Genomic DNA, 48,314 nt, shown 5'->3' with positions numbered 1-48,314 from the left:
GGGGAAAGAAAAACCCGCCCCTACCCGCCCGGTGGCGAACCCCGCTAAATGACGAGCGACAGCAGCAGCACCACGCCCCCGGCGACCACCGAGATGATGGTCTCCATCACCGACCACGTCTTGATCGTCTGGCCGACATCGAGCCCGAAGTACTCCTTCACCAGCCAGAACCCGGCATCGTTGACATGGCTGAAGAACAGCGACCCCGCCCCGATGGCCAGCACCAGCAAAGACGCATGGGCAGTCGACATGTCCGCCGCGAGCGGCGCGACAAGCCCGGCGGCCGAGATCGTGGCAACGGTCGCGGACCCCGTCGCAAGCCGGATCGCCACCGCGATCAGCCACGCGAGAAGCAGCGCGGGTATCGACCAGTCTTCCGATATGTCCAGGATCATCTGACCCACACCGGAGTCGATCAGCGTCTGCTTGAAGCCGCCGCCCGCGCCGACGATGAGCAGGATGCCCGCGATCGGACCGAGGGACTTCTCGACCGTCGTAGAGATCCGGTCCTTGGTGAAACCGGCCGCCCGGCCAAGGGTGAAGATGCCGACGAGCACGGCCGCGAGCAACGCGATCAGCGGGGATCCGACCACGTCGAAGACGCGCTGCACCGTGTTCTCGGGATCGTCGATGACGATGTCCACCAGCGCCTTGGCCAGCATCAGCACGACCGGCAGCAGCACGGTGGCGATGGTGACGCCGAACCCGGGACGCTTCTCCAGGTCGTCGGAGGTGCGCTGGGGGATCATCTTCTCGGGGGCGGGCACGTCCACCCAGCGGGCCGCGTACTTCGAGAACATCGGACCCGCGATGACGACGGTCGGTATGGCGACGAGCAGACCGAGGGCGAGGGTGACACCGAGGTCCGCCTTGACGGTGTCGATCGCGACCAGCGGGCCGGGGTGCGGCGGGATCAGACCGTGCATCACGGACAGACCGGCGAGCGCCGGGATGCCGATCCGCATCAGCGAGTAGTTGCCGCGCTTGGCCACCATCAGGACGACCGGGATCAGCAGCACGATGCCGACCTCGAAGAACAGCGGCAGCCCGATCACCGAGGCGATCAGCACCATCGCCCAAGGCATCGACCGCCCGCCCGCCTTCGCGAGGATCGTGTCGACGATCTGGTCCGCGCCGCCGGAGTCCGCGAGCAGTTTGCCCAGGATGGCACCGAGCGCGATCAGGACACCCACGCCGGCGACCGTCGAGCCGAGGCCGGCGCTGAAGCTCTCGATGGCCTTGTCGAGCGGCGCCCCGGCGATGGCGCCCAGCGCCAGCGTGCCGATGGTCAGCGCGAGAAAGGCGTGCAGCTTGAACTTGGTGATGAGCAGGACGATGACGGCGATGCCCGCGAGGACGGCGATGCCCAGCTGTGCGTGACCCGCCGAGGTGATCGGCTCGACGGGCTCCGCTGCCAGCATCTCGACACTGAGACTGGTCACGGTGTTCTTCCTTGAGTGGCTTGGGGGGAGGGGGAGTTACTGCTCAGGGGGGCTCGGGGCGTTACTGGGCGAGGGAGTTACCGGTTGAGGCCGTGCAGTGCGGTCACGGCCCGCTCGGCGATCTCCTCCGGGCTGCCGGAGACGTCCACGGCGACACCCGCCTCGTCCGCCTCGAGCGGCTGGAGGGTGGCGAACTGGGAGTCCAGCAGCGCCGTCGGCATGAAGTGCCCCTGACGGTGCGCCATCCGGTCCTCGATGAGCGCGCGGTCACCCGTGAGATGGACGAAGACGACGCCGGGCGCGGACGCCCGCAAACGGTCGCGGTAACTCCGCTTCAGCGCCGAGCAGCTGACCACCCCGCCGAGTCCCGCCCGCTCGTGCGCCCACCGGCCGATGGCGTCCAGCCAGGGCCGACGGTCCTCGTCGGTGAGCGGCGTACCGGCCGACATCTTGGCGATGTTGGCCTCGGGGTGGAAGTCGTCACCCTCGGCGTACGGCACGCCGAGCCGGTCGGCGACGCGGGGCCCGACGGTGGTCTTGCCGGTGCCTGCGACGCCCATGACCACGACGACATGGGGGAACCGCGGTTGATTCATCGTGTTCTCGCTGTCTTCTTCTTCGTCACCGGATGGGCTGACATCGAGCAGTCGACATCGACGGGTGCCGCATCCGTGCACGACACTGAAACCCATTAGTCATACAAATTCAAGAGTCGGCGCCATAAAGGTCTGACTTTTTCTCCGCACGAACCGCCTCGTAGGCTGAACCCCATGACCACACCGGGCCGGGGGCTGCACGGCCATGTACTGGAGAGCCTCGGTCCTGCCATCACCGCGGGTGAGTACCCGCCGGGCAGCGTCCTGCGCACCGACGAACTGGCGCAGCGCTTCGAGGTGTCGCGGTCGGTGATGCGGGAGGCCGTACGGGTCCTGGAGTCGATGCACCTGGTCGAGTCACGTCGCCGGGTCGGCGTGACCGTGCTCCCCACCTCCGAGTGGAACGTCTACGATCCGCAGGTCATCCGGTGGCGTCTCGCGGGCGCCGACCGCCCGCGCCAGTTGCGTTCGCTCACCGTGCTGCGCTCCGCCGTCGAACCGGTCGCCGCGGGCCTGGCCGCCGAGCACGCCACGGCCGAAGAGTGCGCCGAACTCACCGAGTGCGCTCTGGGGATGGTCGCCAGCTCACGCGGCCACCAGCTCGAGAAGTACCTCTTCCACGACGTCGCTTTCCACCGGGTCATCCTCAACGCGTCCCGCAACGAGATGTTCGCCCGCCTCGGCGACGTCGTCGCGGAGGTCCTGGCGGGCCGCACCCGCCATCAGGTCATGTTCTGGGACCCCGACCCGGCCGCCGTCACCCTGCACGTCAAGGTCGCGGAGGCGGTACGGGAGCGCGACGCGGCCCGCGCGGAGGAACTGACCCGCGAGATCGCGGTGGGCGCCCTCCAGGAACTGGACATACTGGCGCCCTGAGCCGGCGTACGCCCGCCGCCCGATGCCCGCTGCCGGTTACTCGATGAACTCCCCGTCGACGTACACCCACGCCCCGTCGACCCGCTCGAACCGGCTGTGCTCGTGCAGCGTGCCGCCCGTGTAGCTCGCGCGGAAGGTGACGGTGCCTGTGGTGTGGAACGCCGAGCCCTCGCTCGTGTCGAGGATCTCCAGGCCCGTCCACCGCGTCCCCGGATCGAACTCGACCCGCGGCGGTCGCGTCCGCGGATGCCAGGTCCGCAGCACATACGCCTCGTCGCGTTTCACGAACGCGGCGTACCGCGACCGCATCAGTCCCTGAGCGGTGGGCGCCGCCGCCTCACCCCGGTGAAACCGGCCACAGCAGTCTGCGTACGTCCGTTGCAGGTCACAGGGGCAGGAAGCGGGCTGCACGGGACGATCGGCCCGCTGCCGTCTGGGGTGCGTGGTCTTTCGGGGCATGTTCACATTCTGCGGCACGGCTTCTCTGTGCCGGAGTTGTGGATCATCCGCCCTGACACGCGGGCACGGCGTAGGAGTCACGTGGAACCGCCTTCACGGAACCTCCCCCCGGGCTGGCCTGAACCTTTCTTGTTCTGTCAACTCCGAACACTTCAGGGTGGGTTGGCACTAACGCATCAGGAGTCACAAGCGCATGGCTTGACCCGGACGGCCAACCGTCCGGGCAGTGACGGGGGACTGATGAGGTGCGCGTAAACCGTCGCAAGCAGTGTGCGCTGGGACGGAGTTGACGCGCGTTGCACCGCACCGTCTCCCTCTTCCGCCTCTTGGTGCCTGTCACCCGGTGCCCGAGAACGGATTAGGAGGGGGAATGCCGATGAGCGCGGTGAGCACTGCCAAGCCGACGTATCCCGGCGTCTACGTCGAAGAGCTTCCCAGTAGCGCCCGGACCATCTCGACCGTCACCACCTCGGTGACCGCCTTCGTGGGGCACACCCGGCGTGGTCCGCTGAACGAGCCGGTGCGCGTCACCAGCTTCACCGACTTCGAGCGCCGCTTCGGGGGCTTGAGTTCGCAGAGCGCCGTCGGCTACGCGGTCCACCAGTTCTTCGCCAACGGCGGCACCGTCGCCGTGATCGTCCGCGTCGCCAGGGCGGGCAGCGGCAAGGCCGCCTGCGTCACCCTGAAGTCCACCGAGGGCCACAGCGAGAGCGCGGTCCTCGAAGTGCACGCCAAGGAACCGGGCGTGTGGGGCAACGGCCTGCGCGTCGCCGTCGACTACGACACGCCCTGCCCCGAAGAAACCTTCAACCTGCGCGTGTACGACGCCAAGGGCGACGCCCGAGAGAGCTTCACCGGCCTGTCCATGGACGCCTCGCACGGCCGCCACGCGCCGACCGTGGTCAACGCGGGCTCCCGGCTGATCCGCGTCGAGGCCGTCGGCGAGGGCCGCCCCGACCCGTCCGGCACCGTCTCCAAGCCGTTCGGGCACGAACTGCCCGACCTGGCCGTCGATCTGACCGTCAAGATCGGCGAGGTCGAGCGCGAGTTCACGTTGTACGACCCCGACACGGACGGCGAGGCCCCGAGCGGCGTCACCGAACTCGCCCTGCTCCTCGAGCGCAAGCTGCGGGCGCTGCCCGACGCGCCGGGCAAGCACGCCTTCGCGGGCGCCGAGGTCACCGCCTTCGGCAAGCGCCTCCAGATCGTCGCGGGCTCCACCGATCCCGAGGACGTCGTCCGCTTCCTCGGCGAGTGCGCGAACGACCTTGGCCTGGAGGCCTCCGTCAACCCGCCCGTCTTCCCGCTGGAGGGCGGCGAGGACGGCGAGGCGCCCGGACCGCGCGACCTCATCGGCAGCGAGGCCGGCAAGTCCGGCATCCAGGCGCTGCGCGGCGTCGCCGACGTCAACCTCCTCGTCCTGCCCGAGCTGGCGGCGTACGAGTCGACCGAGGACATGATCACGGTCGTCTCGGCCGCCCAGCGGCTGTGCCAGGAGCGGCGGATCTTCCTCCTCGTCGACGCCCCCGGCAACTGGGTCAGCGTGGACACCGCCCGTGCCGGACTCGCGGCTTTCGACGCCGTACGCGGCAACCACGCGGGCCTGTACTTCCCGCACCTCCAGCTCACCGACCCGCTCACCGGGCGGCTGCGCTCCTTCCCGCCGTCCGGCGCGGTCGCGGGCGTCTTCGCGCGTACGGACTCCGAGCGCGGCGTGTGGAAGGCACCGGCCGGCACGGAGGCACGGCTCGCTGGCGTGCACTCCCTCACGGTCAACCTCACCGACCGCGAGACCGGGCTGCTCAACCCGCTCGGCGTCAACTGCCTGCGCACCTTCCCGATGGTCGGCCCGACGGTGTGGGGCGCCCGCACCCTGGAGGGCTCCGACGCGCTCGACAGCGAGTGGAAGTACGTCCCCGTGCGGCGGCTCGCCCTGCACGTCGAGGAGAGCCTGCAACGCGGGCTGCAGTGGGTCGTGTTCGAGCCCAACGACGAGAACCTGTGGCAGCAGATCCGGCTCAGCGCCTCCTCGTATCTGCACAACCTCTTCCGCCAGGGCGCCTTCAAGGGCGGCACGCCGCGCGAGGCGTACTTCGTCAAGTGCGACCACGACACCACGACGGACGAGGACATCGAGAACGGCGTCGTGAACGTCCTGGTCGGCATCGCTCCGGTCAGGCCCGCCGAGTTCGTGATCGTCAGGATCCAGCAGACGTCCGGGCAGTTCGAGCTCTAGGGAAGCTTCGCTCCAGGGAATCTTGAGGAAATTCGATGGCTGAGTTCACTGTCAACGCCCATCGCTTCGACCCGTACAAGAACTTCAAGTTCCTCGTCCTGTGGGACGGTCGTACGGTCGCGGGCATCAGCAAGATCAGTCCGCTGAAGCGGACCACCGAGGTCGTCAAGCACCGGCACGGCGGCGACCCCAGCTCCCCGCGCAAGTCGCCGGGGCGCTCGGAATTCGAGGGCATCACCCTTGAGCGCGGGGTCACCCACGACCCCGAGTTCGACCGCTGGGCCAACAAGGTCTGGCAGGTCGGCGCGGGCCTCGGGTCCGAGGTGTCCCTCGCCGACTTCCGCAAGGACATCGTGATCCAGGTCCTCAACGAGGCCGGTCAGGTGGCCGTCTCGCACAAGCTCTACCGGAGCTGGCCCAGCGAGTACCAGGTCCTCGGCGAGATGGACGCCAACGCCAACGCGGTGGCGATCCAGTCGCTGAAGCTCGAGTGCGAGGGCTGGGAGCGGGACTACGAGGTCGCCGAGCCGGAGGAGCCGTCGTTCCTCAACCCTGCCTGAACAGTGGGGAGTTGAACGGAACGACGTGAAGGTGAGCACGACTGCCGCAGCGGCGGCAGCGGGCCGGGTACGGAACGGGGCGGGCATGGCGAACACTCGGGCGGCTGAACTCCTCGCCACCTGGGAGACCGGGCTTGCCCAGGCCCCCTCCGGACGCGCCCTGCTGCTGCACCGCGCCGCACGCCCGGACACCGGCGGCGAGACGCTGTCCTCGCTGCCGGTGGGCGAGCGTGAGGCGGATCTCTTCGCGCTGCGCCGTGCGCTGTTCGGCGAGCGGATGCAGGTACGCCTCGAATGCGGCGCGTGCGGCGAGGACATGGAATTCGACCTGGACGCCGGGGAGTTCGCCCGCTCGCTGGCCGCGCCCGCCGAACCGTCGGTGCGGGTCGTCGAGGACGGCTGGGAGATCGAGTTCCGGGTGCCGGGCATCGCCGACCTCACGGAGGCGGCCCGACAGCCGGAGCCCCGGCGGGCCCTGCTCGCGCGGTGCGTCGTGTCGGCTGTGCGCGACGGAGAGGCCCTCTCCGCCGACGTACTGTCCGACGCCCTGCCCGAGGCGGTGCAGCGCCGGCTCGCCGAGGCGGCGCAGGCGGCCGACCCGGCCGCCGATGTGACGCTCAACGTCAGCTGTCCCGAGTGCGGCGCCGGCACCCGCGCCGAGCTCGACATCGCCTCCTACCTGTGGACCGAACTGGACGCCTGGGCACGTGACGTGCTCCTCGACGTCCACCTGCTCGCCACGGCGTACGGCTGGAGCGAGCCGGAGATCCTGGCGCTCAGCCCGCTGCGGCGCCGCTACTACCTGGAGCTGTGCGCTGATGTCTGACTCCTTGGGAGGGCAGGGACGGCCGGGAGGGCCGCCGGGGGAGTCCCGGATGCCCGACTTCCTCGACCGGCTGCTCGCCCGGCACGCCCCGGCCGCCGTGCCACGCTCCGGTGTGGTGCGGGTACGGCCGCGACTCGCTGGCCCTTTCGAGCGGGTCGAGGCGGTACGGGCCGGAACGCCGGAGCCGGACGAGGCGGAGTCGCTGTGGCCCTCCGCCGCCCCTTCCCCCGCGCAGGACGGGGACGTGGCGCGCCCGGCCGCCCGAGAGGTCCAGTACCGCACGGAGCGCGAGCGGACCGTCGTACGGACCGAACGGGCATCGTCTGAGCCCGCACCTCCCCGTCCGGCCGAGCGGGCCGTGCCCGAAGCGCCGCTGCTCCGCCCCGCCGTGCCCGTGACGCCCAGGCCACGGCCGGGGCCGGACGCCCCGCGGCGGACGGCCGGGCGCGACGACGCCGAGCGGCCCTCCGCCCAGAGCGCGGCGTCCGTGCCCACCCCCCCGGGTATGGATGCCGCTTCCCGCGCCGCCGTACGGCAGGCGGCGGGCAGGCGGCCGGCACGCGGAGCCGAGCAGGTGGTGCAGGTGCAGATCGGACGGCTCGAAGTGACGGCGGCCGGTGCGCCCCCGGGCGGGGGAAGCCGACGGCCCGCCGGGACGGGACGCCCGGCGGCGGCCTTGAGCCTGGCGGAGTACCTGGAGCGGGGGAGCGAGTGAGGAACGTACGGAATCCGGAGCCGCAGGCACGGCCAGGGAGGCCGGAGCGACCGGGAGGACCGGCGCGGGCCGGCAGGGCAGGCGCGACGGGCAGGACCAGAGCGACCGGCAGGACCAGAGGGACTGAGGAACTGACGTCATGAGCAACGCACTCGCCATCGCCCACGTCACCCAGGCCCTCGCCCTGCTGATCGAGGCCAATCTGCAGCCCGAGATCGACATGGCCGTCAAGGTCGAGCCGCGCAAGCCGCCGGCCGATCCGCCGACGGACCCCACCATCACCGTGTTCCTGTACCAGGTCACGCCCAACCCCTCGCAGCGGAACAACGACCTGCCGACCCGAGCGTCCGACGGCACGCTGCTCAAGCGGCCCGCCGCAGCACTGGACCTGCACTTCGTGATCAGCGCGTACGGCGAGGAGACGGAGCTGGTCGGCCAGCGGCTGATCGGCTCCGTGGTGCGCACGCTGCACGAGATACCCGTCCTGCCGAAGGACGTCATAGAACTGGCCGGGGAGCGGCCCTACTTGGCGGGCAGCGACCTGGCCGAGGCGGCACAGAAGGTGCGGTTCACGCCGACGGTGATGGACGTCGACGAGACCTCGAAGCTGTGGGGGATGCTCCACCAGACCCCGTACTCGCTGTCGGTGGTGTACCAGGCGGCTCTCGTCTTCATCGAGGGCCGCGAGACGCCGGTCCCGGCGAAGCCGGTGGAACGGCACACGGTACGGGTGCTGCCGCTCGGGGCGCCCGGGGCGCCGGTGCCGGCGGCTCCGCCGGGAGGGCCGGAGGCGGTGGAGGAGGAGAGCGGGTCGTCCGGACCCGCACCCGCTCCCGCGACCGCGGAGGACGGGGCCACCGGCCCGTCTGGGGCTGGGGCGTCCGGGCAAGGGCCCGGGCCCGGCAAGGCGGTTGCCAGGGCAGCCGGCAAGGCGCCCGCCAAGGCTGTGGCGAAGGCGCCCCAGAAGGCGCCGGCCAAGCCTGTGGCCAAGGCGCCTGTGAAGGCCGCGGCCAAGGCGCCCGGCCGTGCCCGCAAGGAGGCACGGCCCGGCAAGTCGGAGCAGGAGGGCCAGGCGGCGGGGGCGGCCAAGGCGGCGGAGACGGGCAAGCCCGGGCGTCGGCGGGCCAAGGGCACAGGTGCCGCGCCTTCTTCGGGCCCCTCGTCGGACTCGTCGCCGGACTCCGCTTCGGACTCCTCCGGGGCGGGTGGCCCCGAGGGCGCGGAGGGCTGAGGCGGCATGGGCACAACGGGGGCAGGTGAGGGCGAGGACATGGGGACGTACCCGACGGACGCGGCGGACGCACCGGGCGGCAGCCCGACGCTGACCGCGGAGATCCGGCGTGTCCTGGCCCGTGTCGACGCCCACGCCGCGCGCGCGGCCGAGCCGGGCACGGGCGCGGATACCGGCACGGGCACGGCACCGGAGTCCGACGACGGCTCCCGCGATCGTGACGCCGCCGTCGACCACGTACCCGCACAGGACCCGGCGGGCCCCGCGACAGCCCCCCTCGGCGCGCTCGTCACCTGCTTCGGCCTCTCGGCCTTCGAGCGGGACCTCGTACTCCTCACCGCCGCCTACGAGTTGGACGCCACGACCGCCGCCCGTTGCGCCGCCGCGAGTGGTGACCCGGAGCGGGCGTACCCCACCTTCTCGCTCGCCCTGGCCGCGCTCGGCGAACCGCACTGGAGCGCCCTCACCCCCGTGGCGCCGCTGAGGCGCTGGCGGATCGTGGAGCTGGACGACGAGTCGCGCCTGACGCTGTCCCGGCTGCGGCTCGACGAACGCATCCTGCACTTCCTGCTCGGCTCGCCGTACCTGGACGCCCGGCTGCACGGCCGGCTGCGCCGCACTCCGGCGCCGGACGAACTGCCGCCGTCGTACGACCTGGCCGCGAACCGGGTCGCCACCGGCTGGACGAACGCCGCCCGCCCGGACGCGCCGATGCTCGTCGAGGTGGTCGGCGGCGATCTGCGCAGCCGGGCCGAGATCGCCGCCGCGGCGGCCGCGCGGTCCGGGCTCGGGCTGTACGCGATGAGTGCCGAGGACATCCCCACCGACGCGGCGGAGCGCGACCGGCTCGCCCGGCTGTGGCAGCGCGAGGCGATCCTGCTGCCCGCCGCGCTGCTCGTGGAGGCCGGCGAACTCGACCGCGACCAGCACGCCGCCACCGAGGCGTTCCTGGCCGGGGCCGCCGTTCCCGTCGTCGTGTCGAGCGGCGATCCGCGGCAGTCGGACCGGTCGCACGGCGAGCGGGTGGCCGTGCCGCGCCTGGACGACGAGGAGCAACTCGGCCTGTGGGCGGGCGCGTTCGCGGACGTCGCCGACATCGCTGAGGGACAGCTGCGTTCGCTGGTCGCACAGTTCCAGCTGCCACCGCATGTCGTACGAGCCGCCGCCGCCACCGTACGCCGCGATCTGCCCGGCGAGGACGAACTGGACGCCGCCGGGCTCGCCTGGCGGGCGGGGCTGAACGAGGCCCGGATGGGGATGGACGAGCTGGGCCGCCGCATCGAGCCCGAGGCGGGCTGGGACGACATCGTCCTGCACGAGCGGCAGACGAGCGTGTTGCGCGAGATCGTCGCGCATGTGCGGCAGCGGGCCATCGTCCACCAGGAGTGGGGGTTCGCGGCGACCCTGCGCCGGGGCCTCGGTGTCACCGCCCTGTTCGCCGGCGGCTCGGGCACGGGCAAGACCCTGGCCGCCGAGGTCATGGCCAAGGAACTGGGCCTCGACCTCTTCATCGTCGACCTCTCCCAGGTGGTCAGCAAGTACATCGGCGAGACGGAGAAGAACCTCCGCAAGGTCTTCGACGCCGCCGAACGCGGCGGCGCACTCCTCCTGTTCGACGAGGCCGACGCCCTCTTCGGCAAGCGCAGCGAGGTCAAGGACAGCCACGACCGGTACGCGAACCTTGAGGTCAGCTATCTGCTGATGCGCATGGAGGCATACCGGGGCCTGGCCATCCTCACCACCAACATGAAGAAGGCCCTGGACACGGCGTTCATGCGCCGCATCCGCTTCGTCGTCGACTTCCCTTTCCCGGCCGAGCACGAACGCGCGGAGATCTGGCGCCGGGTGCTGCCGCCGCAGACCCCGACGAAGGGCATCGACCCGCAGCTCCTCGCCCAACTCACCGTCGCGGGCGGCTCGATCCGCAACATCGCCCTGTCCGGCGCCTTCCTCGCCGCCGAAGAGGGCGACCGGCTGCAGATGCGGCACATGCTCGCGGCGGCCCGCACCGAATACCTCAAGCTGGAGCGCTCGCTGACGCCGGGGGAGGTCCGCGGATGGGTGTGATCCGGGATGCAAGCAGAGAGCCGAGCGCGATCCGGGTGAACGTCGGCGAACTCGTCCTGGACGGCTTCCGCGTGGATCCCGACCGGGTCTCCGCCGCGTTCGAGCGTGAACTCGTCCGGCTGGTACGCGAACGCGGCGTACCGCTGGCGGCGGACGGTGCGGTGACCCTGGACGCGCTGTCCGGGCTGCCGACGCTGCCGGCCGGGCTGTCCGCGCGACGGCTCGGCCAGGAGCTGGCGCGTGCCGTGCACGCGGGGCTGTCCGGCCGCGGGGAGGTGACACGGTGAGCGGCAACTCCCCGACTCAGGACGCCCGTTCGGAACAGGCTGCGGAACAGCGCCGCCGCAAGCGCAAGGAGCGCGCGGCCAAGGCCCGTACGCCCGAGCCGAAGGACATCGTCAGCGGCGCAGGACAACCGCTCGACGTCGGCGTACGACGGGAGCTGGAGGAGCAGCTCGGCCACGACCTCAGCCGCGTGCGCCTCCACACCGATCGCGACGCGGGCCACCTCACCCAGATGCTGGGCGCGGATGCCGTCGCCGTCGGCCAGGACATCTTCTTCCGCGAGGGCGCCTACGTCCCCGGCAGGGCGGAGGGGCAGCGGCTGCTGGCGCACGAGCTGCTGCACACCGTCCAGAACTCGTACGGCGCGGGCCCGTTGGTGGCCGGCCGCGACCTCGGCGCCGTCAGTCTGCCGCAGGAGGCCGCCGAGCAGGAGGCGGAGTCGACGGCGCGGCGGCTGATGCGTGAGGAGACCGCGGCCGAGGGCCCCGAAGCCGCACAGCCCGTGGACGTCGAGCAGGGCGAGGTCACCCCCGCCTGGATGCGCTACGCCACTGTCGACGCGGACCGCATGCGTGCGGAGAAGCTCGACCCGGCGGGGCTGGTGGAGCGGCTCGTCGGCAGCGTACTGCGCTCGCTGCGGGGCGACCCGGCGGACGTCTCCCACCGTGTCCGCGTCGAACTGGCCCGCATGGCGCCCGAGTTGCAGGATTCGGTGCTGGACCGGCTCGAGGTGCGTCTGTCGTCGCCGGAGTACGGGCGGTTGCTGGACCTGGTTGATGAGGTCGAGCAGGAGGCGCCGCTGCCGATGGACGGAAGCCTCGTCCCGGAGGCGATACCGGACACCACCGACGAGGTCGAGCAGGAGCGCGAGCGCAAGCGGGCCGACGTACAGACCGCTCAGGAGAGCAAGGAGAAGGCGAAGGACGAGCGTCGCAAGCGCACCCAGCGCCGCAAGGCGGAGGCCCCCGACCGGGACAACACGCCCGACCGTGACGCAGGGGGCGGCAGCGGAAGGGCCGCAGGCCCGAAGGGCTCCAACGGCTCTGGCAAGGGCGTCGGCACCGAGTCCGGCGAGCAGGAGTCCGTCGACGGCCGCAGCGCCCGCGAACAGGACGGGAAGCAGCAGGAGAGCGAGCAGAACGCCGAAGAATCGGACAAGCAGCAACGGCAGGACCAGGGCAAGGAGGAGCAGAAGAAGAAGAAGAAGGACGAGGAGAAGTCCCAGAAGGAAGCCGCCCGCGAGAAGGAGGAGCAGGAGAAGAAGGACGACCAGGAAGCGGAGGGCAAGGAAGAGAAGAAGGAGCAGGAGGAGTCCGGGAAGGAGGACGAGGAGGAGCAGAACAAGGAGGGCGAGAAGGACTCCGGCAGCCGCGAGGAGGAGCGCGAGGCCGGGAAGAAGGAGGCCGAGTCCACCGCCGAGCGGGAGCGGGAAGGCGAGGGCGACAAGGCCGACGAGGAGAACCGGAAGCAGAGCGCGAAAACCTCCGGCGGCATCGACCGCAGCGAGGCGGAACCGGGCGAGAAGGACCGCCAGGGCGGTCAAGGCAAGGACGACGAACGCGCCGCCGAGGAGGAGGACTCCGAGGACGACGAACCTCTTGGTCTGGAAGAGGACGGCGAGGACGCGGCTGCCGGCCTCGACGACGATGGGGATGCCGGAAACGCCGGAAACGCCGACGACGAGCAGGACGCCGGGAAGAGTGCCTGGGACACCGAGATCAAGCCCGAGGACCATGTCCCCGAGGGCGACTTGGACGTCTCCGGAGTAGAGACCGCGGACCGGATGGCTCCGGGCACGTCGTCCGAGGGCAGCTCGGCCTCAGCAGCGCGCGGCGGCCAGGACTCCGCCCGTAACGGTACGGATTCCGCCCAGGGGTCCGGCAGCCGGGACGGTACTGACTCCGGGAAGCCGACGGATCGTGAGGAACCCGGTGCGGCGCACGGTGTCCAGGGCAAGCACGGCGTTCCGAACGTGCCGAAGCCTCCGCCCACGAAGGCCGACGCCGTCGAGGACGCCCGCCAGGAGGAGGACGCCGAGGAGGGCGCCGGCGAGGGCGCGAACGGCCCGGCCGAGCGGAACGAGGCCGACGCCCAGGCCGACAAGGACCTGCAGTCCGGCAAGACCGCCGATCAAGAGGTCGGCCCCGACCCCGAGGCGGGCACCGACAGCGACGCCGACAAGGACGGCGACGAGAACGGCAGGCCGGACGGGAAGAACGCCGAACAGGACAAGGACGGCGACGCCGACGACGCGGACACGAAGCGGGAACGCGCCGAGGACCGCGAACGCGACTCCGAGACTCGCCGTGCCGAGGAGGACTCCGGCAACGAGTCCGGCGAGAGAGGCGAAGGGGAGAACCCCAAGGACGGCTCCTCCGAGAAACTCGCCAAGGCCGACGAGGACAAGCGGGGCCAGGCCACCGCGTCCGGTGGCTCCGGCAAGGACTCGGGTGAGAAGCAGGACGGCACGAAGAGCGGCCCGCAGGGGAGTACGAGCACGGAGGGCGCCAAGGACTCCGACTCCTCCGGGGAGCAGTCCGACGAAAAGGGCTCCGGCAAGGACCAGAGGTCGGCCTCCGAGGAGAAGAGCACCGAGGAGTCCCGGGATTCCGGCAGCAAGGATGCCGGCAACAAGGACTCCGGCAGCAACGAGGCCGAATCCTCGGACGGTTCGTCCTCCGGGGAGAAGCAGGGTGAGAGTTCGGGAGAAAAGGCGAAGGACGACGGGGCCACGAAGGAGGCCTCGGCGGGCAAGGGTCAGGCCACCGAACAGGACAAGGCCGCAGGGGAGGAGTCCGCCTCCGCGGAAGCGGCCCCGAAGGTGTCCGAAGGCGCGGGCGCAGGTTCCGGCGCAGGCGGTGGTTCGCAGGGAGGCGGCGGCATCCCGGCCGTCTCACAGGCTGCCGGCAAGTCGTCCGCGCCTCAGCCCAAGGAGACCGCACCCAAGGCGGACGTGCCGCCCAAGCAGGAGAAGCCGAAACCGGAGGCGAAGAAGGCGGCGAAGGCGGCCCAGCCCGCGGCGAAGCAGCCCGAAGGGCCCGCAGCCGCCAAGTCGGCGCCGCCGAAGCCCTCCGCGCCCAAGGCCGACGCGTCCAGGTCGGCGTCGGCGAAGGCGGCCAAGGGCGGCGGACCGGCGCCGAAGGCCCCCAAGGGGGGCGGCGGAGGTGGCCCCGCCCCGCTGAAGGGCAAGAAGGACGGACCGGCTCCCGACGTCTCCAACTCCACACCGGAGGCCGGTCTCGCGGCCGCGGGGAAACTGAAGCCGCACCAGGCGCTGCAGACCATCCAAGGCGTCGACGGTGCGGTCAACAGGTCCGTCGGCAAGGAACGGGCGGCTCTGCAGAAGGCTCCGCCGAAGATGGAGCGCCCTTCGGGCTCGCCCAAGACGCTGCGCGGCGGGCCGAAGCCGGCCGCGCCCGGTCAGTACACCAACCAGAAGGTCGCCAAGACCGACGCGGCGAAGGGCAAGACCCCGGAGATCAACGGGGAGCAGAAACCGAAGGGTGAGCTGCCCGAATCCGAGGCGGAGGAGCCGAGTTGGTGGGACATCGGCTGGGAACTCCTGAAGGGGCTCGCCGGCAAGGTCGCCGACTCCATCGCCGACGTGGAGACCACCGACGAGGGCATGCACGGCGCGCGCGTCGGTGACGCGCCGAGGCTGCCCACGGACGCCGACGCCGACCCGGAACGCACCGACAAGCAGCAGAAGAAGCTCGACGACAAGAGCCAGGAGCTGCAGAAGGCCGGCCGGGAGGACGCCGCCCGCCCGATGGGCGAGGACCAGATCTACCCGGACGTTCCGAAGGAGACCCTCGAAGCCAAGGTCGACGGCGCCAAGAGAGGCGGCGGCCAGGACGCCAAGGGCGGTGGCCCGCGCGGCGGGAAGGCTCCGGGTGCCGGCGGCCCCGTGACCGTCGAAGCCGTCTCCGCGGTGGCCGAACACGACCGCGGGCCGCAGATCAAGCGGGGCTTCTCGCAGGGCCAGAAGCAGATGTCCAAGGAGCGGGCCGACAAGGACAAGAAAGCAAGGCAGGACAAGCAGCGGCACGAGAAGAACGTCCAGCAGGAGGTCTCCTCCAGCGGCCAGACGCAGGAGAACGCGCGGAACAAGGGCCGTTCCGACGTGGCCGCCTCCCGTGACAAGTGGCGCAAGGAGCAGGACGACAAGACCGCCGACATCGAGGACAAGAAAGGCAAGAAGTACGACAAGGCCCGCAAGGACATCAAGGACAAGAAGGAGGACACGGACAAGAGGGTCGACAAGCGCACCGAGGACGACAACAAGGAGATCGACAAGAAGCGCGAGGGTGCCGAGAGGGACGCCGAGAACAAGCGGGACAACGACAAGGAGAAGTCGGGCAACTGGATCAGCCAGGGCATCGACTGGGTCAAGGAGCAGTTCAGCAAGCTCAAGAACGCCATCAAGGGCATCTTCGAGAAGGCCCGCAACCTCGTCACCGGCATCATCGACGAGTTCAAGAAGCAGGTCTTCGACCTCATCGACAAGGCCCGCGACTGGGTCGTCAAACAGATCAACGACTTCGCCGACGCCCTCATCGCCCTCGGGGACGAACTCCTCAAGGACTACCCGGCGATGCGCGACAAGTGGCGCAACACCATCGACGGCGCCCGCGACGCCGCGGTCAAGAAGGTCAACGAGGCCGCGGACGCACTGAAGAAGGGCATCGGCAAACTCCTCGACGGCCTCGGCAAGGTGCTGCTCGCCGGCCTGGACCTGCTGGAGAAGGGGCTGCTCGCCGCGGTCTCCGTCACGGAGACCGTCGTCACCAAGGCGATGGAATACGGCGGCGCACTGCTGAAGGGCCTCGGAGAGTGGGCGCAGATCGCCAGCGACATCGTCACGGACCCGGGCGGCTGGATCAGCAATGCCAAGTCCTCGGCGGAGAGCGGCGCCCGCAACCACCTCTTCAACGAGGTGAAGACCGCGGTGAAGGAGTGGTTCAACCAGAAGGTCCAGGAGATCATCGGCATCCCCCTGGAGACCTTCAACACCCTCGTCAAGGGCGGGGTGAGCAAGGAGGAGATGGCCAAGATGGCCTGGGACGCCGCCGTCCCCCAACTCCCCCTCATCATCGGCGAACTGATCGTCACCAAGGTCGTCGCCAAGCTCATTCCCGGCGCCGGCTGGGTCATGGCCGTCATTGACGCGCTGAAGACCGCCTACGGAGCGCTGAGCGAGATCCTGCGCGCCTTCGGCACGTTCATGGAGTATCTGAAGGCCGTGAAGGCCGGCGGCGCGAAGGCCGCCATCATGTTCGCCAAGGCCGTCGCCGCCGGTGTCGTCGCGCTGCTGGAGCTGATCTACGAGGCACTGATCAGCGGCGTCGGCAAGTACATGGGCAAGGTCAGCAAGTCGCTGAGCGGCATGGCGAAGAACATGCGGAAGAAAAAGCCCGCGCCGCGTGCGAACAAGCCCCGCTCGCCGCGAAAGAAGCCGGCATCGCGCAGGAGGCCCGTGCCGCCCAAGAAGTCCTCCCGCCCGGAGAAGGAGGCCCGCCCCGAAAAGCGGCCCGCCCCGGAGAAGAAGCCCAGGCCGGAGCAGCAGCGCGACCGGGCCAAGCAGGAGGAAGAGAAGGACCGCAGGGAGGAGCGCCGCGAGGAGGGCAAGGACATCAACCTCGCCCGCCGCCGCGTACGCGACGCCAACCGCAAACTCCGCTCGCGGGACGCCGACGGCCGCCGCGACGACACCCCGCGCCGCGGCGTCGCCCGCGACACCCTCCGCCGCCCCGGCCGCCGCCGCGACGACGAGCGAACCCGCGACCGCCGCGACCGCGACACCACCCGCCCGGGCACCCGCGCTGACTCCCGCCGCCCGGCCGACAACCGCCGCCCGGACCAGGACCGCGACCGCCGTTCCGACGGCGACAGGACGGATGTCGACCGCAGGAGGGACGGCGACCGCGACCGTTCCGACCGTGACCGCGACCGTCCCGATGGCGACCGGCGCAGGGACGACGGCCGCCGCCGCGAGACGGAGGGTAGTAAGAGGAGGCCCCGCCGCGAGAGCGAATCCCGCCCGGGCCGCGCCCTCCGGCGCGCCCGCCAAGCGGTCAAGTCGGCCCTCAACCGCACCCGCAGGGCGGGTCGCAAGCTTCTGGACAAGGGCAAGAACGCGAGCCGCAAGCTGACGAACAACGCCCGCCGCATGCGCGACGCCTACAAGCGCCGCAGGGACCTGCTGAAGAAGCAGCACCAATGGCGCGCGGAGCAGAAGCGGCAAGAGAAGCAGCAAAAACGGGAGAAAGCCCGGAAGAAGGAAAATTCCCAGGAGTCGAAGGCCGATCGGTTGCGCAGGATCGTGGCCCGTATCGAGCCGAGGCTCAAGGGGTTGCTCGGCAAGGGAGTCGCCCGGCCGGTACTCCGCGCGGTCCTTTCGGGCCTGCGTGCCTGGCATCGCTTGACCGGGCTGGAGGCGCTCGGTGCTGAACGTCTTCGTCTCCGCGCCTGGCTCAACCCGGACATCATTTTCCTCCACGGTGTCGCATTCGCCACCGACGATCTCGTCCGGTACGTGCGCAGGGTTGCTGCCGAGGTGCTTGGCGCACAGCGCTGGCAGCGCGCTCAGGGGACCCAGCGCGGCCCGCTCACCGCCCCTGCTCCGCAGACGAACGCCAACGGCAAGCCCTTCGACATCTACGAACTGGACGATCGTGGTGCAGCGGACGTCCAGGAGGGACTTCGGGGGCGACCGGGCACGACCATGTGGCAACAAGACATCCTGCGCTACCGTGACGCCGCGAATCAGCCCTTGGACGTGCGGTGGCAACAGTGGTTCCACCGCACCATCAGGAACCGAGGCGTGCTGTTTGGCATTCCGGCGAACGACAGGCAGCCGTGGCGTGAGAAGAAGAGGGCTGGTTTGTCATACGCGGAATTGGCGAACCTCTTTGCTTCCTGGCGGAAGGGACGTGGAAAGAGGAAGCAGCGAGTGATCGCCAGGCAAGCACTCGATATGTTGGGCGGTCGCATGCCTGGAGGGTCAAACCGGCGCTTCACCGCAGAACTGACCGCGCTGATGATCCAGCAGGAGGGACTACGCAACGTCGGAACGTTGACCACGGGCGCCATGCTCCTCGATATGGCCGCGCGAGGTCACATGTCGCTGGAAGACGCCACTCGTATGCACCCTATGGCACCCGGCGGCTCCATGGCCCGTGCTCGGGAACTGCGGGCCAGTCTCTTTTACAACGCACAGAGGACACCAGGGGCCGAGGAGCTGCGCTTGCGTGAGGCCGCCGTTGTGGAGGCTTGGGTACGCAGCATCGGAGACGACTTGATCGTCGATTCCTACGCGGCGGCGGAAGAGAAGAAACGAGTCATTCGCCGGGAGATCCGGGAGCGAATACACAGAATTTACGGGATTGATCCGAGCTACACCGCACAACGTCAGGAAATGGATGTCCAGTGAGTGGAAAGATTTTTGCATCAGGCAGATTTGTGATGCGCTTCTGTCCGGCACGAGAGGAAGTCGAGAGCCTGGCTGTCGCCCACGGCTGGGCGAAGTCGTCAACCGTGCAGAAGCAGCCCCCGTTCTCTGGAACAGAAATCACCTGGTCGTCGTCCGGCGGTGGATCGTTGCGCTACACGGAGGACGAGATGACGGGAAATTGCTACGTAGTCGTCGAGGCCACAACCCGCGGGGAGGTCCAACGGCTTGGCGAGCTCGTCCTGGAAGAGCTCCTTCCCTGGGAGATGCCGGAGCTGGTCTTCGCTGTCGACAACGCAGCCGATGAGATCGAGTTCGGCCTTTCGGTGATCCGGCTCGGCATCGCCGCACCGCCGCATAGGGACGATCAAATCTTTCGGCGAGTGCGATCCGCGCTCACGCATGACGATGTGCGGGTGCGAGACATGGCCATCGTTGCGACGACGTACTCCCCTTGGCCGGAGTACGTGCCGATTCTCCGAGACATCGCACAGAGCGACCCCGAACCGAAACTACGCCAACGCAGCCGACTGGTTCTGGAGTCGTACACCGACGCGGGCATTGGGGAGAACGAATGACTCGCTACGCCGACATACCCAACCCCATCCGCTCCGGCATAGTCATAGTCGACCCCGAGCGTGGCACCCCCCAGCGCATCATCGTGCTGCAGTTCAACCCCGACACCCTCGAACGCTCCATCGCGCCCCAGTCCGCAGGAGCCGGAGGCGACGGTGGCGGAGGGGGCAGTGGAAGCGGGGACAGGAACGAGGCCCTGCGGCTCAAGGGGCCCGCCCAGGAGACGTGGAAGTTCACCGCCGAGATCGACGCCACCGATCAGTTCGAGATACCGGCACCCGACGGCATCCACCCCCAGCTCGCCGTTCTCGAAATGCTCGTGCAGCCCACCTCCGCGCAACTCCGGGAAGCCAGTCGGCTGTCCAAGAAGGGGACCATCGAGATCAGCCCCATCGAGATGCCGCTGACCCTCTTCACGTGGGGCAGCAAGCGCGTCATGCCCGTGCGGCTCACCGAGCTCTCCATCAACGAGTCGGCCTTCGACGTCAACCTCAACCCCATCCGGGCCTCGCTCAGCATCGGGCTCAAGGTGCTCACCGTCAGCGATCTGCCGCTCGGGCACCGGGGCGCCGAGCTCTACTACGCGCACCTCGCGCAGAAGGAACGCCTCGCCGGTGCGGCCCGCGCCGGCGGGCTCGGTTCGCTGGGGCTCAACGCCGGCGACATCGGAACGGGAAGGGGCTGAGAGGAACGCCATGACCGACATCGAGCCGTACGAGAACGCGCTGGACGCGATACCGGGCGCGCACCCCTACCCCCGTACCAGCCGCTACCACGACGCCGAGATCGGGGTGCACCGGCAGCCCGACGGGACCGAAGTCCGTTACACCAAGCGGCGGTTGCTTCCTCCTCTCCACGAACTCCGGGAAGAGGACGACACACAGACGCACACCGTCAGCGCCGGTGAGCGCCCCGACCTCCTCGGCCGGCGCTACTTCGGCGACCCCGGCCAGTGGTGGCAGATAGCCGACGCCAACCCGGTGCTCGACCCCCGGGAGCTGACCGACGAAGCGGGCAAGGAGATCGGCATTCCGCTCGCCGGCGGATTCCCGCAGGGAGCCCGGCGTGTCTGAGGTGCCCGTGGGGCAAGGCCCCGTCCACATCACCCTGCACATGGGGCCGAAGCTCGCCCGGCCAGTCCCCGCCGAGGTGACCGAAGCGCTGCTGTCCGCCCAGATCACCGCGACCGCGGGCGAACGCAGCGGGTTTCAGCTGGCCTTCGACCTCACGAAGAACGGGCTGATCAGCCGCAGCCTCCTCCCCGAAGGGTTCTTCGACCCGAAGACCCGGCTCATCGTCACCGTCAGCATCAAGGGCACCCCCGAAGTCCTCTTCGACGGCCTCATCGTGCGCCAGGAGGTCGGGGCCAGCAATCAGCCGGGGCACTCCACCCTCACCGTCACCGGTGAGGATCTGAGCCTGCTCATGGACCTCGAGGAGCGCACCGACCGGTACCCGAATCTGCCGCCCTCCGAGCGCGTTCTCGCGATCCTGCGCCGCTACTCCGACTACGGCATCCGCCCAGACGTGTACGCCGAGAAGGTCACCCAGCCCCCGCACCAGGACCTCCGCGTCCACTACCAGACCGGCACCGACCTGCAGTACATCAACGAGCTCGCGCGTACCAACGGCTACACCTTCTACCTGGAGCCCGGCCCCAACCCCGGCCAGTCTTCGGCCCGTTGGGGACCCGAGATCCGCCTCGGCATCCGCCAGCACGCCCTCAACGTCAACATGGACGCCAACTCCACCGTCGACCAGCTCACCTTCGCCTACGACGGGACGGCCCGCGAAGAGCCGCAGGCCCGCTGGCAGGATCCGGGAACGCGGCAGTCCACGCTCCTCCCGCAGCCGCCGATCAGTCCGCTGCGCCCGCCCCTCGGCAAGCGGCCCACGCCCGCCCTCAAGCGCAAGACGCTGTCCGGCACCGCCAAGCAGCAGCGGGAGCAGGCCGAGGCCGAACTCCTCGCCCGCGCCGCCGTGTCCGCCGACGTCATCTCCGGTTCGGGCTCGCTCGACGTCAACCGGCACGGCTACCTCCTGCAGCCGCGCCAGCTGGTCGGCGTGCGCGGCTCGGGACGGGCGTACGACGGCGACTACTACGTCAAATCCGTCACGCACAACCTGCGGCCGGGCTCCTTCCAGCAGAACTTCACCCTCTCCAGAGAGGGCCTCGAAGCCCGCAGCGCCTACGTCCGGCCGTAACGCATCACCAGCATCACTACGCAACATCCCACAGACCAGGAGCAGTTCAGCATGGCGGCACCCAGCAATCGCTACCTCGGCAAGTTCCGAGGCCGAGTCGTGGACAACAACGATCCGCTGCACATCGGCCGGATCACCGTCGAGGTCCCGGACGTCCTGGGCGACGAGCCGTCGACCTGGGCGCTGCCCTGTCTGCCGTTCACCGGACCGGAGGCGGGTCAGTTCGTGGTGCCGCCGCCGGGGGCGGGTGTGTGGGTGGAGTTCGAGCAGGGGGATCCGAGTTTCCCCGTCTGGACCGGGTGTTGGTACGGGGAGCAGACCGAGCTGCCGCCCGATGCCCGCCGTCTCGTGCAGCCCGCGTCGCAGGCCAAGCCCGTCGTGGTGCAGACACCCGCGGCACACAAGATCGTGATGAGCGATCCGCCCGGCGCCGATCAGGGGATTCTGCTGCAGGCCCAGGGCGGGGCGTACATCCGCATCACCAAGGAAGCGATCGTGATCTCCAACGGCCTCGGCGCGGAGGTCATCCTGCGCGGCAACCAAGTGGACATCAACGAGGGTCAGTTGACCGTCGCGTCGAAGCGATAGGAACGGGGGAAGGACGAACGTGTCCAGGATGTCCGGGACGTCCACTGGGATGTCCGGAAACTTGCTCGGTGCCGCCGCCGTGATCAGCTGCCCGCACGGCGGTCGCGCCACCGCCACCACTCCGACCGGCAGCGTGCGCGTGGACGGCTCGCCCGTCGCCACGGCCGCGCACAGTTATGTCGTCAACGGCTGCCCGCACACCGTCGACGGTGTGCCCATGCCCTGCGTCTCCGTCCGCTGGACCGCGGACGGCGCCGGCGTCATGGTCGACGGCGCGCCCGTGCTGCTCGACACCTCCGCGGCCCAGTGCTTCACGGCGGCCTTCGTGCCCCAGGGACCGCCCGTCGTCCAGACCGCGCAGCGAAAGGTGACCGTCCGATGAGCCCACGCACACCTGGGCGCAGCCGTCCGCGTACCGACATCTCGTTCCCCTTCAGGGCCGACCGCCGTGGACGCACCGCACACGCCGACCGCGACGAGCACGTCCGCGACCTGATCGAGCAACTGCTGTTCACCAGCCCGGGCGAGCGCGTGGTGCGTCCGGACTTCGGCTGCGGACTGCTCGACCTGGTGTTCGCGCCCAACAGCCCCGAGCTCACCAACACCCTCGAACTGTCCGTGCAGGCCTCCTTGCAGCGCTGGCTCGGCGATCTCATCGACGTGGAGGCCCTTGACGTGGTCAGCGAGGACAACGTCGTCCGCGTGTATCTCTCGTACGCCGTGCGCGCCACGGGGACGCGCCGCGACGACGTCTTCGAAGGGAGGGCCGCGGCATGACGACGGCGAGCACCACCACTTCCCGGCGCGCCAAGGTAAGAGCCGCCCAGCTCAACGGAGTCGACGCCGTCGAGGTGAGCGACGGACTCATGCTCACCGTCACGTTCCTCGGCAAGGCGCCGCACGGCCTGTGCCCCGAGAATGTACGCATCGACGGCGGCCGTCGCGTCACCGGCATCACGGCAGTCGACGTCAGCGTCGAACGCGAGGACGACCCGGAGCTCGACGACCGGCTGTACGTCACCCTCGACAAGGCCGGCGACACCTCCCGCTACCGGTTCTCCCTCGTGGAGACCGACCCGTACGGACGCCCCGGCACGGAGCCCTACCGCGGCTTCGACCAGCGCTACCACAGCGCGTACTTCCAGTTCCGCCCCGACTGCCCGACCCCCTTCGACTGCAAGGACGAGCACGAGCGGCAGCCGGAGTTCCCGACCGCGCCCGTCATCGACTACACCGCCCGCGACTACGAGACCATCCGCAAGCTGCTTCTCGACCGCCTCGCGCTCACCAGCCCCGACTGGGTCGAGCGCAACCCCGCCGACCTGGGCATGACCCTGGTCGAGCTGCTCGCGTACACCGGCGACCAGATCAGCTACCAGCAGGACGCGGTCGCCACGGAGGCGTACCTCGACACCGCGCGCCGTCGGGTCTCCGTACGCCGTCACGTCCGGCTCATCGACTACGCGATGCACGACGGCTGCAACGCCCGCGCGTACGTCACCGTGGAGACCGCCGGCGAACACACGCTGCTCGCGGGCACGTACCGCTTCGCCTCCGTCGACGTACGCACCCTCGACCCGCATGACCGTCCCGAGCCCGGCACGGTCATCGGCGACGGGGACCTCGCGGAGCTCGACGAGCGCGGGTCCGTGGAGGTCTTCGAACCGGTCGCCGCCGCCGACCCGCTTCAGTTGCGGGCCGCGCACAACGCGATCCGCCTGTGGACCTGGGGCGGCGAGGTGTGCACCCTGCCCCAGGGGGCGACCGCCGCGACCCTGCGCGACGAGTGGCGCGACGCGGAGACCTGCGAGGAACGCCGACTCGAACTGGCCCCCGGTGACCTGCTCGTCCTGGAGGAAGTGAAGGGAGCGCGCACCGGCACCCCCGGTGACGCCGACCCGGCCCACCGGCAGGTCGTACGTCTGACCTCCGTCACCCCGGGCATCGACCGCATCGAGGACCAGCCGGTCCTGGAGATCACCTGGGCCGCCGAGGACGCCCTGCGCTCCCCGTTCTGTCTCACCACCCGCGGCGGACGCGACTGCGAGCCCGTCGAGGACGTGACGCTCGCGCGCGGCAACGTCGTCCTCGTCGACCACGGCCGCTCGCTGAACTGGTGCGGCGACGGTCTCCCGGAGACGGTGACCGTGCCTCCCGCGCCCGCCGTCGTCGCGCCCTGCGACCCTCCCGCGTTCGGCTGCTGGGACCCCGACGAGGGCAACGCGCCCGCCAAACTCATCAACTCCCTTACGGACAAGGCGGAGCACGGCCGGTCGCTCACCGCCGACGACATCCGTGAACTGTTCGAGGTCGTCGGCGAGGAAGCGACCGGACGCGCCGGACTCGGGCTGGAACTCGCCGGGCAGCGCCACGAGCGAAGCGAGATGGGGGTCCCCCCGGCCGGAGGCTGGGGGAGGGTGACGCCCGGTACGGCGTACGCCCAGGCCGCGGCCCTCAGGACCCTCCTCGCCCAGTCCGTCTACCCGGGCATCGTGCCCCGCTTCCGGCCGGTCCTCGGCCGTTCGCCCGTGGTGCAGGCTGTGCCGTTCCCGGACCTGTGGACCGTCGCCGCCGGACAGGCGGAGCGGATCGGCGCCATCCCGGGACGCGTGAAGCAGCGTCTGGTCGAGCTGTGGCGCAGCGCCCGCGACCAGGACGGGCTCGGCGAGCAGGAGATCGCCGAACTCACCGTGATCTACGGACTGAAGGTCCTGGAGCGGCTCGAACTCCACGTCCACCCGGTCCGCGCCCTGCGTGAACTCCTGCACCGCAGCGACACGTTGCTCGACGCCAAGCTGCGCCGCGTCGAGGTGCTGACGGCACGTGCCCGCGCGGGCACGGTCCTCGACGGGCACATCGCGTGGGAGATCGCGCAGAGCTGGGGGCCGGGATACGCGGCCGGACTGCACCCGGACGAGCTGGTGCTCCGCGGGCCCGCCTCGGCGGCGCTCCGGCACGATCCGCGACAGGCACTGCCCGCCGTACGGATCCACGACGGCGACGTCACCTGGGAGCCCCGCCGCGATCTGCTCGACAGCACCTCCCGCGAGAGGCATTTCGTCGGCGAGCTGGAGGACGACGGACGCCTCGCGCTGCGCTTCGGCGACGGCCGGCATGGCGCGCGGCCGACACCCGGTACCCGCCTCGAACTCCGCTACCGGCTCGGCGGCGGCACCGCGGGAAACGTGGGCGCGGAGGCCATCAACCACCTGGTCCTCTGCGGCGACGGCGACGGCGACTTCGAGGAACCGCCGGTGGCCGGCGTCCGTAACCCGCTGCCCGCCGTGGGCGGCGCGGAACCCGAACCGATCGAGCAGGTACGCCAGTTGGCGCCGCTCGACCTGCGCCGCACCCGTCTGCGCGCCGTCACCGCCGAGGACTACGCGGCGCTCGCCTCCGCCCTGCCCGGGGTGCAGCGGGCCGCCGCCGAGATCCGCTGGACCGGCAGTGTCCAGGAGGCCCACGTCGCGATCGACGCGTACGGCACCGGCGCACCCACGGACGTGCTGCTCGACTCGGTGGCGCAGTCCCTGGAGGCGTACCGGCGCATCGGCCACGACCTGGTCGTCGGTCGCGCCCGCCCGGTGCCGCTCGACATCGCGCTGACGGTGTGCGCGAAGCCGGGGCACCAGCACGGGCAGATCCTGGCCGAGCTGTACCGCGTGCTCGGCAGCGGCCGCCTCCCGGGCGGACGGCTCGGCTTCTTCCACCCGGACGCGCTGACCTTCGGTGAGCCGGTCCGGCTGAGCCGCCTGGTCGCCGTCGCGGCGGCCGTGCCGGGCGTCGAGAGCGTCCATGTCACCCGCCTGAGAAGGCTGTTCCACGAAGACCGAGGAGAGAGGGAGGACGGCGTGCTGCGGCTCGGCCCGCTGGAGATCGCCACCTGCGACAACGACCCCGACCGGCCGGAGAACGGCCTGCTGGCGATATCCCTCGGAGGTGCCCGATGAGCGACCTCGACGACTGCGGCTGCGGGGGCGCGTGCGGCGGCGGCCACGACGAGCGCCTCACCCCCGCGCCGCTCCACAACCCGCCCGGCCGCACCGCCCTGGACTACCGCGTCGGCGAGTACGGCTCCTTCCTGGCCGCCCTCCTCGACCGGCTCGCCTCGCCCGCGTACCCGGCGCTGAAGGGGCTCACGGTCCGCACCCCCGACGACCCGGCGATCGGCCTGCTCGACGCCACCGCCGTCCTCGGCGACCTGCTCACCTTCCACTCCGAGCGGATCGCCGACGAGGCCTACGTCCGCACAGCCGACGAACACCGTTCGCTCGTGCTGCTCGGCAGGCTCGTCGGCCACCGGCCACGGCCCGGCGTCGCCGCCTCCACCCACCTCGCGTACAGCCTCGAACGCGATCCGCGTGCCGAGACCCTGCCCGTGGTGATCCCGCGCGGGGCGCGCAGCCACAGCGTGCCCGCGTCCGCCGGCGAGGAGTCGCAGACCTTGGAGACGAGCCGGGACCTGACGGCCCGCTGGGACTGGAACGAGCTCAAGGTCCGGCGCAGGCGCCCCACCCTCGTCACCCCGCGGGACCTGGAGCGCCGCTCCGAGCTGTTCGTCGAGGGCACGGCCCACACGCTGCGGACGGGCGACCAGTTGCTCTTCGTCTTCGGTGAGCGGGCGGGCGCCGAGCGGAAGCTGCTGCCCGTGGCGAACGTACGGGTCGACCGGGACGACGAGATCACCGCGATCTCCCTGCCCAGGTCGGCGCCGCCCACGTTCAAGGAACTCGTCGACGAGGTCCGGCGATGGACCGCCGAACCCGAGGCCCCGGGCGAGCCCGGCGACGAGCCGCCCACGCCCGAAGTCCCCAACCCGCGGCCGGTCAGCCGGCTGATCGAGGACTTCGAGGACCAGGTCCTCGCCCCGCTGCGCGCCGACCTGGACGAGATCAAGACGCCGGAGCGCCTCGCGGCCCGCCTCGCCGAGCCGGTCGTACGCCTCGGGGAGGCACAGGTCCTCGCCACGTCATACGAGGACGTGGCGGCGTGGTTCGAGCACTTGGAGGCCGTACTGGCCGAACTGGCCGAGCGAGCACGGGAGTCGGCGCCCTCGCAGCCTCTGCCGCCGACGGACGAGCCTACGGACGACCAGGGCCCGGCAACCGAGAAGAGCGCGCTCGGGGAGCGTGAGGCCGCCCTCCAGGCCCTGACCTCCGTCCTGCCCGCACTCCGCGGCAAGGCGCCCGCGCTCTCCGCGGGCACCCAGTCCCAGCACCCCGGGGCCGACGCCGCCCGGCTGCTCTCGGCCCTCAACCCCGGCCTGAGCGGCCTCTACCCGGCCTGGCGGAGGGCAGCCGCCCCCGGCACCCCTCAGCTCCTGCGGGAAGTCCACGCCATGCGTGTGACCGCGGCGCCCTTCGGGGCCATGGCTCCTCTCAAGCCGATGCAGGACGACAAGGGCCGCGTCATCCGCGCCGCGGACTGGCCGCTCACCGGCGCCGCCCTGGTGAGCATGCGCGTCGTCTACGACACGACGGGCAAGGTGCCCGCGCGGGCGGAGTTCCAGTACGTCGAGGGCGGCAGCTCGGACCAGCGGGCGGAGAACCTGCCGGTCCCGCAGCCCGTCAACTTCCGCCTCGGTCCGGGCCGGGTGGACCTGTCCACCCGCGCGGGCCAGGACCGCGAACTGAGCTGGCTCAACCGTCGCCCCACCGACTCCCAGGAGCCCGGCGTCACCGCCGTACTCCACTCGGGCCTGCCCGAACGCACCCTCTTCGTGTCGCGCCCCGATGAGGACGGCCTCGTCCACGTGGGTGTCCACAACGGCGAGTCCCAGCAGGTCGACCTCCGGCCGGGCATCCCGAAGCAGATCACGCACGGCGAGTACGAGGTCAGCCTCAAGTACACGGTGGGCAGCGCCGCGCCCAACGTGGAGATCGTCATCGCCTCGAAGCCGGAGCCCACCAACCGCCGTGTCCTGCAACTGGACACCGTGAACGACGGCATCACGGTCGGCAGCTGGGTCGCGATCCAGCGCCCCACCAAGGGGGCCGAGGGCGGCATCCCCGGCGACGCCAAGCTAGCGTCCGTCACCACGAAGGTGGTGGCCGCGCGCACGGCCGCGTACACCAACTACGGCATCACCGGCCGCGGCACGGAACTCCTCCTGGCCGACCCGTGGCTGGACGAGTTCGACGTCCTGCTCTCGCACATCCGGGACACCACCGTGCACGCCGGGGGCGAGCCGCTGCGTCTGGCCGACGAGCCGCTCGGCGAGGACGTACACGGCAACGAGATCGAACTCGCCCAGCTGTACGACGGGTTGCAGCCCGGCCGCACGCTGATCGTCGGCGGCGAGCGCAGCGACATCCCCGGCACGGCGGGCGTCGAGGCCACGGAAGTCGTCACCATCGCCGCCGCCGATCCCGCCGTCGATACCCGACTGCCCGGCGACCACGTCCACACGAAACTGACGCTCACCGCGGACCTCGCGTACCGCTACCGCCGCGAGACGGTGAAGATCCTCGGCAACGTGGTCGAGGCGACGCACGGCGAGGGCCGGGACGAGCCGATCGGCAGCGGCGATTCGGACCGCACGAACCAGACGTTCGCGCTCTGGCAGTCACCGCTCACCTGGCTCGCCGACGACAACCCCCTCGGCGCCACGCCCGTCCTGGAGGTCAGGGTCGACGGAGTGCTCTGGCACGAGGTCGACAGCCTCGCCGGACGCGGCCCGCGCGAGCGCGTCTACATCACCGGCAGCACCGCCGACGGCCGCACCACCGTGACCTTCGGCGACGGCATCCACGGCACACGCCTGCCCAGCGGCCACGAGAACGTACGCGCCCGATACCGCTTCGGCACCGGCAAGGCGGCCAACGTCGCCGCCGGCCGCATCACCCAGGCCCTCACCCGGCCCCTCGGCGTCACCGCGGTCACCAACCCGCGCGCGGCCACCGGCGGCGCGGACGCCGACGGACCCGCGCTGACCCGGCGTACGGTCCCGCTGGCCGTCTCCGCCCTGGACCGCCTGGTCTCGGAGCCCGACTACGAGGACTTCACCCGCTCCCGTGCCGGCGTCGGCCGGGCCGCCGCCCGCGAACTCTTCGACGGCCGGCGGCGCGTGCTGCACGTGACGGTCGCGGGCACGGACGACGTCCCGATCGCCGAGGATTCGGACCTGCTGCGCTCCCTGCGCGGCGCCCTCACCGAGTACGGCGACCCGAACCTGCCCGTGCGCGTGGACGTCCGCGAACTCGTCGCCCTGCTGGTGGCGGCGAAGGTGAAAGTGGCGCCCGACCACAGCTGGGAGGTCGTCGAACCACGCCTGCGCCTGGCTCTGCTGCGCCGACTCGGCTTCGAGGGGCGGGAGTTGGGGCAGCCCGCCCGCCTGTCCGAGATCCTGGCCACGGCGCACACCGTCCCCGGCGTCGACTACGTGGACGTCGATGTCTTCACCGGCATCCCCGCCTCCGCTACCGCCGCGGAACTTACGAAGCTGCTCGCGAATCCCGGCGTACCGAAGGCATCGGTCCCGGCGCGCCAGGCGACGTACGACGAGAAGATCCACACCGTCCGGAAGAAGGACGGCGAGACGCTGTCGGAGGTCTGCGCCGGGTACGGCATCCCGCTCGCCGAACTGCTGCGCCTGAACCCCGACATCACCGACACCCGGCGCCTGGCGAAGGGCCGGTCGGTGTACGTGTTCCGCGGTATCCGCCCGGCGCAGCTCGCGCTGCTGTCGCCGAAGGCCGCGGACACCCTGATTCTGACGGAGGTCAAGTGATGTCCCGGGACATCGAGTTCGAGACGGAGGCTGTGTGATGTCCAGGGAACCGGACGGACTCGCCGAGCTGCTCCCGCAGTGGCACCGGCTGCGCGACGCGCAAGAAGGGGAAGCACTGCGCGCCCTGCTCGCGGTCATGGCCGAGCAGATCGACCGCGTACGCAGCGGAGTCGAGCAGGGCTACGACGACCTGTTCGTCGAGACGGCGGCCCCCTGGGTGCTGCCGTACCTCGGCGACCTGGTGGGCTATCGCACGCTGCCGGGCTACGAGCGAAGCGAGATGGGGGTACCCCCGGCCGGAGGCTGGGGGAGCGTGCTGACCACCGCCCTGCGCGACGGCAGTTCGGCCGAACTCGCGGAGGCCGTCGCACCGCGTCGCGACGTCGCCGCGACCGTCGCCAACCGCCGCCGCAAGGGCACCCTCCACCTGCTGGAGGAACTCTCGGAGGACGTGGCGGGCTGGCCCGCGCGAGCCGTCGAGCTGTCCCGCCACGTCTCCCACCACCAGCCCGTGAAGCTGTACGGCGACGGAGGCGCCCATCGCGGGAGCCGCGGCCGTCTCGCCGACCTCCGGGACGGCTCCGCGCTCGACCTGGCGGGCGGCCCCTTCGGCGCGGTGGCCCGCTCGGTGGACGTACGCAGGGCCGACTCCCGTCACCGGCAGGGAGGTTGGAGCCCGGCCGGTGTCGGACTCTTCGTATGGCGGCTGAAGGCGTACTCGCTGACGTCCACGCCGGCGTACTGCATCGACCGCGCCCGCAACCTCTACACCTTCTCGATCCTCGGCAACGACACACCGCTGGTGACGAAGCCCGTCCCGGAGCCGTCACCCACACACATCGCCACGATCGACAACGTCCCGGCCTTCATCCGCCGCCACCAGCTCCACGACCGCCTCGCCGACTACTACGGCCCCGGCAAGAGCCTCGTGATCCGGCGTGACGGCGAGGACCGGCCCGTACCGCTCTCCGACATCGTGGTCGCCGATCTGTCGGAGTGGCGGTACCGGCCCAAGCGCGGTCAGGTCGCGGTCGATCCGGAACTCGGTCGCATCGCGTTCGGCTCGCGGTCCGCGCCCCGGCAGGGCGTGTGGGTCGACTACCACTACGCGTTCGGCACCGACATGGGCGGCGGCGAGTACGAACGGGACCGCGAGCCCCGCCCGGACGCCGAGGTCTACCGGGTCGGCCCCGGTGAGACGTACCAGCGCATCATGGACGCGTACCGGGAGTGGCGGAACGACCGACGGGCCGGCCGCTGCGGACCCGAGGGCATCATCGAGATCACGCACAGCGGCGCCTACCAGGAGCAACTGGACTTCGACCTCGACCCGGGCGACCGGCTCGAACTGCGCGCGGCCGAGGGCACGCGACCGGTGATCCGGCTGCTCGACTGGTACAGCAACCGCCCCGACGCCCTCAACATCCGTGCCGTGTCAGAGGACTGCCCCCCTGCCGAGCGCCCGCGGATCGTGCTCGACGGGCTGCTCGTCGCCGGCCGGGGCATCAACGTCACCGGCCCGATGGGCGCCGTCGTCGTCCGCCACTGCACCCTCGTACCCGGCTGGTCGCTGGAGCCCGAATGCGACCCGCACTCGCCGGAGGAGCCGAGCTTCGTCCTGGAACGCACCACCGCGTGCCTCCAGATCGAGCACAGCATCCTCGGCACCATCGAGGTCATCGGCGACGAGGTCTCCGAAGAACCCCTCGACATCCACCTCCGCGACAGCATCGTGGACGCCACCGCCGACGACCGCGAGGCACTCTCCGCGCCCGACTGCCGGCACGCCCACGCCGTCCTGCACCTGCACCGGACGACCGTCATCGGCGAGGTCCACACGCACGCGGTGCGCATCGCGGAGAACTCGGTCTTCACGGGGAAGCTGCATGTGGTCCGGCGCGGTATCGGCTGCCTGCGTTTCAGTTACGTCCCCGCCGGGTCCCGTACGCCGCGCCGGTACCGCTGCCAGCCGGATCTGGCCGGCCCCGCGCAAGCCTCCCGCGTACGGCCGCTCTTCACGTCCCAGCGCTACGGGACGCCCTGGTACGGGCAGTTGGCGGACGTCCCCCACTCTCGGCTTCGCTCGAGCGGGGGGACCCCCATCGCCGATGAGATCCGGCGCGGCGCGGACGACGGGGCCGAGATGGGCGCCTTCCACGACCTGTACCGGCCGCAGCGCGAGGACAGCCTGCGGGCGCGGCTCGAGGAGTACACGCCCGCAGGCACGGATGCGGGGATCTTCTTCGTGACCTGAGCCTCGTGATCTGAGCCTCGTGATCAGAGGCTTCGTACTGGCCTTCGTGACGCGCGCCGACAACGACTTTGTGAACCCGCACTTCTCCGAACCAGGGGGACCCCCTTCATGCACGCAGATCTCTCCCGCCTCACGTTCCGCCCGGAGCGGCACTACTCCGCGGTCATAGCCCAGCAGGGCCGTGTCCAGCTCGACGCGGACGCCAACGAGCAGACCGCCATCCAGCTGCACCAGGCCCGCACCGTCGCCGCCGACCTGATCGGGCAGCACGGCGGGCCACGCAAGTACGCCGGCTTCCGGATCGAGTACGTCGGCGGCAAGCACGACATCGACACCCTGCACATCCACGGCGGCCGCTACTACGTCGACGGCATCCTGTGCGACGCGTACCGCCCGGCTCCCGGCACGCCCGTACCGGACGAAAACACAGAGGATTCCGGGGAGCAGGACTCCTCGGCCGCGCAGCCGCCCGAGTACTGGACCTACTGGGACCAGCCCGACGGCCACCGCGACCCGGAGAAGCCCGGCGACCGGCTGCCGTCGCCCGCGCAGAACCCCTTCCTCGTCTACCTGAAGGTCTGGGAGCGCTCGGTCAGCGCGGCCGAGGACCCGACGCTGCGCGAGGTCGCGCTCGGCGCGGCGATGCCGGACACCGCCGCCCGCGTGAAGGTCGTCTGGCAGGTCCTGCCGCTCTCCCTCACCGAGTTGGGCATCGAGGACGCCGAGCCGTCGAAGGAGGTCGTCCGCGCCGCCTTCGACAAGTGGGCGCTGCGCGAAGCCGCCCCCTCGGCCCGGCTCGCCGCCCGCAGCGAACGGCCCGACCACGCGGACGAGGACCCGTGCCTGGTCAAGCCCGACGCCCGTTACCGCGGGCCGGAGAACCAGCTGTACCGCGTCGAGGTCCACGAGGGCGGCGAGGCCGGCGACGCCACGTTCAAGTGGTCCCGTGAGAACGGCTCCGTGGTCTTCCCCGTCGACGAACTCGACGGCACCTGGGTGCAGTTGGCGTCCCTCGGCCACGACGACAAACTGGACCTGGACGTCGGCGACCGCGTGGAATTCACCGACACCGCGTACGCCTCCCGACTCGAACCCCTGCCGCTGCTGAGGGTCGAGGAACTGGACCTGCCGGGCCGCCGCGTACGCCTGTCCGCCGAGCCGGAGCAGAGCGTCGGACGGCTGGCCCATCTGCACCCGTTCCTGCGGCGCTGGGACCACCACGACGGCCCGAAGCGCAAGGGGCGTACGACGTCGCCGCGGGGCGGAGCCGTTCCCGTCACGGAGGGGGAGTGGCTGCCCCTGGAGGACGGCGTCGAGGTCTACTTCGCCAAGGGCGGCACGTACCGCACCGGCGACCACTGGATCGTCCCCGCCCGCACCGCCACCGGCAGCGTCGAATGGCCGGTGGACGCGGCCCGCAAGCCCCTGCTTCAGGCCCCGGCCGGCATCGCCCGCCACTTCGCGCCCCTCGCCCTGGTGAAGGGCGAGTCCGGGGCCGTGGACCTGCGCCTCGCCTTCGGTCCCCTCGCCAGCAGCATTCCGGCGGCGGACGAAGCGACGCTCGCGGCGGAGGCACGGGCGCGCGAGGAGGAGGCCGCGGCAGAGTCCTCGGGCAGCAGGTCGCAGACCACAGCCGAGGCGGAGGACGCCGTGGAGGGAGACAACTGATGGCCAAGCCACTGTCCGCGTCCAAGATGGTGGAGATCCTGCGGGCGGAGGGCCTGACGGTCCACGAGGTACGGAACTGGCGCCGCCACAACCGCAATTCCAAGGGCCCCTGGGGTCCGATCAACGGCGTGATGATCCACCACACCGTCACCTCCGGCACCAAGTCCTCGGTGGACCTCTGCTACGAGGGCCACTCGAACCTGCCCGGCCCGCTGTGCCATGGCGTCATCGACAAGAAGGGCCATGTCCACCTGGTGGGCAACGGCCGCGCCAACCACGCCGGCGTCGGTGACGGCGACGTCCTGCGCGCCGTGATCAACGAGACGAAGCTCCCGCCGGACAACGAGGCCGACACCGACGGCAACCGTCACTTCTACGGCTTCGAGTGCATCAACCTCGGCAACGGCAAGGACCCCTGGCCCGAGGCGCAGAAGGAGGCCATCGAGAAGGTCGCGGCCGCGATCTGCCGCGCCCACGGCTGGTCCGAGCGCTCCGTCATCGGCCACAAGGAGTGGCAGCCGGGCAAGCAGGACCCGCGCGGCTTCACGATGGACGGCATGCGCAAGCGCATCCGCGCGCGGCTGGGCGGCAAGGGCGGCGGCGGGAAGGACCCCGCCCCCGAGCCGAAGCCCGATCCCAAGCCGTCGTACGAGCCGTTCCCGGGCGCCGGCTTCTTCCACATCGGCCAGAAGTCCCCGATCATCACGGCCATGGGCCACCGCCTGGTCGCCGAGGGCTGCGGCCGCTACGAGAAGGGCCCCGGCCCCAACTGGACCGAGGCCGACCGCAGATCCTACGCAGCCTGGCAGGAGAAGCTCCGCTTCAAGGGCAAGGACGCGGACGGCATCCCGGGCAAGGTGAGCTGGGACAAGCTGAGGGTGCCCGCGTCAGACGGCTGAGAGGTCGCGCCCCTGACCGGCCGCGGCCGGTCAGGGGCGCGACCAGCCACAGACGGCCCGCAGCTTTCGTACGGCTGCTCAGATATTGGTGGGCGGATACGGCGGCCGAGCCGGAATCACCGCCCCGGACGCGGACGGCAGCGGCGGCAGCGCCGTCTCGTGCAGCCACGCCGTGAACAGGTCGTCCAGCGAATCGGACGCATACCGCGCGACGTGCCGCGTGAACGACTCCGTCGTCACCGCGCCACCCCGATGCAGCGCAGCCCAAGCCCGCAGCATCCGGAAGAAGGACTCGTCGCCCAGCGCGCAGCGCACAGCGTGCAGCACGAGCCCACCCCGCTCGTAGAGCCGATCGTCGAACATCAACTTGCGCCCCGGGTCCGCGAGTTGGAGATCCTGCGGCAACCCCGCCAGCTTCCGGTGCGCCAAAGCGGCCAGCGCCTGCGCACTGCGCCCGCCCGACCGCTCCGACCACAGCCACTCCGCGTACTTCGCGAACCCTTCGTTCAGCCAGATGTGCCGCCAGTCGGCGATGCTCACACTGTTGCCGAACCACTGGTGCGCCAGCTCGTGCGCGATGAGGCGCTCAGAACCCCGCGCCCCGTCCACGTGGTTGGCGCCGAACAGGGACAGCCCCTGCGCCTCCACCGGGACGTCCAGCTCCTCCTCGGTGACGACGACCGCGTACTCACCGAACGGATACGGGCCGAAGACCTCCTCGAACAGTTCCATCATCGCGGGCTGCCGCGCGAAGTCCCGGGAGAACGAGGTAAGCAGATGCGCCGGGATGTGCCCTGCCTGCGGCACACCACCGAGGCCGGGATCGCCGAGCAGCACCGTCTGGTACGTGCCGATGGACAGCCCGACCAGGTAGCTGGACGTCGGCGCCGACTGCTCGTAGACCCAGGTGGTCGTCGAGGCCTTCGTCGTCCGGGTCAGCAGCCGGCCACCGGCCACGACCGAGTACGCGGACGGCGTGGTGATCGACAGCTGGTACGAGGCCTTGTCGGCGGGCCGGTCGTTGCACGGGTACCAGGACGGCGCCCCGACCGGCTGGCTGGCCACCAGAGCCCCGTCCTCCAGCTCCTCCCAGCCGAGCCCGCCCCAAGGGCTTCGTACCGGCTTGGGGTTGCCCGACCAGTGCACCTCCACCGTGAAGGCGGCCCCGGCCCGGATCGGCTTCGCCGGGCGGATGCGGAGCCGGCCGCCCCGGTGCGTGTAGTGCGGTGCCCGGCCGTCGACCCGTACCCGGCCGACCTTGAAGTCGGCGAGGTTCAGCAGGAACTCGGCGAGCGGTGCCCGGCCCGCTATGGCGTTGAGCCGGGCGGTGCCGGACAGCCGGTTGGGTCCGGGACGGTAGTCCACGGCGAGTTCGTACCGGTGCACCCGGTAGCGGGCATCCCCGTTCGCCGGGAAGTACGGGTCCGCTCCCACTGTCCGCTGAACCACTGCTGTGTCCGCTCCCTGCCCTGTGCTCGTACGACGTGCCGGTGCCACCTCCCTGGGCGCCGTACGGGCTGCGCCTAGGGACGCCATGCTTCGATCGGGTTGCCCAGCCAACGGGTGTCGTCGGGAACGGATTCCGCCGCCATGACGAGGGATGCGGGTCCCAGTGTGCTGCGCGCCCCGACGGTGCTGCCGGGCAGGACGATTCCGCCCGGGCCCAGGGTGGCGCCCTCACGGAGGACCACAGTATCCGTCCGCAAGATCCGGTCGTGGAAGAGGTGGGTCTGCAGCACACAGCCACGGTTCACGGTGGCGGCGTCCTCCAGCGTCACCAGGTCCGTCTCCGGCAGCCAGTAGCTCTCGACCCAGACGCCCTTGCCGATTCGGGCGCCGAGCCCGCGCAGCCACAGCGACATCAGCGGCGTACCGGGCACGGAACCGGCCAGCCAGGGCACGGCCACCACCTCGACGAAGGTGTCGGCCAGCTCGTTGCGCCACACGAAGCCGCTCCACAGCGGGTGCTCACCGGTCCGGTGCCGGCCCACGAGCAGCCACTTCGCGACGATCGACAGCACCGCGGCTGCCGCACCGGCAGCCAGCAGCACCACACCTGCGAGAGCCCAGGCCCATGCCCCCAGCACGCTCAGCGCGGCCACCGTCAGCACAGCCAGCGCGGCCGAGCAGAACACCGGGACGATCCGGCACAGCTCGACCAGACCGCGCGCCCACAGCAGCCGCTTGGGCGGGTCGTACGTACGGCTCTGATCGCCGTCACTCGTCGCCCGCGGCAGCTTCACCGGCGGCAGACCCAGATACGAGCTGCCCTTCTTCGCCTTCTTCGGCGTCGCGGACAGTACGCCGACCAGGCCGCCGTCCGGTACGGAGCGGCCCGGCGCGGTCATCCCGGAGTTCCCCAGGAAGGCCCGGCGGCCGATCTCCGCCCGCCCGATCCGCATCCAGCCGCCCCCGAGCACGTACGGAGCGGTCAGCGTGTCATCGGCGAGGAACGCGCCCTCGCCGACCGTCGTGAGGCTGGGCAGCGCGAGGACCGTAGACACCTCTGCGCCCCGCCCGATCTTCATCCCGAGCAGCCGCAGCCACACCGGCGTGACCAGCCCGGCGTACACCGGGAACAGCGTCTCGCGCGAGCGGTCCATCAGCTGCGTGACCGTCCAGGCCTTCCAGCCGATCCGGCTGTGCGTGGGGTGCGTGCCCGGGCGCAGGCCCAGACTGAGCAGCCGTACGGAGATCAACAGGAGCAGCGCGTACGTGAAACCGAAGGTCAGCGTCGCCGGCACCAGCGCGAGCGCGGCGCCCCGCAGGGCCCCGCCGAGTCCGGCGTCCGGCGAGACGAAGAGGCTCGCCACGAGGAGGGCGGCAAGGCCCGCGACCAGCGGCAGGGCGTTCAGGGCCAGACCGGTCGCGCCGTACATCACGCGCCAGTACGTCCCCTTCTGCGGGCGCTCCTTGGGCCAGTCCCGCTTCGCCTTGCCGAGCTTGACGGCGGGAGCGCCCGCCCAGCGCTGACCGGTGGGGATGTGCCCCGAGACGGCGGAGCCGGGTGCCACTTCGGCCCGCTTGCCGACGCGGGCGCCGGGAAAGAGCATGCCGCGGGTGCCGACCACCGCGCCGGCGCCCACCTTGACGGTGCCGATCTCCAGGCGGTCGCCGTCCAGCCAGTGCCCGGACAGGTCCACCTCCGACTCGACGGCGGCACCGCGGCCGAGCTTGAGCATGCCGGTCACCGGCGGCAGCGAGTGCAGGTCCACATCGGGGCCGACCTTGGCGCCGAGCGCCCGCGCGTACCGCTCCAGCCAGGACCCGGTCAGCGAGGTCGCACCGCTGAACTCAGCGAGCCGCTCAGCCGTCCACAGCCGCAGATGCACGCTCCCGCCGCGGGGATAGCGGCCGGGCTTCACTCCGCGCAGCAGCAGCCGCGCACCGCCCGCGGCGATCGCGAGCCGCCCCGCCGGACTGAAGAGCAGCGCCGCCCCGGCAGCGACGGCCCACCATGAAGTCTGAGGCGCCCACGGATACGGGCCGAACCAGTGCAGTACGTTCCCGAGCGCGGCCAGCGCCACCGTCCAGCGCAGCCCGAGGAGCGTGAACAGCGGGACGAGCAGCAGCAGTTGGGCCACCTTGGCCCGCAGCGGCACCGGTGCGATCTCGCGCGCGGCGCCGTCGCCCTGCGCGGACTTCTCCAGATGCCGGGCCAGCTTGCGCAACACGGGGTGCTGATAGAGGTCGACCACCGCGGCGCTGGGGTAGCGCGTACGAAGCTTGGTGGTGAGCTGGGCGGCGGCCAGGCTGCTGCCGCCGATGGCGAAGAAGTCGTCGCGTGCGCTGCCCACCGGGATGCCGAGCACCTCGCTCCACTGCTCGGCGAGCCAGGCCTCGGTGCCGTACAGCTGCTCGGCGGGACCACCGGTCTCCAGGCCTGCGAGCGGCCACGGCAGCGCGTTCCGGTCGACCTTGCCGGACGTACGCGTCGGCAGCTCGTCGACGGGCGCGAGCAGCGGGACCAGGGCGGCGGGCAGTTCGGCACGCAGCTTCTCGACGGCCGTCGCGTGGTCCCAGCCGTCCTGCGTCACGACATAGCCGACGAGCAGCTGGTTGCCGCTGCGCGCGGTCCGCACGGCGGCAGCGGCGCCCTGGACGCCGGGCAGCGCCTGGAGCGCGGCGTCGACCTCGCCCAGCTCGATCCGCCGCCCGCCGAGCTTGATCTGCTCATCGGCCCGCCCGAGGAAGACCAGCCCGTCCGGCTCGGCCTTGACCAGGTCACCACTGCGGTACGCACGCTTCCAGCCAAGCGACTCCAGCGGGGCGTACTTCTCGGCGTCCTTCTCGTGGTCGAGGTAGCGGGCAAGCCCCACCCCGCCGATCACCAGCTCACCGCTGCCGCCCATCGGCACGGGCTCCCCGGCCTCGTCGACGACGGCCAGCTCCCAGCCGTTCAGCGGCAGCCCGATCCGGATCGGCTCCTCGCCGCTCATCAGCGAGGCGCAGGCGACGACGGTGGCCTCGGTCGGCCCGTACGTGTTCCAGACCTCGCGTCCCTCGGTCACGAGCCGCTGGACCAGCTCGGGCGGGCAGGCCTCGCCGCCGAAGATCAGCAGCCGTACGTCGTTGAGGGCCTCCGGCTCCCACAGGGCGGCCAGCGTCGGCACCGTGGACACCACGGTGATCTCCTGCTCCACCAGCCAGGGCCCGAGATCCGCACCGCTGCGCACCTGGGAACGCGGCACAGGCACCAGGCAGGCCCCGTACCGCCAGGCCAGCCACATCTCCTCACAGGAGGCGTCGAAGGCGACGGACAGCCCGGCCATGACCCGGTCGCCGGGCCCGATCGACTCCTCGGTGAGGAACAGCCTGGCCTCGGCGTCCACGAAGGCGGCGGCGCTGCGGTGACTGACGGCGACGCCCTTGGGCTTCCCCGTCGAGCCGGAGGTGAAGATGATCCAGGCGTCGTGCTCGATACCGGGCCGCGCGGCGGGCGTCTCGCTCTTCTCCCCGACGGTCAGCTCGTGCCCGGCTCCGACGACCGCCCGCACTCCGGCTTCGCCGAACACCAACTCGGCTCGCTCATCGGGGTCTTCGGCGTCCACGGGAACGTAGGCGGCGCCGGCGGCCAGTACGGCGAGGATGGCGACGTACAGGTCATTGGTCCCGGAGGGGACACGTACGCCGACGCGGTCGCCGAGGCCGACCCCGGCGGTGCTCAGGCGTCGCCGCAGGTTCTCGACCTCGACGGCCAGCGCCCGGTACGTGAGCGGGCGAGTCCCGTCGTCCAGGGCGAGTTCGTCCGGATACGAGCGGACGGAGGCCTCGAAGATGTCGACAAGGGAGCGGGGAGAGGCCGCCGGACCCGCGGAGAAACGTGCCGTATCGCCGAACTGTTCGCGGATCTCTGCGTCGAGCACACCGAGAGCACTGCTCTCGTGTATGGCTGTCATCGCGACCTCGCCTCTCGTTCCCGGAAACCTCCGGGGCGCTGGCGGGCCCGCAGGTCTGCCTGGGGTTGTCCGGCTCCAGCTCCGTAACAAACCGGAAATCCTAGTACGACTCTGGACTCGCCCCCTACGACAAGCCATGTGAGAGGTCCGTTCGGAGCAGCCCATCGAAGGTGCCCATGCGTCGTGACCTCGCGATCTTCCCCTCGGGCGAGAGATCGCCCACACATCGGCCGTGGGCGGAGATCTGACGATCATTAAGCGCATCAATATGGGTACATTGCTTTTAAATTGGGCGTATCCAGCTAATTTTCCCCTCGTTGGGGAGTGCATGGCGACGATGAGCCCACAGGGCACGGTGACGGCATGAGCGGTTACTGGCCCCAGCCCGAGCACGGGTTGGACAGCACTGGATATCACCTGGGCTCCTTCGGGGCGGACGTGCTCGACCCCACGGTCCCCGAAGGCCTGCGCACCGAGTGGGACTTCGACCAGGACCTGACCCGGCTGCTCCAGACCGGTGCTCCCGAGGTACCCGTCTCCGCGGCGCCCCCCGTCGCGCGCAAGCGCGGTGCGCGCCGGCGGCCCAACAGGCTGGTGCGGTGCGCCCGTTGGTTCCAGAGGCCGTGGCTGAAGGTGCTGAGCCTGTCCATCGCGGCACTGACCGCGGTGATCGTGGGGATGGTGAGCGTGCTCGGGGCGCTGGTCGCCTACGACCCCCTGCGCGAGGTGGCGTCCCCGATGGCCCATGGGCTGGGCGCATGGTGGCCGCTGCTGGTCTACGGGCCGTGGCTGGTGGCCTCGTTGTCCATCCTGCGCGCCGCGCTGCACCGCCGCAGCGCCGCGCACTCCTGGGCCGTGGTGCTGCTGTTCTCCGCCGTCGCGATGTGCCTGTGTGTCGCCCACGCGCCCAGGGCGCCGATCGCGATGGCGGTGGCGGCTCTTCCGCCGGTGACCGCCCTGCTCTCCTTCCAGCAGTTCGTCCGCCAGCTCACGCTCACCACCCCTGCCAAGCCGGTCCTGCCCCGCCAGCGACGCGCCGGCCGGCACGCCACCGACTGACTTCCGGACACGCCCTGCTCCCGGGCGAGACGCCCGGGAGCAGGGGCACTCCGGCGCACCCACACCCCCGTAAAACAGCTTGTGCGGACCGAGACTCAGCTCGGCCCGCACAATTTGGGTTTTTCTTCAGTGTCCGAGGGGGGACTTGAACCCCCACGCCCGATAAAGGGCACTAGCACCTCAAGCTAGCGCGTCTGCCATTCCGCCACCCGGACAAGGTGTAGGTCGTGCGGGGATGGCCCCGCGGCGACAGAGGAAACATTACCAGGCTTCCGAAGGCTCCCGATCACAGGCCACGGCGTGTGAACCCCGTGTGACAGCCCGGATCCGGCCTTGGGGCGGACGGGACGGAGAGGGAGTATGAGGGGGAGAGGCAGCAGTGACCGTGGGAGGCAGCAGCGTGAGTGAGTCGGATACGGCCAGGAGCATCACCGGTGAGGACGAGGTCGTCGACCTCTGCCGCGAGCTGATCCAGATCGACACCAGCAATTACGGCGACCACTCGGGCCCGGGGGAGCGCAGGGCCGCCGAGTACGTCGCCGAGAAGCTCGCCGAGGTGGGGCTCGAACCGCAGATCTTCGAGTCGCACAAGGGCCGTGCCTCCACGGTCGTACGGATCGAGGGCGAGGACCGATCGCGGCCCGGGCTGCTCATCCACGGCCACACCGACGTCGTACCCGCCAACGCCTCGGACTGGACCCACCATCCGTTCTCCGGAGAGATCGCGGAGGGCTGTGTGTGGGGTCGCGGCGCCGTCGACATGAAGGACATGGACGCGATGACCCTCGCGGTCGTACGCGACCGGGTGCGCGGCGGACGCAAGCCGCCCCGTGACCTCGTGCTGGCCTTCCTGGCCGACGAGGAGGCCGGCGGTAAGTTCGGCGCGAAGCACCTCGTGAACAAGCACCCGGACCTCTTCGAGGGCGTGACCGAGGGGATCGGCGAGGTCGGCGGATTCTCCTTCACCGTCAACGAGAAGCTGCGGCTGTATCTCGTCGAGACCGCCCAGAAGGGCATGCACTGGATGAAGCTGACCGTGGACGGCACCGCCGGACACGGTTCGATGATCCACCGGGACAACGCCATCACCGAACTCTCCGAAGCCGTCGGGCGGCTCGGCCGGCACAAGTTCCCGGTGCGCGTGACGAAGACACTGCGGCACTTCCTCGACGAGCTGGGCGACGCCCTCGGTACCGAGCTCGACCCGGAGAACATGGACGAGACGCTCGCCAAGCTCGGCGGCATCGCCAAGCTCATCGGCGCCTCGCTGCAGAACACCGCCAACCCGACCCAGCTGGGCGCCGGTTACAAGGTGAACGTGATTCCGGGCCAGGCCACCGCACATGTCGACGCCCGCTATCTGCCGGGCTACGAAGAGGAGTTCCTCGCCGATCTGGACCGGATCCTCGGTCCGAAGGTGAAGCGGGAGGACGTGCACGCCGACAAGGCGCTGGAGACCACCTTCGACGGGGCCATCGTCGACGCCATGCAGACCGCGCTGTCCGCCGAGGACCCGATCGCGCGCGCCGTGCCCTACATGCTGTCGGCCGGCACCGACGCCAAGTCCTTCGACGACCTCGGCATCCGCTGCTTCGGCTTCGCCCCGCTGAAGCTGCCGCCGGAGCTGGACTTCGCGGGCATGTTCCACGGTGTCGACGAGCGGGTGCCGGTCGATGCCCTGAAGTTCGGCGTGCGGGTACTCGACCGATTCATCGAGGCGTCCTGAACGAGGAGTCCCCAACGAGGCGTGTCCTTCGGTACGTCCCGAATTAACACGCTGAAACGACACTCCAATAATCGCCAGCGCGTCCAGAGTTGACTGGGAAGGGTGAATGCGCTCATAGGCTCGTAGCCCTATTACTCCCTCCTCGTTACAGGTGATGTGACCCGTGACCAGGGTCGCATTGCCAACTAGGAGGAATAATGATCAAGAAGGTCGTCGCTGCTGCGGCTGCCACTGGTGGCCTCGTTCTCGCTGGTGCGGGAGTTGCGGCTGCCGACTCGGGCGCCCACGGTGCTGCCGTGCACTCGCCCGGCGTGCTCTCGGGGAATGTCGTTCAGGCGCCGATCAATGTGGACTCGAACGTGTGCGGCAACACGATCTCCGTGGTCGGGCTGCTGAACCCGGCGTTCGGCAACATCTGCATCAACGACTGACGTTGCGCTTCACCCCATAGGGGTCTGAACCCCATAGGGGTCTGAGTCCGCGGCCCCGGAGTACGCGCCACGCGCTCCGGGGCCGCCGACTTTCCGCATTCCGCGTACGTGCACTGGGCGCGTGCGCATTCCTGAAGCAACAAGGCAGGGAAAAGCTATGCGACAGGTCACCCGCAAGGGCCTGATGACCGTGGCGGCAGCCACCGGCGTCCTGGCCGTCACCGGCGGCTACGCACACGCCGACTCGGCGGCAAACGGCTCCGCTTCCGACTCTCCGGGCGTGCTCTCGGGGAACTCCGTCGAGGCCCCCATCGACGTGCAGGCGAACGTCTGCGGCAACACCGTGAACGTGGTCGGGCTGCTCAACCCGGCGGTCGGCAACAGCTGCGCCAACGAGGGCGGCGGTTCCGGCAACTCCTCCGGCGGCAACAACTCCTCCGGTGGCGGCTCGCAGGCCGGCGGACACACCGGCGACTCATCCGGCATCGGCTCCGGCAACCACGTGCAGGTCCCGGTGGACGTACCGGTCAACGTCTGCGGCAACGGCGTCAACGTCGGCGGTATCGGCAACGAAACCTCGGGCAACGACTGCGCCAACACCGAGGGTGATCACAAGACGCCGCCTCCCGGTCACGGAGAGCAGACGCCTCCTGGCGACCTGGAGCAGCCGCCGTCCGCGGACGAGGAACAGGCGGGCGCCGCGAAGCCGAACAACCCGGACACCCAGGCCGTCGCACAGCCCAAGGGCTCCGCGCAGCTCGCGGCAACCGGCAGCGACCTGCCGATCGGCCTCGCGCTGCCGGTGGGCGCGGGCGCGCTGCTGATGGGCGCCGTGCTCTACCGCAAGGCACGGGCCGCGGCGTGACAAGGCCTGGAAGGCCCGGGTAACAAAGCCTGGAAGGCACCGGCCACCTGCCGAAACGGAGCGGGCCCCGCGACCGCGGGGCCCGCTCCGTTTCAGCCACTTCGTGTCACCACGTGGCACGCACCTGGCGGATGATCCGCCGGCGCAACCGCACCCTGCGGCTGCCGTCGGGGTGCAGGCTGAGGCGGTCCAACTCCCAGTGTCCGTACTCCGCATGGTCTGTCAGCAGGCGCGTCGCCTCCTTGCGGGAAACCCCGCGTGGCACGTACACGTCGACAAATTCGTATTCCGGCATCGCATCTATTGTGCGGGCAGAGGCCCGGTACGGATAGCGTCTGCACTATGTCTGATGCTGCGCAGCCCACCGCTGCCGAGGTACGCGCCGCCGCCGAGGCGATCAAGGCTGCGCTCGACCGCCACCTTGCGGCTGTCGAGCGCAGGTCGGGTGAGGACGACCCGGCCGTCTACGAGGCGTTCAACGAGTTGGCTTCGGCCGCCGAGGAGTACGACGAGCTCCTCTATGACCGCTATGACGAGGTCACGCCCTTCGAGATCCCCGGTACGGAAGACACCCTGCCGCCGTACACCGGGCCCGAGGAGCCGAACGCGCTGAGCGTGCTGATCCGCCGCGACTACGCCGTCGCGGAGCCGCAGCGTCTGCTGGCGCAGGCCCAGCGGGTGGAGGCCGTGGAGGAGTCGGGAGCGGCGGCCGTGGGCTTCGACGCGGCGTCCGGCACGGTGCACGGTGCGCTGGGCGTGCTGTTCGGAGAGTTCGAGCCGGACGAAATCGCTTCCCGGCACAAGGAGTTCGGCCTGGAGGAGGGCGACTCCACGCTGTGGGTCACCGCCGCGGACGAACCGGCCGACCCCGGTGAATGGCTGGACGCCCCCTTCGAGGGGACGGATCCCCAGCGGATCGTCTGCCGCTTCGACGTCAGCGCGGTCTTCGACGAGGAGCCCGACGACGGCCCCGACGACCTCGATGACCTCGACGGCAGCAGCGCGAACGGCCGCGGTCCGGCTCTCGGCGGAGGCTTGGACGACGACGACATGGAGTCGCTGGACGCGGATCGCTGAGCAGGTGCGCGGAGGGTTCGCACGGGTGGCGGTCACGGGCTTGGGCCTGTGGCCGCCACCGGTGTTTGGTGGCTGAGGCGCGGGTCAGGAGGGCGCACCCCTGGCACGGCTCGGCCACTCGGGCAGGAGTTCCGGTGCGGTGGGGACCGTGGGCGCCCGGCTGACGGCCAGCTCGCCGCCCGGTCGGCCCGGGGCGGTGGGCCCCGGCCGGTATCGCGTGCGGTGTCGGCGGCACGGGTGGTCGGAGTCGGTCTCGGCAAGGTCAACCGCCGGGTGAAGCGGCTCGCGCTCGCCCAGTCGCACGACGTCACCGCTTCGGTGACGCGCGCGGGTGCGCGGGTCATGCGGAGACCGCCGACGCCGCCGAGCGCACTGCGGATGGTGGCGCACGGGTGCTCGGGTCGTGTGCACTGCGAGCGCCGCGGCCGCCACTGCCCGTGGGATTAGCCTGCGGTCGGGACTTGCGCCTTGAGCGGGGTGGGCAGGCCGGGCGGGCGGGGCTTGGCCGGGGCCTCCGCCACCGCGCGGGTCGTGCGCACTGCGAGCGCCGCGGCCGCCACTGCCCGTGGGATCAGCCTGCGGTCGGGACTTGCGCCTTGAGCAGGGTGGGCAGGCGGGTCGTGCGGGGCTTGGCCGGGATGTCCGTCACCGCGCGGGGCAGGGCCTGTTCGACGCCGTGGACCACGGAGAGGTGGCGTTCGGCGCGGCTGAAGGCTGTGTAGATCCAGGGTCTGGTCAGGGTCTGGGCGGCGTCGCCGGGCAGGACCACGATCGCGGCGGGCCAGCGCCGGCCGACCGCTTGGTGCGCGGTGAGCGCCCAGCCGTGGCGTACGGACTGCTCGACCCGCTCCTTCGGTACGACCACGGGGGTGCCCGCGCACTCCAGATGCAGCCCTTCGGCGTCGGCCTTCACCACGTGACCGGGCGCCGTACGGCCCGGAGCGGGCGTGTAGGCGATCCGGTCGCCGGGGTCGAAGCCGCCGAAGCGGCCCGGGCCCGGGTTGAGCCGCTCCTTCAGCGCGGCGTTCAACACCCGGGTGCCCGCCGCGCCGCCATGACCCGGCGTGATCACCTGGGCCTGCTCCGCCGGGATCCCGAACGCCCGCGGCACCGAGTCCGCGACCAGCTGCACGGTGCGGTGCACCGCCTCGCCGGCGTCGCGCACCGGGACGATCACGACCTCCTTGCCGGGGGCCTCCACCTGGTTCAACTCGCCTACGCCGATGCCCGAGACCAGCTCGCCGATGGGGCCGGGGTCCGGTGTCCGCGAGGCGACCTGCGGGCACACCCGGGCCGCAAGCAGATCGGCGAAGACCCGCCCGGGCCCCACCGACCACAGGACGCCGGGGTCACCGCTCAGCACGAAGCGCGCGCCATCGGGCAGCGACTCGGCCAGCATCGCCGCGCTCTCCACGTCCAGTTGGGGCGCGTCGAGGACGACCAGGAGATCGGTTCTCAGCAGGCCGTCCGCGTCCCGGCCCGGCCCTTCGGCCCCGGACAGCAGACCCGCGACGGTAGCTACGGTTTCCTGGGGCTCGGCTTCCGGCTCCCGCTGCTCGGCTCGCGCGAGCAGGGCCGCGAACCGCTGCCGTCCGTCCACGCTGTGCGTGGCCGCGCACACCCGCAGCCCCATCGCGCTGGCAGCGGCGACCAGGGCCGCGGGTTCAGCGCGGGACGCCTCGCCGCCGGTGTGGAGCACGAGGCCGTGGCCCGCGACGGCGCGGATGAGTTCGGCGGCGGAGCCGGTCGCGGCCGACTCCCAGGCGTCGGCCGAACCGTCCTCCTTGGGCAGCGAGTTGACCACGCGCGCGAGTCCGTCGGCGAGGCTCTCCTCGGCGAGTGCGTACCGCTCCAGGCCGACGAGGACGCGTACCGGCCGCTCCTGCTCGCTCTCCTCGCCCTCCTCCGCCTCGTCGCCGGACTGCCTGGGCGCGCTGGGCGCCACGGGTGCGCCAGGCTCGGCCAGCGCGTCCTGGAACACCAGGGCGTCCCCCTCCGCGATGGCGCTCTGCACCGCGGCGTCCGGATCCGGCACGGCCCGCTGCGCGAGCGCCGTGCTGAGCGCCGGGGCTTCCAGGGCGGTGTGCCCGACGAGGGCCGCCTGTTCCAGCAGCCATACGGTGACTGCCCGGCCCCTTCGCTCGTCGCCGGGCCCGCACTCCGCGCCGAGCAGCGCCCGGGCGAACCCGTCCGCCTGCTCCGGCCGCACCCCCGCCACGCGCAGCAACTGCCAGGGATCCTCGCGCAGTTGTCCGTCCGCTCCCTCTCCGAGAGCCGCGGCGACCTGCGGCGCGAGCGCTTCGGGTGCACTGCCTTCGCCCAGTACGGCCCGTACGGCGTCGACGGCCTCGGCCGGCACCGGTGCGGCGGCGGACGAGGTCACGGGCCCCGGCCGCCGCACCGGCTCGGGCGCGACCCTGCGCGGCGCCGACTCCGCCTCACTGAAGACGCTGCCCCCGGGCTTCTCGCCACTCTCCACCGCCCGCACGGCCGCAAGCAGATCGGCCGCCGCCCCGCTCAACTTCGTCCCGCTCTCAACGGCCCCCTTCTTTTCAGCCTTCCGCCGCTCAATCCGCTCCCGCAACCCCCGCTGAGCAGCCAACTCAGCCTCAGCTTCGGACAGTTCACTGGCCCCGTCGGCTTCTCCCTCCGCGCCCGAGGACCCCTCACTGCGGGCCGTGGCACCCTGACTGTCGGCCACCGCGCCGCTTTCAGCGGCCTGGCTGCCGGCAGCCGCGCTGCCCTCACCGCCCGCGCTTCCTTCAGCGTCCCCGCGATCGGCCGCGGCGCCACCCTCACGACTCGCATTGGCGGCGGCAGCGCTGCTCTCAGCCTCGCCTCGGTTGCCCGCGGCGTCCCCGCCATCGCTCGCGCTTCCGGCGGCAGCGCGGTCCTCGATGTCCCCGCGCTCAGCCGCCGCTTCGCTCTCACCGGCGGCGCTTTCGGCGGCAACGTGGTCCTCGGGGCCGTCGGGCGCCGCCTACGACCTGCCCGACGAGCTGGACCTGTACCTCACGCTCAACCTGTCCAGCGTCGCCCGGCTGCACGCGGACAAGGAGGCCATCGAGCGCGGACTCGTCGAAGCCTCAGCCCGG

At 70.9% G+C, this 48,314-nt stretch carries 33 protein-coding genes, 1 tRNA gene and 1 pseudogene; 27 read left to right on the top strand and 8 right to left on the bottom strand.

Annotated elements, in window-relative coordinates; all coding sequences use genetic code 11:
• Window positions 1-44: 44 nt before the first annotated feature.
• Window positions 45-1,442, bottom strand: coding sequence for a GntP family permease (locus G6048_RS19815; protein ID WP_165340895.1), 1,398 nt, complete (start codon window positions 1,440-1,442; stop codon window positions 45-47).
• Between the two features lie 77 nt (window positions 1,443-1,519).
• Window positions 1,520-2,038, bottom strand: a complete 519-nt coding sequence (locus tag G6048_RS19810; RefSeq protein WP_165340894.1) for a gluconokinase — start codon at window positions 2,036-2,038, stop codon at window positions 1,520-1,522.
• A gap of 174 nt (window positions 2,039-2,212) precedes the next feature.
• Here G6048_RS19810 and G6048_RS19805 point away from each other — a divergent pair, with 174 nt between their 5' ends.
• A complete protein-coding gene (locus tag G6048_RS19805) occupies window positions 2,213-2,914 on the top strand; it encodes a FadR/GntR family transcriptional regulator (RefSeq protein WP_165340893.1) in 702 nt (233 codons plus the stop codon).
• 36 nt (window positions 2,915-2,950) lie between these two features.
• On the opposite strand, the gene G6048_RS19800 is transcribed toward G6048_RS19805, so the two are convergent.
• Complete coding sequence (locus G6048_RS19800; protein WP_165340892.1) at window positions 2,951-3,373, bottom strand: YchJ family protein; 423 nt, start codon at window positions 3,371-3,373, stop codon at window positions 2,951-2,953.
• Window positions 3,374-3,743: 370 nt separating this feature from the next.
• On the opposite strand from G6048_RS19800, the gene G6048_RS19795 reads away from it, so the two are divergent.
• From G6048_RS19795 to G6048_RS19700, 20 genes are all read left to right on the top strand, one after another.
• Window positions 3,744-5,609, top strand: coding sequence for a phage tail sheath family protein (locus G6048_RS19795; protein ID WP_165340891.1), 1,866 nt, complete (start codon window positions 3,744-3,746; stop codon window positions 5,607-5,609).
• Between the two features lie 35 nt (window positions 5,610-5,644).
• Complete coding sequence (locus G6048_RS19790; protein ID WP_165340890.1) at window positions 5,645-6,169, top strand: phage tail protein; 525 nt, start codon at window positions 5,645-5,647, stop codon at window positions 6,167-6,169.
• A gap of 85 nt (window positions 6,170-6,254) precedes the next feature.
• Window positions 6,255-6,995 carry a T4 family baseplate hub assembly chaperone gene (locus G6048_RS19785; protein ID WP_165340898.1) on the top strand — a complete coding sequence of 247 codons (741 nt, stop codon included), beginning with the start codon at window positions 6,255-6,257 and terminating at the stop codon, window positions 6,993-6,995.
• Window positions 6,996-7,044: 49 nt separating this feature from the next.
• A complete protein-coding gene (locus G6048_RS19780; RefSeq protein WP_165340889.1) occupies window positions 7,045-7,710 on the top strand; it encodes a hypothetical protein in 666 nt (221 codons plus the stop codon).
• A gap of 139 nt (window positions 7,711-7,849) precedes the next feature.
• Window positions 7,850-8,941, top strand: coding sequence for a DUF4255 domain-containing protein (locus G6048_RS19775; protein ID WP_165340888.1), 1,092 nt, complete (start codon window positions 7,850-7,852; stop codon window positions 8,939-8,941).
• 39 nt (window positions 8,942-8,980) lie between these two features.
• Entirely contained in the window at window positions 8,981-11,008 is a 2,028-nt protein-coding gene (locus G6048_RS19770) for an ATP-binding protein (protein ID WP_165340897.1), read from the top strand.
• Window positions 10,999-11,295: a hypothetical protein gene (locus G6048_RS19765; protein WP_165340887.1), complete on the top strand. Its 297-nt coding sequence runs from the start codon at window positions 10,999-11,001 to the stop codon at window positions 11,293-11,295. Before G6048_RS19770 ends, G6048_RS19765 begins: the two co-directional genes overlap by 10 nt.
• A complete protein-coding gene (locus G6048_RS19760; protein ID WP_165340886.1) occupies window positions 11,292-18,725 on the top strand; it encodes an eCIS core domain-containing protein in 7,434 nt (2,477 codons plus the stop codon). The genes G6048_RS19765 and G6048_RS19760 overlap by 4 nt, the downstream gene beginning before the upstream one ends.
• Window positions 18,722-19,321, top strand: a complete 600-nt coding sequence (locus G6048_RS19755; RefSeq protein ID WP_165340885.1) for a HEAT repeat domain-containing protein — start codon at window positions 18,722-18,724, stop codon at window positions 19,319-19,321. Before G6048_RS19760 ends, G6048_RS19755 begins: the two co-directional genes overlap by 4 nt.
• On the top strand, window positions 19,318-20,004 hold the full coding sequence (locus tag G6048_RS19750) for a hypothetical protein (protein ID WP_165340884.1): 687 nt from the start codon (window positions 19,318-19,320) through the stop codon (window positions 20,002-20,004). Before G6048_RS19755 ends, G6048_RS19750 begins: the two co-directional genes overlap by 4 nt.
• A gap of 10 nt (window positions 20,005-20,014) precedes the next feature.
• Entirely contained in the window at window positions 20,015-20,392 is a 378-nt protein-coding gene (locus G6048_RS19745; protein ID WP_165340883.1) for a hypothetical protein, read from the top strand.
• Window positions 20,385-21,524 (top strand): hypothetical protein, encoded by a 1,140-nt coding sequence (locus G6048_RS19740; protein ID WP_165340882.1) that lies wholly within the window; start codon window positions 20,385-20,387, stop codon window positions 21,522-21,524. The genes G6048_RS19745 and G6048_RS19740 overlap by 8 nt, the downstream gene beginning before the upstream one ends.
• A 51-nt stretch (window positions 21,525-21,575) precedes the next feature.
• On the top strand, window positions 21,576-22,112 hold the full coding sequence (locus G6048_RS19735) for a phage baseplate assembly protein V (protein WP_165340881.1): 537 nt from the start codon (window positions 21,576-21,578) through the stop codon (window positions 22,110-22,112).
• Window positions 22,113-22,161: 49 nt separating this feature from the next.
• The gene (locus G6048_RS19730; protein ID WP_165340880.1) at window positions 22,162-22,494 is read left to right on the top strand and encodes a hypothetical protein; all 333 of its coding nucleotides are present in this window, start codon (window positions 22,162-22,164) and stop codon (window positions 22,492-22,494) included.
• Entirely contained in the window at window positions 22,491-22,889 is a 399-nt protein-coding gene (locus tag G6048_RS19725; protein WP_165340879.1) for a GPW/gp25 family protein, read from the top strand. The genes G6048_RS19730 and G6048_RS19725 overlap by 4 nt, the downstream gene beginning before the upstream one ends.
• Window positions 22,886-26,062, top strand: coding sequence for a putative baseplate assembly protein (locus G6048_RS19720; RefSeq protein WP_165340878.1), 3,177 nt, complete (start codon window positions 22,886-22,888; stop codon window positions 26,060-26,062). Before G6048_RS19725 ends, G6048_RS19720 begins: the two co-directional genes overlap by 4 nt.
• Window positions 26,059-29,841, top strand: coding sequence for a putative baseplate assembly protein (locus G6048_RS19715; RefSeq protein ID WP_165340877.1), 3,783 nt, complete (start codon window positions 26,059-26,061; stop codon window positions 29,839-29,841). Before G6048_RS19720 ends, G6048_RS19715 begins: the two co-directional genes overlap by 4 nt.
• 37 nt (window positions 29,842-29,878) lie before the next feature.
• Window positions 29,879-32,095 carry a hypothetical protein gene (locus tag G6048_RS19710; protein ID WP_165340876.1) on the top strand — a complete coding sequence of 739 codons (2,217 nt, stop codon included), beginning with the start codon at window positions 29,879-29,881 and terminating at the stop codon, window positions 32,093-32,095.
• Window positions 32,096-32,203: 108 nt separating this feature from the next.
• Window positions 32,204-33,763, top strand: a complete 1,560-nt coding sequence (locus G6048_RS19705) for a DUF6519 domain-containing protein (protein ID WP_165340875.1) — start codon at window positions 32,204-32,206, stop codon at window positions 33,761-33,763.
• Window positions 33,763-34,662, top strand: coding sequence for a peptidoglycan-binding protein (locus G6048_RS19700; protein ID WP_165340874.1), 900 nt, complete (start codon window positions 33,763-33,765; stop codon window positions 34,660-34,662). The genes G6048_RS19705 and G6048_RS19700 overlap by 1 nt, the downstream gene beginning before the upstream one ends.
• A gap of 78 nt (window positions 34,663-34,740) precedes the next feature.
• On the opposite strand, the gene G6048_RS19695 is transcribed toward G6048_RS19700, so the two are convergent.
• A complete protein-coding gene (locus G6048_RS19695; RefSeq protein WP_328826424.1) occupies window positions 34,741-36,096 on the bottom strand; it encodes a M1 family metallopeptidase in 1,356 nt (451 codons plus the stop codon).
• A gap of 89 nt (window positions 36,097-36,185) precedes the next feature.
• A complete protein-coding gene (locus G6048_RS19690) occupies window positions 36,186-40,061 on the bottom strand; it encodes a Pls/PosA family non-ribosomal peptide synthetase (protein WP_165340872.1) in 3,876 nt (1,291 codons plus the stop codon).
• 363 nt (window positions 40,062-40,424) lie between these two features.
• On the opposite strand from G6048_RS19690, the gene G6048_RS19685 reads away from it, so the two are divergent.
• The gene (locus G6048_RS19685) at window positions 40,425-41,120 is read left to right on the top strand and encodes a DUF2637 domain-containing protein (protein ID WP_165340871.1); all 696 of its coding nucleotides are present in this window, start codon (window positions 40,425-40,427) and stop codon (window positions 41,118-41,120) included.
• A gap of 130 nt (window positions 41,121-41,250) precedes the next feature.
• Here the strand turns inward: G6048_RS19685 and G6048_RS19680 are convergent.
• Window positions 41,251-41,335: transfer RNA gene (locus G6048_RS19680), tRNA-Leu, on the bottom strand.
• A 185-nt stretch (window positions 41,336-41,520) separates the two neighbouring features.
• Between G6048_RS19680 and G6048_RS19675 the strand changes: the two genes are divergently transcribed.
• The 3 genes from G6048_RS19675 (at window position 41,521) to G6048_RS19665 (ending at window position 44,142) form a co-directional block, all read left to right on the top strand.
• Entirely contained in the window at window positions 41,521-42,846 is a 1,326-nt protein-coding gene (locus tag G6048_RS19675; RefSeq protein WP_165340870.1) for a M20/M25/M40 family metallo-hydrolase, read from the top strand.
• Window positions 42,847-43,043: 197 nt separating this feature from the next.
• Window positions 43,044-43,277, top strand: a complete 234-nt coding sequence (gene chpH / locus G6048_RS19670) for a chaplin ChpH (RefSeq protein WP_165340869.1) — start codon at window positions 43,044-43,046, stop codon at window positions 43,275-43,277.
• A 157-nt stretch (window positions 43,278-43,434) separates the two neighbouring features.
• The gene (locus tag G6048_RS19665; protein ID WP_165340868.1) at window positions 43,435-44,142 is read left to right on the top strand and encodes a chaplin; all 708 of its coding nucleotides are present in this window, start codon (window positions 43,435-43,437) and stop codon (window positions 44,140-44,142) included.
• Between the two features lie 106 nt (window positions 44,143-44,248).
• On the opposite strand, the gene G6048_RS19660 is transcribed toward G6048_RS19665, so the two are convergent.
• Entirely contained in the window at window positions 44,249-44,437 is a 189-nt protein-coding gene (locus G6048_RS19660; protein WP_165340867.1) for a DUF5703 family protein, read from the bottom strand.
• Window positions 44,438-44,484: 47 nt separating this feature from the next.
• Here G6048_RS19660 and G6048_RS19655 point away from each other — a divergent pair, with 47 nt between their 5' ends.
• Window positions 44,485-45,219, top strand: coding sequence for a hypothetical protein (locus tag G6048_RS19655; protein ID WP_165340866.1), 735 nt, complete (start codon window positions 44,485-44,487; stop codon window positions 45,217-45,219).
• A 571-nt stretch (window positions 45,220-45,790) separates the two neighbouring features.
• Here G6048_RS19655 and G6048_RS19650 read toward each other — a convergent pair.
• Window positions 45,791-48,118, bottom strand: coding sequence for an ATP-binding domain-containing protein (locus G6048_RS19650; RefSeq protein WP_165340896.1), 2,328 nt, complete (start codon window positions 48,116-48,118; stop codon window positions 45,791-45,793).
• On the opposite strand from G6048_RS19650, the pseudogene G6048_RS48735 reads away from it, so the two are divergent.
• Window positions 48,117-48,314 (top strand): annotated as a pseudogene (locus tag G6048_RS48735) (hypothetical protein); the annotation flags it as partial. The gene G6048_RS19650 and the pseudogene G6048_RS48735 sit on opposite strands and share 2 nt — an antisense overlap.

The sequence above is a fragment of the Streptomyces ureilyticus genome, from assembly GCF_011045025.1.
GTDB classification, from domain to species: domain Bacteria; phylum Actinomycetota; class Actinomycetes; order Streptomycetales; family Streptomycetaceae; genus Streptomyces; species Streptomyces ureilyticus.
The sequence above is the reverse complement of the archived record's forward strand: the minus strand, read 5'-3'. Positions and strand labels throughout refer to the sequence as shown.

Excerpts from the sequence above, each read along its gene's own strand:
- G6048_RS19810 (WP_165340894.1), bottom strand. The coding sequence starts at position 2,038 with ATGAATCAACCGCGGTTCCCCCATGTCGTCGTGGTCATGGGCGTCGCA.
- G6048_RS19805 (WP_165340893.1), top strand. The coding sequence starts at position 2,213 with ATGACCACACCGGGCCGGGGGCTGCACGGCCATGTACTGGAGAGCCTC.
- G6048_RS19800 (WP_165340892.1), bottom strand. The coding sequence starts at position 3,373 with ATGCCCCGAAAGACCACGCACCCCAGACGGCAGCGGGCCGATCGTCCC.
- G6048_RS19795 (WP_165340891.1), top strand. The coding sequence starts at position 3,744 with ATGCCGATGAGCGCGGTGAGCACTGCCAAGCCGACGTATCCCGGCGTC.
- G6048_RS19790 (WP_165340890.1), top strand. The coding sequence starts at position 5,645 with ATGGCTGAGTTCACTGTCAACGCCCATCGCTTCGACCCGTACAAGAAC.
- G6048_RS19785 (WP_165340898.1), top strand. The coding sequence starts at position 6,255 with ATGGCGAACACTCGGGCGGCTGAACTCCTCGCCACCTGGGAGACCGGG.
- G6048_RS19780 (WP_165340889.1), top strand. The coding sequence starts at position 7,045 with ATGCCCGACTTCCTCGACCGGCTGCTCGCCCGGCACGCCCCGGCCGCC.
- G6048_RS19775 (WP_165340888.1), top strand. The coding sequence starts at position 7,850 with ATGAGCAACGCACTCGCCATCGCCCACGTCACCCAGGCCCTCGCCCTG.
- G6048_RS19770 (WP_165340897.1), top strand. The coding sequence starts at position 8,981 with ATGGGGACGTACCCGACGGACGCGGCGGACGCACCGGGCGGCAGCCCG.
- G6048_RS19765 (WP_165340887.1), top strand. The coding sequence starts at position 10,999 with ATGGGTGTGATCCGGGATGCAAGCAGAGAGCCGAGCGCGATCCGGGTG.
- G6048_RS19750 (WP_165340884.1), top strand. The coding sequence starts at position 19,318 with ATGACTCGCTACGCCGACATACCCAACCCCATCCGCTCCGGCATAGTC.
- G6048_RS19745 (WP_165340883.1), top strand. The coding sequence starts at position 20,015 with ATGACCGACATCGAGCCGTACGAGAACGCGCTGGACGCGATACCGGGC.
- G6048_RS19735 (WP_165340881.1), top strand. The coding sequence starts at position 21,576 with ATGGCGGCACCCAGCAATCGCTACCTCGGCAAGTTCCGAGGCCGAGTC.
- G6048_RS19730 (WP_165340880.1), top strand. The coding sequence starts at position 22,162 with ATGTCCGGAAACTTGCTCGGTGCCGCCGCCGTGATCAGCTGCCCGCAC.
- G6048_RS19725 (WP_165340879.1), top strand. The coding sequence starts at position 22,491 with ATGAGCCCACGCACACCTGGGCGCAGCCGTCCGCGTACCGACATCTCG.
- G6048_RS19720 (WP_165340878.1), top strand. The coding sequence starts at position 22,886 with ATGACGACGGCGAGCACCACCACTTCCCGGCGCGCCAAGGTAAGAGCC.
- G6048_RS19715 (WP_165340877.1), top strand. The coding sequence starts at position 26,059 with ATGAGCGACCTCGACGACTGCGGCTGCGGGGGCGCGTGCGGCGGCGGC.
- G6048_RS19710 (WP_165340876.1), top strand. The coding sequence starts at position 29,879 with ATGTCCAGGGAACCGGACGGACTCGCCGAGCTGCTCCCGCAGTGGCAC.
- G6048_RS19705 (WP_165340875.1), top strand. The coding sequence starts at position 32,204 with ATGCACGCAGATCTCTCCCGCCTCACGTTCCGCCCGGAGCGGCACTAC.
- G6048_RS19700 (WP_165340874.1), top strand. The coding sequence starts at position 33,763 with ATGGCCAAGCCACTGTCCGCGTCCAAGATGGTGGAGATCCTGCGGGCG.
- G6048_RS19690 (WP_165340872.1), bottom strand. The coding sequence starts at position 40,061 with ATGACAGCCATACACGAGAGCAGTGCTCTCGGTGTGCTCGACGCAGAG.
- G6048_RS19685 (WP_165340871.1), top strand. The coding sequence starts at position 40,425 with ATGAGCGGTTACTGGCCCCAGCCCGAGCACGGGTTGGACAGCACTGGA.
- chpH (WP_165340869.1), top strand. The coding sequence starts at position 43,044 with ATGATCAAGAAGGTCGTCGCTGCTGCGGCTGCCACTGGTGGCCTCGTT.
- G6048_RS19665 (WP_165340868.1), top strand. The coding sequence starts at position 43,435 with ATGCGACAGGTCACCCGCAAGGGCCTGATGACCGTGGCGGCAGCCACC.
- G6048_RS19660 (WP_165340867.1), bottom strand. The coding sequence starts at position 44,437 with ATGCCGGAATACGAATTTGTCGACGTGTACGTGCCACGCGGGGTTTCC.
- G6048_RS19655 (WP_165340866.1), top strand. The coding sequence starts at position 44,485 with ATGTCTGATGCTGCGCAGCCCACCGCTGCCGAGGTACGCGCCGCCGCC.